Source organism: Paenibacillus sp. MAH-35 (genome assembly GCF_058135425.1).
Genome location: NZ_JBYUPU010000047.1, coordinates 1 through 55,854 on the forward strand (window position 1 = coordinate 1; position 55,854 = coordinate 55,854).

General features: G+C 51.6%; 41 protein-coding genes. 13 read left to right on the forward strand and 28 right to left on the reverse strand.

What is annotated here, in order from left to right:
* The first annotated feature begins 258 nt into the window (after positions 1 to 258).
* The gene (locus tag AC3Y2E_RS29875; protein ID WP_379216964.1) at positions 259 to 732 is read left to right on the forward strand and encodes a carboxymuconolactone decarboxylase family protein; all 474 of its coding nucleotides are present in this window, start codon (positions 259 to 261) and stop codon (positions 730 to 732) included.
* Between the two features lie 197 nt (positions 733 to 929).
* Here the strand turns inward: AC3Y2E_RS29875 and AC3Y2E_RS29880 are convergent, their stop codons facing one another.
* The 3 genes from AC3Y2E_RS29880 to AC3Y2E_RS29890 form a co-directional block, all read right to left on the reverse strand.
* Positions 930 to 1,391, reverse strand: coding sequence for a VOC family protein (locus AC3Y2E_RS29880; RefSeq protein ID WP_379216965.1), 462 nt, complete (start codon positions 1,389 to 1,391; stop codon positions 930 to 932).
* Positions 1,392 to 1,537: 146 nt separating this feature from the next.
* Positions 1,538 to 1,957, reverse strand: a complete 420-nt coding sequence (locus tag AC3Y2E_RS29885) for a VOC family protein (protein WP_379216966.1) — start codon at positions 1,955 to 1,957, stop codon at positions 1,538 to 1,540.
* 525 nt (positions 1,958 to 2,482) lie between these two features.
* The gene (locus AC3Y2E_RS29890; protein ID WP_379216967.1) at positions 2,483 to 3,310 is read right to left on the reverse strand and encodes a VanW family protein; all 828 of its coding nucleotides are present in this window, start codon (positions 3,308 to 3,310) and stop codon (positions 2,483 to 2,485) included.
* 387 nt (positions 3,311 to 3,697) lie between these two features.
* Here AC3Y2E_RS29890 and AC3Y2E_RS29895 point away from each other — a divergent pair, with 387 nt between their 5' ends.
* Positions 3,698 to 4,843, forward strand: coding sequence for an AbrB family transcriptional regulator (locus AC3Y2E_RS29895; RefSeq protein ID WP_379216968.1), 1,146 nt, complete (start codon positions 3,698 to 3,700; stop codon positions 4,841 to 4,843).
* A 156-nt stretch (positions 4,844 to 4,999) separates the two neighbouring features.
* Here AC3Y2E_RS29895 and AC3Y2E_RS29900 read toward each other — a convergent pair whose 3' ends face one another.
* The 9 genes from AC3Y2E_RS29900 to AC3Y2E_RS29940 all read right to left on the reverse strand — a co-directional run bounded on the left by AC3Y2E_RS29900 (position 5,000) and on the right by AC3Y2E_RS29940 (position 14,874).
* Positions 5,000 to 5,611 carry a DUF4304 domain-containing protein gene (locus AC3Y2E_RS29900; RefSeq protein ID WP_379216969.1) on the reverse strand — a complete coding sequence of 204 codons (612 nt, stop codon included), beginning with the start codon at positions 5,609 to 5,611 and terminating at the stop codon, positions 5,000 to 5,002.
* A gap of 57 nt (positions 5,612 to 5,668) precedes the next feature.
* Positions 5,669 to 5,869: a tautomerase family protein gene (locus tag AC3Y2E_RS29905; protein WP_379216970.1), complete on the reverse strand. Its 201-nt coding sequence runs from the start codon at positions 5,867 to 5,869 to the stop codon at positions 5,669 to 5,671.
* A gap of 139 nt (positions 5,870 to 6,008) precedes the next feature.
* Positions 6,009 to 6,449, reverse strand: a complete 441-nt coding sequence (locus AC3Y2E_RS29910) for an ASCH domain-containing protein (protein WP_379216971.1) — start codon at positions 6,447 to 6,449, stop codon at positions 6,009 to 6,011.
* Between the two features lie 469 nt (positions 6,450 to 6,918).
* Entirely contained in the window at positions 6,919 to 8,253 is a 1,335-nt protein-coding gene (locus AC3Y2E_RS29915) for a glycoside hydrolase family 125 protein (protein ID WP_379216972.1), read from the reverse strand.
* A 15-nt stretch (positions 8,254 to 8,268) separates the two neighbouring features.
* Positions 8,269 to 9,093: a carbohydrate ABC transporter permease gene (locus tag AC3Y2E_RS29920; protein ID WP_379216973.1), complete on the reverse strand. Its 825-nt coding sequence runs from the start codon at positions 9,091 to 9,093 to the stop codon at positions 8,269 to 8,271.
* A complete protein-coding gene (locus AC3Y2E_RS29925; RefSeq protein WP_379216974.1) occupies positions 9,086 to 9,973 on the reverse strand; it encodes a carbohydrate ABC transporter permease in 888 nt (295 codons plus the stop codon). The genes AC3Y2E_RS29920 and AC3Y2E_RS29925 overlap by 8 nt, the downstream gene beginning before the upstream one ends.
* Positions 9,974 to 10,052: 79 nt before the next feature.
* Positions 10,053 to 11,387, reverse strand: coding sequence for an extracellular solute-binding protein (locus tag AC3Y2E_RS29930; protein WP_379216975.1), 1,335 nt, complete (start codon positions 11,385 to 11,387; stop codon positions 10,053 to 10,055).
* 123 nt (positions 11,388 to 11,510) lie between these two features.
* Positions 11,511 to 13,118 carry a response regulator transcription factor gene (locus AC3Y2E_RS29935; RefSeq protein WP_379216976.1) on the reverse strand — a complete coding sequence of 536 codons (1,608 nt, stop codon included), beginning with the start codon at positions 13,116 to 13,118 and terminating at the stop codon, positions 11,511 to 11,513.
* Positions 13,093 to 14,874, reverse strand: a complete 1,782-nt coding sequence (locus tag AC3Y2E_RS29940) for a sensor histidine kinase (protein ID WP_379216977.1) — start codon at positions 14,872 to 14,874, stop codon at positions 13,093 to 13,095. Before AC3Y2E_RS29940 ends, AC3Y2E_RS29935 begins: the two co-directional genes overlap by 26 nt.
* A gap of 238 nt (positions 14,875 to 15,112) precedes the next feature.
* On the opposite strand from AC3Y2E_RS29940, the gene AC3Y2E_RS29945 reads away from it, so the two are divergent.
* The gene (locus AC3Y2E_RS29945; protein ID WP_379216978.1) at positions 15,113 to 18,244 is read left to right on the forward strand and encodes a beta-galactosidase; all 3,132 of its coding nucleotides are present in this window, start codon (positions 15,113 to 15,115) and stop codon (positions 18,242 to 18,244) included.
* 184 nt (positions 18,245 to 18,428) lie between these two features.
* On the opposite strand, the gene AC3Y2E_RS29950 is transcribed toward AC3Y2E_RS29945, so the two are convergent.
* The 3 genes from AC3Y2E_RS29950 to AC3Y2E_RS29960 all read right to left on the reverse strand — a co-directional run bounded on the left by AC3Y2E_RS29950 (position 18,429) and on the right by AC3Y2E_RS29960 (position 23,658).
* Complete coding sequence (locus tag AC3Y2E_RS29950) at positions 18,429 to 20,288, reverse strand: right-handed parallel beta-helix repeat-containing protein (protein WP_379216979.1); 1,860 nt, start codon at positions 20,286 to 20,288, stop codon at positions 18,429 to 18,431.
* A 134-nt stretch (positions 20,289 to 20,422) separates the two neighbouring features.
* Positions 20,423 to 21,742, reverse strand: a complete 1,320-nt coding sequence (locus tag AC3Y2E_RS29955) for an ABC transporter substrate-binding protein (protein WP_379216980.1) — start codon at positions 21,740 to 21,742, stop codon at positions 20,423 to 20,425.
* Positions 21,743 to 21,837: 95 nt separating this feature from the next.
* Positions 21,838 to 23,658 carry an FAD-dependent oxidoreductase gene (locus AC3Y2E_RS29960; protein ID WP_379216981.1) on the reverse strand — a complete coding sequence of 607 codons (1,821 nt, stop codon included), beginning with the start codon at positions 23,656 to 23,658 and terminating at the stop codon, positions 21,838 to 21,840.
* Positions 23,659 to 23,795: 137 nt separating this feature from the next.
* Between AC3Y2E_RS29960 and AC3Y2E_RS29965 the strand changes: the two genes are divergently transcribed.
* Complete coding sequence (locus tag AC3Y2E_RS29965) at positions 23,796 to 24,611, forward strand: helix-turn-helix domain-containing protein (RefSeq protein WP_379216982.1); 816 nt, start codon at positions 23,796 to 23,798, stop codon at positions 24,609 to 24,611.
* A 292-nt stretch (positions 24,612 to 24,903) separates the two neighbouring features.
* Here AC3Y2E_RS29965 and AC3Y2E_RS29970 read toward each other — a convergent pair whose 3' ends face one another.
* Positions 24,904 to 25,611: a DNA alkylation repair protein gene (locus AC3Y2E_RS29970; protein ID WP_379216983.1), complete on the reverse strand. Its 708-nt coding sequence runs from the start codon at positions 25,609 to 25,611 to the stop codon at positions 24,904 to 24,906.
* 363 nt (positions 25,612 to 25,974) lie between these two features.
* On the opposite strand from AC3Y2E_RS29970, the gene erm reads away from it, so the two are divergent.
* Positions 25,975 to 26,793, forward strand: coding sequence for a 23S ribosomal RNA methyltransferase Erm (gene erm / locus AC3Y2E_RS29975; RefSeq protein ID WP_379216984.1), 819 nt, complete (start codon positions 25,975 to 25,977; stop codon positions 26,791 to 26,793).
* A 491-nt stretch (positions 26,794 to 27,284) separates the two neighbouring features.
* On the opposite strand, the gene AC3Y2E_RS29980 is transcribed toward erm, so the two are convergent.
* On the reverse strand, positions 27,285 to 28,472 hold the full coding sequence (locus tag AC3Y2E_RS29980) for an aminotransferase class I/II-fold pyridoxal phosphate-dependent enzyme (RefSeq protein ID WP_379216985.1): 1,188 nt from the start codon (positions 28,470 to 28,472) through the stop codon (positions 27,285 to 27,287).
* Between the two features lie 71 nt (positions 28,473 to 28,543).
* On the reverse strand, positions 28,544 to 30,040 hold the full coding sequence (locus AC3Y2E_RS29985; RefSeq protein WP_379216986.1) for an aminotransferase-like domain-containing protein: 1,497 nt from the start codon (positions 30,038 to 30,040) through the stop codon (positions 28,544 to 28,546).
* Between the two features lie 317 nt (positions 30,041 to 30,357).
* Here AC3Y2E_RS29985 and AC3Y2E_RS29990 point away from each other — a divergent pair, with 317 nt between their 5' ends.
* The 3 genes from AC3Y2E_RS29990 (at position 30,358) to pdxR (ending at position 32,735) form a co-directional block, all read left to right on the forward strand.
* On the forward strand, positions 30,358 to 30,735 hold the full coding sequence (locus AC3Y2E_RS29990) for a spore germination protein (RefSeq protein WP_379216987.1): 378 nt from the start codon (positions 30,358 to 30,360) through the stop codon (positions 30,733 to 30,735).
* Positions 30,720 to 31,154, forward strand: coding sequence for a helix-turn-helix transcriptional regulator (locus tag AC3Y2E_RS29995; RefSeq protein ID WP_379216988.1), 435 nt, complete (start codon positions 30,720 to 30,722; stop codon positions 31,152 to 31,154). Before AC3Y2E_RS29990 ends, AC3Y2E_RS29995 begins: the two co-directional genes overlap by 16 nt.
* 150 nt (positions 31,155 to 31,304) lie before the next feature.
* On the forward strand, positions 31,305 to 32,735 hold the full coding sequence (gene pdxR, locus AC3Y2E_RS30000) for a MocR-like pyridoxine biosynthesis transcription factor PdxR (protein ID WP_379216989.1): 1,431 nt from the start codon (positions 31,305 to 31,307) through the stop codon (positions 32,733 to 32,735).
* A gap of 68 nt (positions 32,736 to 32,803) precedes the next feature.
* On the opposite strand, the gene AC3Y2E_RS30005 is transcribed toward pdxR, so the two are convergent.
* Both AC3Y2E_RS30005 and AC3Y2E_RS30010 read right to left on the reverse strand, forming a co-directional pair.
* Positions 32,804 to 33,547: a YggS family pyridoxal phosphate-dependent enzyme gene (locus tag AC3Y2E_RS30005; RefSeq protein ID WP_379216990.1), complete on the reverse strand. Its 744-nt coding sequence runs from the start codon at positions 33,545 to 33,547 to the stop codon at positions 32,804 to 32,806.
* Between the two features lie 83 nt (positions 33,548 to 33,630).
* Complete coding sequence (locus tag AC3Y2E_RS30010) at positions 33,631 to 34,167, reverse strand: pyridoxamine 5'-phosphate oxidase family protein (RefSeq protein WP_379216991.1); 537 nt, start codon at positions 34,165 to 34,167, stop codon at positions 33,631 to 33,633.
* Between the two features lie 230 nt (positions 34,168 to 34,397).
* Between AC3Y2E_RS30010 and AC3Y2E_RS30015 the strand changes: the two genes are divergently transcribed.
* Together AC3Y2E_RS30015 and AC3Y2E_RS30020 are read left to right on the forward strand one after the other, a co-directional pair.
* Complete coding sequence (locus AC3Y2E_RS30015) at positions 34,398 to 34,883, forward strand: GNAT family N-acetyltransferase (RefSeq protein WP_379216992.1); 486 nt, start codon at positions 34,398 to 34,400, stop codon at positions 34,881 to 34,883.
* Positions 34,884 to 35,058: 175 nt separating this feature from the next.
* A complete protein-coding gene (locus AC3Y2E_RS30020) occupies positions 35,059 to 35,547 on the forward strand; it encodes a pyridoxamine 5'-phosphate oxidase family protein (protein ID WP_379216993.1) in 489 nt (162 codons plus the stop codon).
* Positions 35,548 to 35,609: 62 nt separating this feature from the next.
* On the opposite strand, the gene AC3Y2E_RS30025 is transcribed toward AC3Y2E_RS30020, so the two are convergent.
* Together AC3Y2E_RS30025 and AC3Y2E_RS30030 are read right to left on the reverse strand one after the other, a co-directional pair.
* Positions 35,610 to 37,592: an alpha/beta hydrolase gene (locus AC3Y2E_RS30025; RefSeq protein ID WP_379216994.1), complete on the reverse strand. Its 1,983-nt coding sequence runs from the start codon at positions 37,590 to 37,592 to the stop codon at positions 35,610 to 35,612.
* A 124-nt stretch (positions 37,593 to 37,716) separates the two neighbouring features.
* The gene (locus AC3Y2E_RS30030; RefSeq protein WP_379216995.1) at positions 37,717 to 39,081 is read right to left on the reverse strand and encodes an ABC transporter substrate-binding protein; all 1,365 of its coding nucleotides are present in this window, start codon (positions 39,079 to 39,081) and stop codon (positions 37,717 to 37,719) included.
* A 211-nt stretch (positions 39,082 to 39,292) separates the two neighbouring features.
* Between AC3Y2E_RS30030 and AC3Y2E_RS30035 the strand changes: the two genes are divergently transcribed.
* Both AC3Y2E_RS30035 and AC3Y2E_RS30040 read left to right on the forward strand, forming a co-directional pair.
* Positions 39,293 to 42,310, forward strand: a complete 3,018-nt coding sequence (locus AC3Y2E_RS30035) for a TIM-barrel domain-containing protein (protein WP_379216996.1) — start codon at positions 39,293 to 39,295, stop codon at positions 42,308 to 42,310.
* A 1,000-nt stretch (positions 42,311 to 43,310) separates the two neighbouring features.
* On the forward strand, positions 43,311 to 45,650 hold the full coding sequence (locus tag AC3Y2E_RS30040; RefSeq protein WP_379216997.1) for an alpha-galactosidase: 2,340 nt from the start codon (positions 43,311 to 43,313) through the stop codon (positions 45,648 to 45,650).
* Between the two features lie 176 nt (positions 45,651 to 45,826).
* Here the strand turns inward: AC3Y2E_RS30040 and AC3Y2E_RS30045 are convergent, their stop codons facing one another.
* From AC3Y2E_RS30045 to AC3Y2E_RS30060, 4 genes are all read right to left on the reverse strand, one after another.
* Entirely contained in the window at positions 45,827 to 47,155 is a 1,329-nt protein-coding gene (locus AC3Y2E_RS30045; RefSeq protein ID WP_379216998.1) for an ABC transporter substrate-binding protein, read from the reverse strand.
* A gap of 275 nt (positions 47,156 to 47,430) precedes the next feature.
* Positions 47,431 to 48,327 (reverse strand): helix-turn-helix domain-containing protein, encoded by an 897-nt coding sequence (locus AC3Y2E_RS30050; protein ID WP_379216999.1) that lies wholly within the window; start codon positions 48,325 to 48,327, stop codon positions 47,431 to 47,433.
* Between the two features lie 83 nt (positions 48,328 to 48,410).
* Positions 48,411 to 51,119 (reverse strand): phage tail protein, encoded by a 2,709-nt coding sequence (locus AC3Y2E_RS30055; protein WP_379217000.1) that lies wholly within the window; start codon positions 51,117 to 51,119, stop codon positions 48,411 to 48,413.
* 70 nt (positions 51,120 to 51,189) lie between these two features.
* Entirely contained in the window at positions 51,190 to 52,497 is a 1,308-nt protein-coding gene (locus AC3Y2E_RS30060) for an ABC transporter substrate-binding protein (protein ID WP_379217001.1), read from the reverse strand.
* Positions 52,498 to 53,110: 613 nt separating this feature from the next.
* Here AC3Y2E_RS30060 and AC3Y2E_RS30065 point away from each other — a divergent pair.
* Positions 53,111 to 54,397 (forward strand): neutral/alkaline non-lysosomal ceramidase N-terminal domain-containing protein, encoded by a 1,287-nt coding sequence (locus tag AC3Y2E_RS30065; RefSeq protein WP_379217002.1) that lies wholly within the window; start codon positions 53,111 to 53,113, stop codon positions 54,395 to 54,397.
* A gap of 243 nt (positions 54,398 to 54,640) precedes the next feature.
* On the opposite strand, the gene AC3Y2E_RS30070 is transcribed toward AC3Y2E_RS30065, so the two are convergent.
* Both AC3Y2E_RS30070 and AC3Y2E_RS30075 read right to left on the reverse strand, forming a co-directional pair.
* The gene (locus AC3Y2E_RS30070) at positions 54,641 to 55,534 is read right to left on the reverse strand and encodes a helix-turn-helix domain-containing protein (protein WP_379217003.1); all 894 of its coding nucleotides are present in this window, start codon (positions 55,532 to 55,534) and stop codon (positions 54,641 to 54,643) included.
* Between the two features lie 156 nt (positions 55,535 to 55,690).
* Positions 55,691 to 55,854, reverse strand: a 164-nt coding sequence (locus AC3Y2E_RS30075; RefSeq protein WP_379217004.1) for a zinc ribbon domain-containing protein, incomplete at its 5' end; no start/stop codon positions are given.

The following is a 55,854-nucleotide window of genomic DNA, read 5'->3' on the forward strand; positions in this document are numbered from 1 at the left end:
TCACCTATAGAAACCTTGACATTAAAGGGATTGTTGTAATAGTCACCTAAACATGTATCGGATAGTTAACGTGGCATAAGCCACGCCCTATCCGATGTTTTCTAACTCATGACTGAAGTCATGAGTTTGCGAAAACTATGCATCAACATTAAGGTTTAACAAAACCTATAAAAAATTGTGTCACAAATTCCGGGGGGCGATCCGTCAGCATAATAAGGAGCCAATCCGGCTCTAATCCCTATTTAAGGAGTGCTTAACATGCAATCCAGAATGGATAGTCCCGCAATGATCGTATCTGATGCGGCTCAAGCCTTACAAGCCCTTGGCAAAGCCCTGTTTGCATCCGCAGAGAAAACAGGTATTCCAAGCCGTACGCTCTTCCTTGCCTATCTTCGTGCAAGCCAAATCAATGGGGATAGTGTATGCGTCCAACTTCATTCGCGCAACGCCTTGGCGGCTGGCGAATCTGCTGAGCGACTACTGGCCTTACCGGCTTGGCGCGACACGCAATTCTTCAACGATACCGAGCGTGCCGCCCTGGCGCTTAGTGAAGCTGTTACCCGACTTGACGATCAAGTAGATCCTGTGCCCGATGAAATCTTTAACGAAGCAGCACGATACTACGATGTACCGGCATTGGCGACCCTGATCACCGGGATCGCTACAGCTAATCTATGGAATCGACTTAACGTTTCTACGAGACAGATCGTAACCGTTTCTGCGGGCTCGTAATTCAGACAACGGAGGACGTAAACCAGCGACAGTCTTGGACATTACGAATATGTCCCTGGCTGCCGCTATTGCATTATCGGAGTGATCGGCGGGGGACTTATGTTCACCAGGTCGCAATCTCAGCGCGGAATGAAGTGAACCATGATAACAAGGCTGCCGACCCAGGTCAGCAGCCGCGTCGCTACATGCATATAAAATTACGGCTGCCATATTTCGAATAAATTCCCATCCGGATCGCAAAATCGATAGTTAGGTCCGCAAGGTCTATTTTCGGGAATTTCGGTTACGATGTTCACTCCGTTTTCCTTAAAACGGGTATACATTTCCTGGATACGGGGAGTGATAAAGCAAGCTACAGGCTGCCGCATACCGTCTCCAAACGTATATCCATAACTCCCGGCTGCTTCCGTTGCCGTACCTAGGAATATTGCCGGGACGCGCCCAGTAGGCCCATGCGGCTTTCCGGTATGATCAGGAAATCGCAGAATCGCAATCTCCATTCCCGGTCTAACCGGATTGTTGTTTGAAGGTTCGCATCCTAAATTGGCTTGATACCATTTTATAGATTCGTAAACGTCTTTTACCGGTACGTATATACATGTAACGCCTGTGATATCTTCTGGAACATGCTCTTGTTTATCTTCCTCGTTAGTTTTCATAATCTTCTCTCCGTTCTCTAAATAGAAGAATTGCTCCCACTTATAATCAATTATTGATAACTTCACACTTTAAAAATTAATCTCGATTCACTCATAATTATCGCGGTTATTAATCACGATAAATACTGCCGTAGCCTGCTGAATCGTTATCTCGTCCCATAGTCATTAATTTCTACTTTTCTTCCGTCCGGATCAAAAAATGCAATCTCCTTACCACAGCTACCGCGATCTTTAATTCCATCTGTAGCAAGTTCGACACCTTTTTCTTTCATTCTTAAATAAAGCTCCTCAATATCTTTTACTTGGAACATGAGGATGGCATGATTGTGCCCTTCCATATTACTGAAATTCATTGAAAACTTATCGTTGGATTGTACAAAAAAAATACTTGCTCCACCCGGGATATCATCGGACAATTTTAATACTACAAGATCTGCACTAGGATCTAACGGTGCAAAGTCGGCGGCTTCTAAACCAAAAATATCGCTGTACCATTTTGCTGTGGCATACGGGTGCTTAGCAGGCAAGTAAATGCAGGACAAATTTAACAATTTGGGTTCGCTCATCCTTCCTCTTCCTCTCCTTTTTCTGCTTTCATCGTTAGATTTTATAACGCACTTGTCGAGTACCTAACTCAATAAACGATTATCTCGGACCATACCAAACACACAGATTAGTTTTTTGTAAATTGATAATAGGCATTGCCATAAAAAACACCCGTATGGCGACAAGAAGGGCTACTAAAAGTGTTCGCATGAAATAGGAACCAAACAAAAGGACCTCATATTCCACTGTTAAGTAGAAGCTGAGGTCCTCTTTCACGAAGGAAAATCAGTACCATACGGGCTACAATAACGCAAAGTGACTTTTGGGACAAATGTCACTCCATATTGACGATGAGTCGGATCTCATAAGGGATATAATTCATGGAGAGGATTTCTGAAAATTTATTTTTCAGATCCAAGGAACTATAAATATGATAATCGCACATTTCGAAAAGCAAACTTCCCAACAATTTCTCATCTGCCGTATACCAATCGACTTCACTAATTAATTTTTTGTGTTCCATATTTTCACCACGTTTTGGAAAATTATGTACTCAAGTCGCAGGAATGAAGATCTGTCGTAGGGAGCTCATAACGGACCTCGGAATAGTTATCGATCAGCCGTTCCTGTTGAATCGTATTCCCGGTCTTTTTGTCGATGACGTCTCGCCAAATCTCATTTTGCCGATAGTTTTTGCCTCCCACGCGCAAAAAGGCATGGTTTTTTTCGAATACATGATAGGAATAGGGCCATTCTTCCGCAATATGGACAGACCCTTTGAGATGGTCGTTGGTCAGCCAAACCTTGAACTGGATCGCTTGATCGGTCTGATTATGAAACCGGAGATCGATATAATTGTAAAACACGCTCGCCCCGCTGCCGAACGGCAATGCGCGCTGATCGTCCGGGAACGGGTCGAAGCTATGATGATGCCTCTCCTTAATCGTAAGCGGGGTATGAAGAGCCAGCCAGAACAAAAGATTGGCCAGCTGGCATATGCCGCCTCCGATACCGGTTTTGACATCTCCGTTAGACAGCAGGAGCCCTTCGATATACCCTTTGGCGGCAGTCGTTTTTCCGACAGTTTTCCAGAAAGAGAAAGTTTCCCCCGGACGGATCACAATCCCGTCTATATGACGAAGGCTAAGGCGTAAATTTGTAATTTTGTTTTCCTGGAGCACAGGATCGGTGGAGCCCAATTTTCGGCGAAGCAGGGATTGATGTTTTTTGCACGTATACGGCAGCGCTTCTTCCGATCTTTGTTTTGCAAATTTAGTGAAAGAAAGTGTATTGAGCAGATGCCGCTTTAGTGTCAGCTGGGCAACGCGCACTTTGTACAAAAAAGGGAAATGGGTAAGGAGTTGTCGTCTCAATCTTGCACTCTCCATTCCTTGGCCACCGGCCGGTTTGTATATCGGTTGCAAATTCGGGGAGAGCAAGGATGCCGCTTTCGTATATTCATGAATTTTGTCTATTGTATTCAAGACAATTGAACGTATTCCTCTTCGCCTGCATGGCCGATTAACGAAGCTTCGACTACCGGCGAGCGGAATGTTCCCCCCCAACCGGACGGGTTGCTTCGGAGAGTCCGATTCAAAGATACGGTTCCTCCTTGTTCCGTAAATGATCATATCCTGTTACACTTGAAGGATCGTACAGGGTATGACTTCGGTTAGCAGCTATTCTCAACAGGAGTGATGTTACATGATTACCGCACCACTAGGGTCTCTTATGCCTTACGCTGACGGCAGCGCTTGCTGATGAAAGGGATGCCGTTCCACAAACTGCCTGTTGTCATTCGTTTTTTGGTTACACTGGGTATTGCTGTGTCGGGTGGACTTGTGTTTACCTTCCTTCACACCCCGATCCCTTGGCTGTTAGGTCCGATGGTAGCGATGCTGCTGGGGTCCCAATTGTTCAAGCTGCCGCTGTTGTGGCCGGCACCGGTCCGGGATTACGGCATTCTGATCATCGGTTATTCCATCGGCTTGACGATGACGACGGAGGCGCTGCAGAGCATCCTGCATCAGCTTCCGATGATGCTGCTGATGACATTGCTGCTGCTCGGTTTATGTACGCTGATCGCCTACACCGCATCCAAGGTAACGGATTTCGACTTTCCTTCGCTGCTTGTCGGCAGCGTTCCCGGCGGCCTCTCGCAGATGGTGTCGTTGGCTGACGAGATGAAGCCGATCAATCTGACCTTGGTCACCTTCATTCAGGTCATTCGGTTGATCATGATCGTGTTTTGCGTGCCGTTTCTGCTGTTCAGTCCTTGGATTGGCGGTTTATCCCATTCTTCAGACACAGCGGCAGCGATACTGGGCACCGCCGCCACCTGGTCCGGGCTTTTTCCCGGAATGCTGATTTATGCGCCACTTTGCGTGGCAGGAGCTTGGGCCGCCCGGAAGCTGCATTTTCCGACTGCTTATATGCTCGGACCGCTGATCGTGATGGGCATCATCCAGTGGACGGCCGCAGCGCCGGCTCCCGAATTACCCGCATCCCTGCTGAACATCTCCCAGCTTATGATCGGCAGTTACGTGGGGCTGATGTTGAAGCCGCAGCAGCTCCAGCGCAAAAAACAGACGATCGCGCTCGCCTTGCTTAGCAATCTGCTGCTCGTTTCCGGATCGGTCGGACTAAGTTATATTTTGATGCTGCTGCTTTCCCACTCGGCGGCGACCTCGCTGCTCAGCATGGCTCCCGGCGGAATGGACCAGATGAGTATTATGGCGCATGAGGTGAATGCCAACCTTTTCGTCGCGTCGGGCTACCAGCTGTTCCGCATTTTATTTATATTCTTAGTCGTGTCGCCTTTGCTGAAAATGATCCTTTCCCGTTTGCTCGGAGTAACGCCGAACAGGCAAACCGGACTCCCTTCCACGGATCGGTCCGTGACATGACGAAAACAAAAAGAGCATCCTTCGGCCAGCCGCCCAAGGATGCTTTTTTCTTGACGTGGACACTCGAAGCGAGGGGCGAATTTCTCAAGTCGTTTTACTTGGCAGCTTCGTTCCCCGTTCCCTGGCTGCGACCGGCTCCCCCAGCGGCTTCATAACTTACAACTTATGAAATTCCACTCCGTATTGATTAAAGATCGCCTCGTATTTCGTTTCGAAGATTCTCCATCGATTTTCCGCTCCGTGCTTCTGCTGAAAAGCTCTCAAATACTGATTGGCCGCGGCGTTATCCTTGGATTGCAACAACAAATGAAAGCTCTCTTCGCCCAGATGTAAATAGGGACCTGTAGTATAATAATCGACAATGGATCTGGCGCTGGTCATCGTATCATAGAAATGAATAGCTTCTTCCAATCCATCCAGCAGCGTTTTCGTTAATTCCTTCATATTCGTATCCGGAGTGACGGCAAATCGGTCCGGAACGGACTCCGTTAGTTCCCCAAGTCTTGCTCTGAAATGACACTCCGCTTCATGGGGCGCCGTTACAAACTGTTTCGATTGAATCCGCGCCAGCTCGGCCGAGAAAATGCCGCAGTTCACATAAAACATCACATGGTCCGCTGAGTTGCCGCCCGATTTCTGAAAATTAAACATATAGACAAGACTTTCTGATGCCTTATAGAAATTCAAGCTTTTTTTGGCGAAGCCGTGCTTGGAAAGGAACGGCTTTACGTCCTGCTTGATCAAGTCGTTAAAGATCTGCTGCAACACGATTCCTCCTAGATCCGTCTGCCATTCCTGCTACTCGTACCGATACCCTTCATTCGGCTATCCGTGACTGTTCCGATATTCGTCAGTCAGAACACCGGCAAACCCCCAGTTCTCCTCATCCATTTCCTGGATCACGATATGGGTATGCTCCGGCTTTTTGCCAAGCACCTTGACAAGCGTCTCCGTAAATTCCTTTACGATTTGTGCTTTTTGTTCACGGGTGGCGCCCTTTGTAATTTGCAAATTGATATAGGGCATCTTCACTCTCCTCCATACAGTTCAAATAAGCGGGCGCAAAGTGTCCTGCCAAACCACGAAAATGTAACGAACTCATTGTACCATATTATTACAATAGGGGTAGGCAGCGTCCTGGGAAGATGATTCTTCCGGCCTACTCTTATGTAGAGAACTTCACCCAAATAACAGCACCGTTCGGATGCAGATAAGGAACCGGTTCGTCGAATGCCCTGGCATTTTCCATTACCCAAGCATAAGTTTGGTTATAGGGGAGACCGGAACTGTCGTGAAGAGCGGATAACCCTCGTTGTTTATAAGAATTCTTATATTCTTCCAGCGATAAAGGGCCCCTTACATCAACAAGGTCGCACATTCCAATAACCGTTCCAGTACCTCCTGCAATAATTCCAACTATTCCTCGAATCTTCGTATTGGATCCCCGAATTTCCCAGGTTTTAGTTCCGGATACGATCATACTCGCATAGGGTTCGCGTACAATCAGTGCTCTTTGTATGGATAAGGGGTCGTTTTGTGTGTGGATCTTATCGATTTGGGAACAGCTCCTCTCCCTATTAATGAGCTCGCATCGTATTGACTTCACAGAAGCCTTCCACTAGTATCAAACATAAAGCAATCCTTTATTTGGAAATGGAGGCAACTATGCTAGATTATTTTATTTTATTTTTATACCCGCTGCTAGTCTTCTTTTTATTTTCTGCTATGCGCTTTCATAAACGTACTTTAACGAAAATGGAGGATCTAGTACGCAGTCAGCAAGAAATGATTCAACTGCTCAAAGACGAACTAGCCCATTTGCGTAAATGAATCAGTCTACGGTATATGTAACGACCAGGGGGTGTTCCTATAGTCATGTGGCGATTTTTGGAGCCCCGCTTCCAACCGGTACTCATGGAGAAAAAGACCTCAACCTCCACTTTACCGTGGAATTTGAGGTCCTTTCGTTCGAAAATGGAGACGTTCCTATGTCAGCCAACGCTTGTGGGACAGCGCCTTCGAAAGTATACCCATTCGTGACTCTCTCTAAGCAGCACGCTCACTTACGTTAACAGCTACTTCCCGTCCCGCTCGAACAATCCGCGTTCCATCGCTCGATACACCAGCATCGCGAACATGCTGTTCGACCAGGCAAACCAAGGTCGCGTAAAGGTTGCCGGATCGTCGGCATGAAACCCTTCGTGCATAAAGCCGGTATCCGCATCCGTCGACTCTAGTAGATCGATCATCTCCATCATTTCTGCATCGCCGAAAGCGGTCAGCCCCTGCATGGATAGCGCCAAATGCCACACATAGTCCGGAGGCGTATGCGGGCTGCCGATGCCTTTCGCCGCTTGGCCTTCGAAATAATACGGATTGTCCTTGCTAAGAATGAACGACCGCGTGTTGCGATAGATCGGATCATCTGCGGAAGCATAGCCGATATACGGAATCGACAGCAGCGACGGCGTGCCCGCATCGTCCATCAGGCAATAATTGCCGAAGCCGTCCGTTTCGAAAGCATAAATCGGCCCATGCTTCGCATGATGGTAAATCCCGTACAGCCGGATGCCGTGCTCGATTTCTTCCTCCAGCTTCTCCATTTCCTCGGCAAAACGAACGTCGCGGAACACATAGCGGGCAATCTCCTGCATTTGCCGCAATACGGCGACGACGAACATATTCGAAGGAATGTTGTAATGAAAGTCGCAGGCATCGTCGCTGGCGCGGAATCCGGACCAGATCATCCCGGTATAATTGACCGGCATGCCCTTGCCTTCGTTGCGAAGCGTATCGATGGCCGGACAATTCCGGCGCATGAACGTATAGGATGAAAGCTCGCCATGACGCTGCTCTACCTTCCAGAGATCGACCGCCGTACGCATCGCTTTGCTGAAATTCTCGTCGAAGATGTCCGTATGCCCGGTTTCCTGCCAGTACAGATAAGAAAGCTGCATCGAAAAACAGATCGAATCGAGCTCGAATTTCCGCTCCCATACCCAAGGCGACATGTCCGTTTCGTCATTCGCATCCCAATGCCAGTCGTTCGGCCCTTCATTAAACGCATTGGCGTACGGGTCTTTCAAAATATAAAACATCTGGCGCCGGATCAAGCCGCCGATGATGCTCCGCAATTCCGCATCTTCCCTGGCCAGCGGCACATAATGGCGCACCTGCTCCACCGAATCGCGCAGCCACATGGCCGGAATATCGCCGGTAATCACAAAGGTCGTGCCGTCCTCCATCCGCTTCGTGGTCGTTTCGAGCGTATTGGGAAAACAATTATTGAACAGCGCCAGCAGCTTCGGCCGATGCGCCAGCTTGCTCTCCGCCATCTGCAGCACCCGCTTCACGCTTGGCGGAACGGCAAACGAACCCAAATCGATTTTCGGCAGCCTGAATTGTTCCATCCCGAGTCCTCCTCCTTATCCTTTGACGGCTCCGGCCGTCATCCCTTGCATCACTTTTTTGGAGAATGCCAGATATACGAGCAGCACCGGCATAATCACGATCACCATAGCGGCCATCATCTGCGTATAGTTGGCCGTATACTGCCCGTTGAAATTGGTCAGCCCGATCGGCAGCGTATGCAGAGCCGGACTCTTAAGCAAGACGAGAGCGAACGGAAACTCGTTCCAGGCGCCAAGGAAAAACAAGATGACCGAGGTCGAAATAACCGGCATGCATAACGGCATCACGATGCGCAATACGGTGCTGGTGGAGCTGCTTCCGTCGATGCAAGCGGCCTCTTCGATATCGAGCGGCACTGACTTGATGAAGTTTTCGAACAGGAACACGGCCATCGACAAATTAAAGGCAACGTACGGAAAAATAAGCGTGATCCGCTTATCCAGCAAGCCGAGCGCCTTGAATTCGACGAAAATCGGAATCAGCAAGCCATGGATCGGAATCAGCATGCCCGTCAAAAACATGAAATAAATCGTATTGCGAAACGGGAACTTGAATCGTGCCAATATATAAGCGGTAAAAAAACCGAATAATATTGTAAAAATTACAGTAAACACACTAACAAACGCGCTGTTCCAAAAATAAGTGCCCATCTTGCCGATCCGAAAGGCATCGATATAGTTTTGAAATTGCGGGCTGGTAGGCAAAGACATGATGTTCATGTTGAATTCTTGCGACGTCTTCAACGAGGAGTAGATCATCCATATCAAAGGGAAAATACACGACAGCGAAATGGCGATCAAAAAGACGTTAATCGCGATCTTGCCGATGGTTTTAGTCACGGTTTTTCCCTCCAATCAGACGGCTGATCATGATCAAAGCGACGCTCAAAATCATAATACCTACGGAAATCGCGCTTCCGTAACCAAGCTTGTACGCTTTAAACGACGTATCGTATGCATACTGGGCCATAACGGTCGAGCTGCTGCCCGGTCCGCCGCCCGTCATGACGAATATGCTGTCGAACGCTTTCATATTCCCGGCAATACAGAGCATAACCGCGATTTTGATCGTCGGATTCAACAGGGGAAGCGTTATGTGCAGCATTTTTTTGAACCCCGTCGCCCCGTCCAGCTCGGCCATCTCGTACACTTCGCTATTGATGCTTTGCATCGCCGCCAAAAAGATGATCAAGTAAAAGCCGATATATTGCCACACGATCGGTACTGTAACGGAGTACATGACGATATCCGGATCGTCCAGCCACGGCTTGATCCACGACTCCAATCCGACGCTTCGCAGCAGCCAGTTCAGCATCCCGGCATCCTGGTTATAGATCATTCCCCATAAAAAGCCGATGACGACGGAGGACAACACGACGGGAATGAAAATAACCGTACGATGGAATCCTTTCCACTTCGCCAGCTTCGACATCAGGAAAATACTGATGATAAACGCGATGCCAATCTGACCGACCACACTGAATGCGACGATCAGCAGATTGTTCAGAAACGCATGCCAGAAATTACTGTCCACCAGCAGGTTCCGGTAATTATCCAGCCCGATAAAATCCATCTTGGGGCCGCCCGACCATTTGAAAAAGCTGTATCGCACAGCTAAAACGACAGGAACAAGCACCATGAAGGCAAAAAGGATTACGCTCGGCAACAAATAGATGAGGAACGTAATCCGTTTCGGGCGGATGGCTGTCGAACCATTCATCAGGCTCCCTCCTTCAAGCTAGAAACATCATATTCTGCCGGGCTTGACACCCGGCAGAAATTCGTATTCCAACTTGGAATCATTGCTTCATTTCGCTTTCGTACTCTTTCTGCATCGCTTCGGCCGCTTGCTGCGGCGTATATTTGCCGATCATCAGCTCCTGCATCGTCGTATTCATCGACTCCGTCAAGCCCGGGGACAAGCGGGTGTCGTAAATAGGCGAATATTTAGTCGTTTCGACGAGCTTCACGAGCTTTTTGCTAAGCGCAGGCATTTCGATGCTTTCGATATTGTCCACCTTGCTGGAAGGAATATCGCCGTATTTCAGAACGAGTTTCGCAGCTTCGGAATCGGTCAGGCTTTGGATCAGCTTTTGGATATCGTCGAGTTTCGCCGGATCGATCTTCGCATTGACCGCATAAGCCCAGCCGCCTCCGCCGGATACGGTGTTTTGCTCGCCCTTGGCTCCTTCGATCGCCGGGAATACTGCAAGCTCCGTCTTGTCGACGATCTCTTTCGGTCCGCCCGTTTCGATCGCGTTGGCCGCCCAGGAGCCTTCGATGAACATGGCCGCGTTGCCGTTGTAGTACAACGTTCTTTGCTGATTGTTATCGATGCTGTTCATATCTTTATTGAACGCCCCCATATCCACCAGACCTTTCAGAGCGGTCAGGGCTTGGACGAATTCGGGGTCCGTAAATTTCGCGTTTTTGCCTTCAATCAGGTTGTTAAACCACTCGGTTCCGGTATAGCGGGTTCCAAGCGTGCTCATGTAGGAGGAGTTCACGACCCATTTCGCTTTATTGCCGAGGGCGATCGGGGTAATGTTCTGATTTTTCAATTCCTTGATCAACGTTTCGAACTCGCTCCACGTTTTCGGGAATTCCGGGAACCCGGCTTTGGCCACCAAGTCCTTGTTGTAATAGATGACGTGCGTAGGTCCGCCGGTCATTTGGACGCCGTACGTTTTACCGTCGATCGAGTACGGGTCGAGCACGCCTTCGGTGAAGCCGTCCTTCCATGCCGCATTTTTATCCAATTGATCGTTAAGCGGACGAAGCAGTCCGTTTTCTACGAAAGTCGATACCATGGACGGCTTGACGAGGAACACATCCGGCAGCTCGTTCGCCGCTGCCAATGTTTTAATTTTCGTTTCGTAGCTGTCATGGGATTGCACTTCTTCATCGAACGTTACATCGGGATGATCCTTCTTGAACTGCTCGATCAAGTCAGCCTGATGGCTCGGCTGCGCCGAATTTTTATCATACATATGCATAAATTTGATTTTGGCTTTTGCCTTATCCTTCGCGCCGTCCGCCGATTCCGAACCGCTATTCGAGCTGCAGCCCGCAGCAACCAACGCCAAGCTTGTAACTAGCAGCGTCGCAGTTAACCCTTTGTTTGCTTTTTTCACCGTACAACTCCCCTTTGTCCATGTAGTAGGTACTTTTGCCTGATAAGGTGAGTATATAAAAGTTAAGCGGACAAAAAAGTAGACATATCTATGAAATTATCCGTAAATGTGTCCTGTTGCGAATTACAACCGGTTTCGATACTCTTTTGGAGTAAAACCTGTATATTTTTTGAAAACATGGGTGAAATATTTGTAATCGTTATAGCCAACCCGCTCGGCCACTTCATATATTTTCGCGCCGACATCTTTCAGCAGCACCTTTGCTTTGTCTACGCGATATGTATTCAGCCACTCCGTAAAATGCTGCCCCGTCTCCTCCTTGAAGACTCGGCTGAAATAATTCGGCGTCACATAAACTTGGGACGAAACATCCTCCAGCCGGATATCCTCCGCATAATGCTCCTGAATATATTTGATCGCGGCGGTTACGATATGTTTGAACCGTACATTTTTATACGCGGCGATCGATTCGATAAACGCGGCGAATAAATCGCCGAGCCATCGCCGGATATCTTCCGTCGTCTCGTATTTCTCAATTTCCTCGTACGGGTTCAAGGCCGCGAGCTTGCTCTCGCCCAGATTAACGCCCATCTGCTCCAGGTGCGCCATCGCCAAAATGACCCATTTGAGGCATAACGCTTTAATGTGTTCATAAGGAACATGCGAGCGGGCAAACTGAAGGAAACGCTCGTCGAGCAGCGCGTCGATTTTCGTTTTATCCATAACACTGAGGTTTTGCAGCAATTCCTTATCGTTCTCGGAGGGCGGCAGAAGCTTCCGCTCGTTTTCATTCCCGGTCTCCGTCTCCCCGTAAACGATAATTTGCCCTTTCCCGCGGTACACTTTGCTCTGCATGGCGAATACCGCCTGAGCGCTGCTTTTGTGAAGATCCTTCAGCTCGCGCACATAAGTGCCGGCTCCGATCGTGACGGACAGCTTCATATACCGGGCGACGCAGCGCTGGATTTCCTCGCAGCATTCGATCAGGCGGTGTTTATTTTTCATATTGGCATTAACGAACAGGTTGATGTAGTCGAAATCGCTTTGGCATACCGTGCAAGCGAACACCGATGACAGCACTTCCTCCGTGATGTTGGCAATCGCGTACATGGTCAATTCCTTATCCCGGTCGGAGTCGTGCTCCGTAATTAAACGAAAGTCGTCGACATCGACGACGAGAGCCGCATACTCCGGTCCCTCCAGCGAAATATTCAGTTGACCCGCCTGCTCGAAAAGAACTGCGGCGTCCGTATTCGCGCCTTTTAACAGCCGGTTTACCCATTTGCGCTGAATAAACGGAAAATTTTCGCGGATCAACTCGAGGTTGCTTTGCTCTTCTTCGATTTTTTTGCGTTCCCGGGCAATTTCGTCCGAAATTTTCGTAATTAGAGATTCCAGTTCTGTCGCTCCTACCGGTTTCATCAAATATTCATGAACCCCGATTTTCAGCGCTTGTCTGGCATAGTCAAAATCGTCGTAGCCGCTTATGATGACGATCTTCGTCTGCGGGACCCGCTCCTTCAACTGACGGGCCAATTCAAGCCCGTCCATATGCGGCATCCGAATGTCCGTAACCACGATATCCGGCTTCAACTGCTCGCACAATTCCAGCGCTTCCTTCCCGTTGCGCGCCTCGCCGACAATGTCCACGTCCAATTTCCACCAATCGATCGATGTGCGAATTCCTTTGCGGATTATCGACTCGTCATCTACGATCATCAGCTTGACCATCGTCCGTCTCCTCCTTCGTCCAAGGCTGAATCACTTTCACGATCGTTCCTTCGCGGCCGTTGCTGAACTCGACACCGTACGTTTTGCCGAAATGCAGCTGAATCCGGTCGTTTATATTTTTCACGGCAAATCCTTTATTATCGTCCCCGGATTCCCTCATCAAACGGTAAACCTCCTCCAAATCGGCGCCATAGCCGGTATCGCTGATGTAATAAACCAGTCCCTCGTCCTCGCGTTTAATATCGACGCGGATCACGCCGGACTCGCCCTTCTTCTCGATTCCGTGAACGATGGCGTTTTCCACGAACGGCTGAATGACCAGCTTGACTGTCTGACAGTCGAGCGCCTCTTCCTCCACCTCGATTTGAAAATCGATGCTGTCCTCATACCGCTTCTGCTGGATAGTAACGTAATGACGCAGATGCTCGACCTCCGCGCGTACGGTCGTCAGCTCTTTCCCGCTGTTCAAGCTGAGGCGGAACAATTTCGACAACGCCTGCACGAGCTCCGACGTCTCGAACGCTTTTTCCATCCGGCTCATCCAATAGATTGTATCCAGCGTGTTATACAAAAAGTGCGGGTTGATTTGCGCCTGGAACGCTTTCAGTTCGGCCTCCTTTTTATGGAGCTGGGCCGTATACACTTCCCGGATCATTTCCCGGAGCCGTTCGAGCATCGTATTGAAGCTTTGCCCCAATTGCGCGATTTCATCATTGCCCGACACCGTAATGCGAACGTTGAAATCTTCTCCGTCTACCTGACTCATCAGCCGGCGAAGCTTGCGTATCGGCAAAATCATCCGGCGCGAGAACAAATACGCCATCCCGGCGCACACAAAAAAACTGATAATCGCCGTTACGACGATGATTTGCGGAATAACTTGATTTTCCTTAAGCAGCGCTTGGGCGGGGACAACGTGAAGGATGCGCCAGCCGAGCGGTTCGATCGTGTCGTAGGTAAGCAGATAGGGCGTACGGTCGATCGTCAGCTCCGTGTAGCCTTGATGCTGCACGATCCCCGTCCGATCGCCGATCATCTCCGATAACGAGCCGGAGATCCGGTTCCCGTCCGTCGAAGCGACTACGTCGTCATGCTCGTCCAATAAATAAAAGTGGTCCGTCCCTCCCGTTTGCCGGCTTTCGAATAACGAGCGTACTGCGTCCAGGTCCATGTTCATCTGCAGCACGCCGAGCGTGACGGAAATATTGTTAATATCCTTGATCGCCCGTTCGTAGGAAATGACATTTTTTTTCGCTCCATTGCCGAGAACGATTTCGTTCAAATACCATACCGGCTCCCCCTTGCGCCCCAAAATGCCGGCGATCTGTTCCGGCTGCAGCGGACGAACTGCCCCGCGCACGTTCAGCCGGCTGCCGTTAATGCCTTGAAGCTGAATCGACTGGACGAACGACTTCATATTCGGCAAATTCGTCAGCAACTGCTCGGTTATTACCTTTTGCCCGTTATATGCGCCAGGATCGGCCTCGATGTTCATTCGCAGAAATTGCCTGACCTCGCCCGATTGCATGACGAACAGCGACGTATCGTGGAAATATTCGAACATGAACTCGATATTTTGCCCGATTTGCGTCACGGTGTTCAAATCGGAGACGCTGACCTTTTGACGAATGATTTCCGAAGACTTGACATAAGACAAAATGCCGACCGCCAGCAGCGGAATCAGCACCAGAATGACCGTAAAAAACAAAATTTTGTATTGCAGGCTTATAAAACGCTTCTTGCCTTCGCGCCGCATCGCCGCACTCCTTCCTTTCCGAAAACGAATGGCGTCTTCCTCCAGCAACTTCTTCATTGTTTACGAAACAGAATATAGCATACATGGCTGCAAAGCAAAACAGCGTTGCCAATCAGAGGAACCGGCATTCCTTCTCTATAGATTATTGGACATTTCCATAGTATTTTTTATATTTTTCGTTTTCGGAGCATGATAGTGTTGGACTAGATGAAGATCGGCCGAAAGGAGCCAACCTGTTATGACATCCCTTGTTATTTTTTACGATCCCGCCTTTCCTTATCACGGTGACCGCCTAAGCGAAGCAACCATTCAGAAGTTAGCAGAACGGGCCGAGCTTGTCGGGGCCGACGCGCTCGCTCAAGCGCTCGATCGGCTGGAGGGCGGATGTTTCGTCAATATGCACGCCCCATACTTCCCGAAGGACAGTTGGCGGCACATCGCCGGTTATGCGGAGCGCGGAGGCTCGCTGCTTTGCATCGGCGGCGCACCATTCCGTATTCCGGTATATCGCGAGGACGGGCAATGGAAGTGCGAAGTGGAGCAAGCCGCCTACCACCAGCTGTTCCATATCCATGAAGCGATGCCGGTCCAGGCCGACAAGTTCGATCGACTGGAGGCGGCGGCGGATCTTCCCGTATGCGCGCCTTATCTTAGCGGACTAACGCTCGAACCGACTTACAGCCTCGTGCTGCACGTGACCAAAGAAACCTCATTGCCTCATGAGATGGGCTCACTCGGCCCGATGAACGCCCAGATCCATCCGCTGGTCAAAGCCGTCTCCAAAGACGGCCGTGAAATCGGAGCTCCGGTCGTGCTTCTTGAAAATGTGCGCGGCGTTTATGCCGGAAGCCGATGGATGTTCGTCAATCAGCCGCTGCGGACGTCGTTCTGGGAAGCCGGAGGCGATGAAGCGATAAGGGCGTGGGCGGACTACTGCTCCCGCGGCGTTACGGAAATGTGGCTGAAGACCGGCTATGCCAGCTATGATCCGGGCGACCGGGCGAAATTGATATTTCAATGGCAGACGCTCGGACGTCATGCGGCCCAACGCAGCGAATCCGCCAACCAAGAATGGGCACTGCAGCTCGCCTTCGGCAAAGATTCGGGCGTGGAGCCGCTTTCCGAGTGGACACAAACGTACAGCTTGACCGCCTCCCCGAACCTGCAATCGATCACGATCAACGTGCCGCTCGAGCTGAGCGAAGGACAATATACGATGCGTGCCGACCTCGTCGCCAATACCGGGGAACGCAGAACATTACGCCAAGGCTTCTGGTGCCGGGATGAACGGATGCTGCAAGAAGGCGAGCCGCTGACGTGCGACCGCGATTATTTCCGCAAAAACGGCCGTCCGCTGCCGATCGTCGGTATGACGTACATGACCAGCGACGTGGCGCGCAACTTCGTCTTTTTGCCGAACGTCTCCGTATGGGACCGGGATATGGCCGCTATGAAAAAAGCGGGCATCAACTATATCCGCACCGGCATTTGGACCGGTTACCGGAATATTATGCTGCTGGACGGCCATCCTTCGGAGGAAGTGCTGCGGGCGATCGACGCTTTCGTGATGACGGCTAAGAAACACGACCTGGAGCTCACGTTTAACTTCTTTGCGTTCACGCCTGAGCTATGGGAAGGGCTGAATCCTTATCTCGATCCGCGGAGCGTCGAAGCGCAGAAGCGGTATATCGTATCGATCGTCTCGCGCCACCGGCATACGTCGAACATCCATTGGGATTTGATCAACGAACCGTCGATGTTTGACCCGAAGCAGATTTTCTCCAGAGGCCCGCGCAGCTCGCGCGACCCTTACGAACAAGCGGCATACCGGGAATGGCTGAAGCAGCGCCACGGCTCGATCCGGGTGCTTCAGGAACGCTGGGGGATTTCGCCGAACGCTCTTCCGGATTTCGAATCCGTTACGCCGCCGGAACCAAGCGATATTAACGCAGACATTCAGGATATGCACTCCGGCAAAAAAGGAACGCGCTGGCTGGATTACTCGCTGTTTTCCATGGACATGCTGAACCGCTGGGCGTGTGAGTTAAATGAAGCGATTCGCTCCGTTGCTCCGGGTCAGCTCATTACGATCGGACAAGACGAAGGCTTGAACGCACAGCGCCCCTCCCCGTTTTTCTACGAACAAGCGGCGGATTATACGACGAATCATTCCTGGTGGCTGCTGGACCAGCTCGTGTGGGACGGCATCTTCGCGAAAACGCCGTACAAGCCGAATATGATCCAGGAAACGGGCATTATGTATGTGGAAACCCCGGACGGAAGGGCTAAACGAAGCGAGGAAGAGCTGCGCAACATTTTGGAGCGCAAATACGCCTACTCGTTTTCTACCGGAAGCGCTGGCGCGGTTCAATGGTTGTGGAATACGAATTACTTCATGAACAATGTCAACGAATCGAATATCGGGGCGCTGCGTGCGGACGGCACGGAAAAACCGGAAGCGGACGTCTCCTACGACTTCGGCCGGTATATGGAGCAGATCCGCGATTTATTCATAGGGCGCCAATTGGAAGACATCGTGATGATCTTCCCTTATTCGAACGATTTATCGAACCGTTCCTTTGCCGTCGAAGCGACAAGCCGCGCAACGCGGGTGCTTGCCTACGACCTCAATGCTCCGTTCCGCGCGATGGGCGAGTATCAGCTGGAGGCGCTGAACGATCAGCCGGCCCGATTGATTATCGTGCCGAGTCCGCATAATTTCAGCGATACGGCGCTGCAGCAGCTGCTCGACCATGTCGCTGCCCATGAGACGACGCTTCTGTTTACCGGGCCGGCCGGGCTGGACGAATACTGGCACCCAAGCAGCCGTCTGGACGACTTGCTCGGAGCCCGCAAGCTCGGCAACGTGCGGCGCGAGGAACGATTCATGCTCGATGGCAAATCCGTCCCGCTCTCCTATGGAAGCCGCAAAATCGCCATTCTTGCGAAAGAAACGGTCCTGGAGCCGGCGGCGAAAACGGGTTCTGCGCTGCGTACCGTGAAACTCGGAAAAGGACGGCTTCTCTGGTGCGGCTTGCCGGTCGAGATGAACGACCGGCCCGAAGCGGTCGCCGACTTGTACCGGCATGCGATCCGGGAAGCAGGTGTCGCTCCCGAGCTGATCTGGAAACAAGGCGGCGAACTGCCAGGCATTTACGGCCGCAAGCTGAGCTTTAACGACGGCGAATTATTTATTTTCGTATCGGAATTCGCAGAAGACGCTGCCGTCCGAGTAACGAATCCCGCTACCGGCGTTACGTATTCGTTTACGCTGGAAAGCGAGCGCACCGTCATGTTTGCCGCCGATCGCAGCGGCAAGCTGCTGGCCGTATATCGTCCGCATGAGACGGACATCTTGGTCGATTCCTGAACGTATAGATAAGAGTAGTCACATAAGTCACAAAAAAAGTTGGGCGGAAAACCTTCGCGTTTTCCATCCAACTTTTTTGTTTTTGCAGGACAGCAGCGAGACGGATGCCTGCTGCTATCGGCATATAACGGGCCAGAGCCGCAATCCCGCACTAAGACGGCTTTGGCCTGCAATTATATTCGTTTTATATCGCTTCTTCGAATGAAACATTATTGGCCACTGATGTGCCCGTTCCCTGATCGTCTATGCCGTTGGAATTGTAGAGTGTTGCAGCAAACAGAAGCTGGTTGTTGTGAATGATGTTGTATTTCTCCTGCGGATACTGCACGCGTATACCGTTCACCGAGCCATAACGAATCTCGAATTCGGACGTAGCGTCCGGGGCAACTGTCCAAGCCGGCGCACACACAGCGGTTTTGGTCGCGCCGTCATACGACGTAATTTTTCTTTTTTGTCCCGCACCAGTCCCGCCGACCATGTAGATCGTCATACTGTTGTACTCACCGCTTGCCGCGGAAGCGTCGTCATCAAGCACGATCGTACCGCTTGTTCCGCCTTTCGCCTGTCCGGCGTGCTTGAACCGATTTTGAATCACGTTGTTCTGAATGGTGTTGAAGCTTGCGCCGGTTGTAATCATAATATTTGTGCTTGCCGACGACTCTCCGCATTCTTCTATCAAATTGTTGGCCACTATACAGTATTTGGAATTTTCAGTGAGCCGAATGCTGTTTGCTTTTACGTTATAGAGATGGTTATTCGTTATGTTGATCGAGCTTGCTTCTTCCAGCCAAATTCCGATACTGTTACAATTTTGAATGAGGTTCCCTTCCACGAGATAATTACTCGACAACCGGAGCCACAAGCTTCTGATGGCAGAGTCGGTAATTATGTTGCCTTTAATCACTACGTTTTGTGTCAACAAGCCATTGATATGGGATCTGGGACCAACAAGTGTGTTGCCGATAAAATGGACATATTCGACTGTTCCATTCGTACCGTTCATTGTAAAACCGCCGCCGGCATTGTTACGGAACATACAATTGGCGATGGTCACGCGGCGAACAGAAGTACCGCTATCCGGTTCAAGATCGACTCCATATTCAGGAGCTGTTCCGTTTGTATTGGCAAATGTACAGCTCTCGATCCGCACATCTTCGGCGCAGGTTACGCTGATCCCTTGTCTCCGGTTGTTGTCGCAGTACACATTCCGGAATGTGATGTTGCGAGCAGCGTTGCTTTTATCCAGATAGTATCCGACAACGGATGCATCTCCCCAACAATCCGCAATATACAAGTCCTGCACCAGTACCCGATCCGATCCGCCGATGCAAATGCCGTAACCCCATTCCCCCGTCGTCCCTTGATGTTCGTTCCGTTCCCCGATAATTTTGCCGCCGCCTTCGATCGTGACGTTCGATTTGCCAAAAATGTTGATGATCGTATATCTGGGCGTTGCAGACGGCTGCGCTTTCAAAGTCGCTTGCGGGCATATGACAATTTTCGTATTGTTTTTCGCCTGAATACCCGCGCTCAACTGGCCGATGCTTGTGGCGTCAGCCCGGATCATGTACGTTCCTTCCGGAATGTAAACCGTTCTGTTGCCGTCGCCGATGGCCGCATTGATCGCCGCCGTGTCGTCGGTCGCCCCATCTCCCGCAGCGCCAAACCATCTTACATTCACAAACGATTGATCGATAATCCGTTTAAACCGTGCGCCCGATGTCGAGACGAGAATCGTTCCCGTATTGTCGGGCGAAGAGGTATCTCCCGGTTCATACTGAAAAAATCCCTCCATACCGGCATCCGTTACATAATACGCAAAACCTTCCACCGGATCTGTTTCCGCTCTCAGTTCGCTTACTGACGTTGAAATGCACAAATCCGTTCTCGTCAGCTTCGATTTGAGTTTGTCATCGGGATAAACCGCTCCCAAAACAGATGGCTCCATTCCGTTCGTCGCGCCGGCAGAAGCTTTGAATAGAACGGCTGCCGCTCCTGTCGTGCCGATTGCAGCCAACAGTTTCCTTCTTGTCAAGTTTTGCATGCTGCAGTTCCTCCTTCATTTTTATGAATATTCGCGTGAGCCGTATCGTCGGAATAGGGACGATACGGCTACTAGCGAAGAAAGCAGCATTGTTCTGCGGGAACCGGTATGCCGTTGTTGCGCCTTCCTTGATGTTATTTCGCTTTTTCCGCTTCCAGCATTTTGTTGATCTCTTCCTCCGCTTTGCTTAATGCGGTATTGACGTCAATCGTGCCATTCTTGTATTCGTTGAAATATTTTGAGGCGATCCCTTCGGACTTCGACCGATACGGAGAAGCTTTCGGGTACGGCACCGGCTTGCTCTTGAAAATGCTCTCAATCCGTTTTCCTTTCAGGACGTTCAGATTTTTACCGAATTCGGCTTGGATCGCCGTATTCTTAAGCGGCGAGATGATTCCTTGACGTGCGATCTCCAGCTGCACTTCGTCGGAGGTGGCCACCTCGATGACCTGCAGCGCCTGCTCCTTGTATTTGCTCGATTGCGTAATCGCCATCATGTTGACACTGGCGTTGCCGTATGTGTTCGGCCGCTCCGGATAGCTCGGATATTGGGCGAGATCCCAGTTAAAGCCTTGCTTTGTCGGCTCCTCCAGCTGCGAGAACATGTTGGTGTACGCGATCATCGCCAAGTTTTTTTGTTTCAGGAAGTTATCGATCGGCGTTCCGTTCGACTCGTTGCCCGGGATCGTGAACATCGCTTTGACAAGCTCGAACACCTTCTTCCACTGTTCGTTGTTGACGGACGCTTTGCCGGTCGTGACATCGTCTGCCTGAATGCCGAGAGGCTGGTAAATCCAGGAGATACCGGCTCCCGGGTCAATGCCTCTGTACTGGGTGCCGCCCTCCATACGGGTCAGTTTTTTGGCAAGCTCGAGCGTCTGGTCCCAGGTTAGCCCGTCCTGTGGATACGGCACGCCAAACTTATCGAAAATATCCTTGTTATAGTAGAAGGCATGGAAATTTCGACTGTACGGAATGCCGTACAGCTCGCCGTTCGTCGAACTGACCTTGGCGTCCGTAATCATCTGCGGGTCGAAGCGATTCAGGTCGAATTGATGCGTTCGCAGCAGCGATGTCATATCGTATAAAATGCCTTTGTCCTGATACGTCGCCAATCGGCCGTTAAACGTAAAGACGATGTCGGGCGCACTGCCGGAAGCGATCTGATCGGTCAGCGTTGTTCCTGTGCCCGATTGAATGATGTTCAGCTTGATGTTCGGATGTTTCTTCTTCAATCCGTCCTGAATGGCAGCTTCCAGAGCGCTGTCCACAATAACCGCGTCTACGGCGGCGTTGAGCGTTACCGGCGCATCGCTCACTTTCGGCGGCCCCCCGGCCTCTCCTCCGTCCGCTGCCGGGCTGTCCGGTTCCTTCGTCTTGCCGCATCCTGCGGCCAAGACAGCGGCAAGCAGCATCAATGCGGCTCCGCTAACTAATCGATAATTTCGTTTCATGTCGATCCCCCCGTTGGAATGGTTCAAGCAATCGATTACGTATTACCGTCCGTGCCGCGCCCGTCGCCAATCATGTCCGCGAACTGAGCGTACGGCTACTCGCAGCGAATTTCCACAATCCGTGCATGGTCGAGCCCGTTTGTCTCGATCACCTCCCATCTCAAGCAGTCGACTTCGCCAAGCTGCACATCGAATTGCAGCTGCCGCTGGTAGTTGCCCCGCACACGGGCAACCTCTTCGAAACGGCCCCCGATGCCGGCCAGAACATTGAAGTTTTTTAACGTTTCCGGCTGCGGCCCCCACTCCATTCGGCTATGATGCCCGTCCGAGTGCGTCAAGGCGAGATGGCGATGAAGCCCGGTGTCCAGCACAACCGTGATGCGCGATACTTGAACCGGGCGTTCCCAGCGAAGCTCCAGCCACGGCGCCGTATCCGCCGGGTCGGACATCCAGCGGTGCGTCCCGGGCACGGCTAAGTCCGGTCTGACGCCCCGCCTGCCATGCACGGAGCGGGTATGTCTGTCCGCAACTTGGGACGCGGCGCCGCCTGTTTGCTCCGACGAGGCTACGATGGCCGCTTCTGCCGCAAGATTCCGGTCCTCCAGCAGCCTGCCGGGCAAGAAAGCCCCTTGCCGCAACAGTTGCTGCTGCGTATCCCGGACAAGCTCCGGGTCGCGCCAGGCTTCGTGCGGTTTGCCGCTTCGAACCGCGAAGGCGGCATACGTGCCCAGCCCTTCTCCCATCAAGGCGCATGTCGCCATGACCCGCGTGCTGGAGAAAGCGACGTGCGTCGCCGATATATTGCGCCCTGCGAACAATAGGTTGACGATATTGGCGCTGATGAGCGAGCGAAGCGGAATGCCGTACATATAGGGCGTGTACGGATGAATATTCGGCTTCTCGTCCGCCGCCTCGATACCGCCGGGATGATGGATGTCCATCGACCATCCCCCGTAAGCGATCGTGTCGTGGAAATCCACCGACTGCTCCAAATCGTGCTGGGTCAGTACATGCTGTCCGACGAACCGCCGCGATTCCCGCTTCCCGGGAAGGAAGCCGAACCAGTCCAACGCCCAGTTCGCCGATTCCGGATGATGTCCGCTGTTCTTGATATGGTCCCATACGCCGAGCATGATGGCCAAAAGCTCGTCGCGGATCTCCTCGTTGTCCTTGATCGTATCCCGCATTCCGCCGTATTCGACCCACCAATAGCCGTATTCCCATGTTGGATGCGAGCGGAACCGCAAATCTTCCTCGGAAAAAGTCCGCGCCCACTTCGGCGCGACGAACGGCATCGGGCGCCCCATGTCCCTGGAGGTGAACAGCAACGATGAACCAAGCCGGTACGCGTCCCGATCGTCCCTTGCAAACGATTCCCCGTATTCCGCGGACGACTCCCGCCCGGTCGTGTACCGCGCTCCCGCTTCGCTTCCGAGCCGGCCGTCCCCGGTGCAATCGGCGAACAGCTCCGCTTCGATCTCGAAGTAATGTTCCGTGCTTTCCCGATTGACGTAAGCCGCCGCGATCCGGTCGTCGTCCATACGGACCCCGACAACGCACGAATTGAGCATCAGCGTCAAATTCGGTTCCGCACGACACGTTTCGTATAAAATCAAATCGAGCATATTGGCGCAACGCTGCGGGTTGCGCACGGCGCATTCCAGCATCATTTCCTCGACGATGCCGCTTTCCCGCGACTCGGTCTCAAGCGCGGCACCCCGAACGGAAGCACCGCTCACGTTCATTCGCACTTCAGACGAGGCGTTGCCTCCAAGCACCGGGCGATCCTGACAAAGAACCGTGCGAATTCCGTTTCTGGCGGCAGCGACCGCTGCAGCTACTCCGGCCATCCCTCCTCCCGCCACGAACAGCTGTGTAGTTATTTTTTGCCTGTTTATTTGCTTGGTGCCCTTCACTTCAATCTCTCCTCTATCCTGAAATCCGACTATCTCATTCCGGTGAACGGAGCCGTATTGAAAAAAAATCGTTACTTTCGTTTCATCGCATATTCCGTTATCGTAAGTACATACTCACATTCAGGCGGTGATCGCGCATGGAAACGTATCGTCCCCGAGAACTTGCGGCTCGCATCGATTTTATTACAGTTTGGAACCATAAAAAGCGGTTTGAAAAAGACGAAGACACCGGCCCGCAATGGGTGCTGTTCGTCGTGGATGGCGGCAGTTTCCGGTTCGAGATCGGCGAGCTTACAGGAGTCGCGGAAAAAGGAGACCTTCTGCTCTGTCCGCCGGATATCGCTCTTAAGCGGGAAATGCTGCGCCCCGCCACTTTTCTCGTGCTGAACTTCTCCTGGTTCGCCGCCGGGGAGGAAATACGCACCGAAAACCGACTGTGCCCAAATCCGGTCGGCAAGCATCCGATCCGGGACAAACAGCGTTTCGCTTCCACTTACGGCTATCTCGCCATGCTTTCCCGGCGCCAGGACCCGCTCGGAGTCGGTCGCAGAAACTTTCTGCTTGCGGATCTGTGGGAACAATTCGACTGGGAATGGGAGGCGCATCTCCATGAAACGAGAGTGATTCCCGACGACCCGCTGATGGAAGAGGCGGAAGCCCATATTAAAGAAAACGCTTTCAAAACTGTCAGCCTCAGTCAGCTCTCGTCCGCGATGGGACTTAGCACCGTGCAGTTCAGCCGCCGTTTCCGCAGCATGTTCGGCGTCAATCCGAGCGAGTATTTAAGCGAGCTTCGGCTTGACCGGGCCCGGACACTGCTGCAGGAAACCGTGTGGACGATCGACAAAATCGCAGCCGCGTGCGGTTACAGCAACGGCTTTTATTTCAGCAGAGTGTTCTCGCAAAAGATGGGTATCACCCCTTCCGAATACCGCCGGGCGCACCGGATTTGATCGCTCCCGGCTTTGCCGCTTTCGTATTCTCTTGTCTTATTTTTCATGGTATCATTCCCGTTTGAATAGATACATACAGGAATCCATCAAGTTTTATATATTTTTCTTCATGCGGCTCGTCCATGCGTAAGAAAGTGAAAAACGGCTATGAGGCTGCATGTCCAGGGGGACGTCAACTGCAACGAACAAGCCCTGCCAGGCGGCATTTCGCGCTTGCAGGGCTTGTGCTTGTGCTTGTCCACTAGCGGACGTTTCAGTTGGCGTTCGTCTTACGGGCAATGATCGGAACTCCCTAACATCTTACATATTTGCGCTTGAACCCGATCTGCCCTTTATCTACAGCTTTTTGGATATTAACAGAAGCGTTCAGCAGCTTGCTTTTTTTCTTATCCTTGTTCACTTCAATCGGCCCTACCGCCATTGCGGTTTCGACTGCCTTGTCATGAAGCTGCTGGTACGATACCGCCACCGTGTAAATGAAATTGTTCATAGCGTATTTTGTTCGTTCCGGTGCATCGTGAATCGTTTTTTGGACAAGATCCAACATGTTCGCGAGCTTGCTATCGTCAAACTCGCCGTCCAGCCGATTGCCCAGCAGCCAGCAGTAGCAGCTCCAGCCTCCCGACATTCTCAGCTCCTCGCCGCTTGCGATCCATTTGTCGGAAACGTCTTGGGCAATGTCTGATTCTGCCAAAGTGACTGCCACTACATAATCGGACAGCATATAAAAATAAGCCGTGTCCATCCAGCGGTCATAATCCGCTTCGGTCATCGCTTTGGGATCGGCAATGATTCCGGCAAAGTACATCGCGTCATAGTTGCCCGTGCTGTATAACTGTTCAGCCAAAGGCTGATTGATTTTGATTTTCTTGGCGATCGGTTTCATCTCGCCCGTAGCTACGCCGAAAAGCGGTTCGTGCGCGCCGTTGGACATATAGATTTTTTTCGTTCGTTCCTTGCCGAGTGCCTCCAGCTCCTGCATCACCATTTCCAGGTTCATTGATTAACCTTCCTTCCTTTTGGCCGAATGGATACCCTGTATCGTAACGCCCGACTCGTAAGAATAGTGTACCACATTGCCTCCACGATCCGGGAGAAGCTCATTTTTGGAAAGAACGGTTTTAGTCAAGGTTGGATTAGGCTTTGGACCTCGGGGCTGATATAATGGCGGTGTAGCAGATCGATCCTCAATCGGGATCATCCAAGGAGGTTTTGGCACGTGTTTTGCATCGCATTCATTCGCATATGGAGATGACAGGTACAGACCAAGTATACCCTTTCCTTTACTTTTTGAACGAAAGGATCGGGCTTATTTGAACTGTGCCTTTTTCATTCACCAAACCGAATGAATGGGGTGTTTTTGGTGTCCAATTTTTCCGCTCAACACTTGCTTGTTCATCAACCGCTTATCCGCCAGATGATCGATCTGGCGAAACTGACTCGAAGTGATACCGTCCTGGAGATTGGCGCGGGACGCGGAGCGATTACTTTCCCTCTGGCGGCGAAAGCGGCCAGTGTACTGGCCGTTGAGAATGATCCGCTGTACGCAGATCATCTGTCGAGCAAGCTGAACGATTATCCGAATGTCCGAATCAAACAAATGGATTTTTTGCAAATGGCGCTCCCGAAAGAACCGTTTTGCGTTGTCGCCAATATTCCTTACTCCATCACTACTCCGATCGTTGCCAAGTTGCTCGGCGAGCCGAAGACGGTCAAGCTAAAGCGGGCCGTGCTTCTCATGGAGAAAGGAGCGGCCAAACGGTTCACGGCGTCTCCGATTGCCAACCCGCGTATTCTCGCCTGGAGAATGTGGTACGAGATCCGGCTTGTACGAACCGTATCGCCCAACCACTTTTCCCCGCCGCCTCGCGTGGATTCCGCCGTTGTAACCATCAGCAGAATTATCGAGCCGATCGTACCTCCGCACCACCAGGAACGGTTTCTCGCCTTGGCCGCTTATAGTCTTCGTTATCCGGCGTTACCGTTGGACGAATCTCTGGCCGGCGTGTTCACTCCTCCGCAATTGACGCGATTGACGAGAGCGTTGAACATCGACCGGAGCCGGCCGGTCTGTTGCTTGTGTGAGCAACAGTGGGGGGAGCTCTTTCTCGCGATGCTGCAGCACGTCCCGCCGCATCGATGGCCCAAGCTGCGGAAGCAGCGGTCCCGCAAAAGTAGATAAGTAAAACCGTCCGGAAACGTCCGGACGGTTCTTTGCGTGCAAACCGACACGTTGGTGCGTAGGAGAGAATGGGCCCCTTCGCTCCACCGCTATTGGATAAGGTTTGGGGGAACAACTCGGCTTCCGATGCGGCCCCTGAGCTTCTTTTCTTTGAGAGTCGTACGTATCTCGTATTACGTATTCCGTATTACGTATTCCGTCTCGCCGAAAGCCGAATACGTTCGTCTCTATAACAAAATAAGAGGCTCTGTGCACCCGTTATTTATGGCAAATGAGGACGGTCGAGACGAATAGAGGCGGTTTGCACCCCTTATTTCAGCCAGCAGACGGGGAGTGTACCCTTTTCGCGGAAAATAGCAGCTCCAAACCGCTCCTATATCCCCATCCGAGCGGGTTTTGCTCAAAATAACGGGTACAAACCGAGTACAAACTGCTCTTATTGGTTCCCCCCGTTACAAGCAGGGCAGAAGTCCAAACGGCCGCTTATCCTTTCATCCGACCGGCTGCATCACCTGCAAAAATTTCCCCATCCGCTCCAGCGCCTTCTCCAAATCGTCGAGCGAGGTGGCGTAAGAGCAGCGGACAAAGCCTTCACCGCCCGTTCCGAATACATGTCCCGGCACGACCGCCACCTTCGCTTCCTCCAGCAGCCGAAGAGCGAATTGCTCGGATGACATCCCGGTAGACGTTATGGAGGGAAACGCGTAAAAAGCTCCCTCAGGCTCGTGACAGGTCAGCCCGATTGCATTCAATCCGGCTACAAACAGCTTGCGGCGCGTATTATAGCTCGCCATCATCTCATCTTTGGCGGCCAGTCCGTGACGGAGCGATTCCAGGGCGGCGATCTGGGCCAGAGTAGGCGCGCACATGGCCGTGTACTGGTGGATTTTCAGCATACCGGCGATCAACTCGCGCGGGCCGCAAGCGTAACCGATCCGCCAGCCTGTCATCGCGAACGCTTTGGAGAACCCGCTGATGACAATCGTACGCTCCTTCATACCCGGCAAAGCGGCGATGCTGACATGTTTTTTCCCGAAAGTCAGTTCGGCGTACACTTCATCCGAAATGACAACCAGATTATGTTGAATGATGAGCTTTACGATCGGGAGCCAGTCCTGCTCGGTCATCACGGTTCCGGTCGGATTGCACGGATAATTGATCATCAGCACTTTGGATCGAGGCGTGATCGCCGCTTGCAGCCCTTGCGGAGTCAGCTTGAACTGTTCCTCTGCCGAAGCCGCCACCTCCACGATCGTGCCGCCATGCAGATGAGTGATCGGTTCATAGGCAATGTAGCTTGGCGCCGGAATCAGCACCTCATCACCCGGGTCGATCACGGCCCGCAATGCCAGGTCGACGGCTTCGCTGCTCCCCATCGTCACGATGATTTCCTGCACCGGGTCGTAAGAAATGGCGAAGCTGCCAGCCAAATAAGCCGAAATCTCCTCCCGCAGCTCCATCAAGCCGGCATTCGAGGTATACTTCGTCTGCCCTTCGCGCAATGCCCGGATGCACGCTTCACGAACCTGCTCCGGCGTAACGAAATCCGGCTCGCCGACTCCAAGGGAGATCGTATCCCCGCCTGCTGTATTGAGATCAAAAAAAGCGCGAATTCCCGACGGCCGAATATCCCGGACGCGCGAGGATAAAAAACGGCCTGTGCTTTTCTCGCTTAACATGCTGAACCCTCCCCTATTCCTGTTCCCGCTCCCTAAAGGCTTCTTCATAACCTTGCCGTCACTGCAGCGCGTTACTTAACGTTATGTCGGAGAAATCTCCGCGCCTGTTCGCCGATGATACGAATTCCCCGTTCGATCTGTTCGTCCGTTACCCGCGAAAAACCTAACCGCAATGTGTTCGTCCCTTCGCCTTCCCGGATAAAAAACTTGTCTCCCGGCGTGAAAATAACACCCTGTTCCGTGCAGGCTTCCAGCAGCTGGCGTGTATCTACGTGCAGAGGGAAGGTAAGAAACAGATGCAGGCCCCCGTCGCCGGACCGCTGCGCTTCGGGAAGATGAGCTGCGCAGCATGACTTCGTCAGCTCGTATTTGCGTTTATATTCCATACGTGCTTTTTTCACATATTTATCGAAATTCCCATTGAGCAAATATTGAAATAAGATCGATTGATCGATGGTTGAGGTATGAATGGTGCGCGCGCGCTTCATACTCTCCAGATGGTCGATCAGCGCCCGGTCTCCAAGCACCCAGCCGACTCGCAAGCCAGGGAACAGCACCTTGGAGAAGCTGCCGATATAGACGACTCCGTTCCCTCGCCCTGCTGTCGCCAGCAACGGCGCAACATGCGCTCCCGAGTAACGCAGCTCCTCGTTGAATCCGTCCTCGATGACCGGAATCCGGTAACGCGTTAATACTTTCATAACGGCGATGCGCTTCTCAGGCGACATGACAATGCCTGTCGGATTATGATAAGAAGGAGTCAAATAAGCCAGGTCGAAGCGGGTTGACTTTTGCAATACCGCTTCCAGCTGTTCGACATCGATACCGTCGCGCTCCATCGGAATGCCGGTAATCTCAAACCCGTGCAGCTTCAAATTTTTGATCGCCGTATGATGAGTCGGATTTTCACAAATGGCCGCCCCTCTGCGCCCCGTAGGACGAAGCGCCGACAGCGCCAAGTCAAAACCTTCGGTAAACCCGCTTGTGATCAGCATATCCTTGCCGCTACTATCGACGCCCTTATTCTCCATATAACGCATCAGATATTCGATCAAGGGCTTGTAGCCCTTGGCGTACCCGTAATTGAGCAGCACCTGTCCTTCGATGGCCATCCGGTCCATAAAAGCCCGCTTGACATCTCCCAGATCGAACAGCTGCTCATCCGGAGCGATGCTTGTAAACGAGATCGTTCCTTTTCCTGCGCGAATGCCCATCTTCATCAGATCCAGCTCAACGGCCGATACTGCATACTCGTTCATTTTAGCTTTCCAGTCGATCCGCCAGACGGCGGACTCGTCAGCTCTTCCTTGATCCGGGGCCGGCGAGCCTCCCATTGCGGCCACATAACTGCCTTTGCCGGGAATCGCATACGTAAATCCGTCATCCTCCAAACCTTCATAGGCCGCAATGACCGTATTGCGGCTCACCTTGAGCAGAACGCCCATTTCCCGTGTGGAGGGCAGCTTCTGACCGGACTGGAGCGATCCTTTTATGATTAAACGTTTGACGTATTCTTTCACTTGGATCGCCGCGGGACGGCCGCCGACGAGCTTGAAATCCTGGAACATCCTTTATCGCCCTCCCACTATAATGATGGCACAGAAAACGGAAGAAACATAGAACCACCCTGCTGGATTTTTCATCCTTCGGTGGTTCCTCCGCCTGTTATCTCTTGTACCACTCTGCCATCCATACCCCGTTATCACCCATCTCGTGAAAAATTTGGCGGAAGGCAAAATTGTCATTTTGCTGGAAGGATCGTCGTAGGCGCTAATCGGACCCGCTACCTTTTTTGATTTTTTCAAATCCATGGACGACCCTGTCCCGATGCCGATCATCAGTCAATTTCTGGTGCTGATCCGTTACATCGCACGCGAACACCTTAGTGCTTCCGGCCTTGTTTATTGCCATTTTCTCGTATTCACCGGATCTGTTAAAGGTTCAATTCGCTCTCCTGGTTGCGGGCAGCCGGATGTCCGTTCCGTTCCCCTCGTATATCGAGATCATGTTCATGCTGATTATGACGGAATTTCTGATCGAGGCAAGCATTCGGCTTCCCAAAACGATCAGCCCCGCAGCGACAACCGTCGGAGGTCTTATTTTGGGAGAGGCCGCGACACAAGCCGGTCTGGTGGCGGGCGTAATGATCATTATCATTTCACCTGTTGCGATTTCCAATTTCGTCGTCCCTGTTAATGCCGTGCATCTTACCCGCAGTGCGCCGACTTGTTCTGTCATGTTGTACAAATGTACGATCGGATGACGCAATACCGGGACGAAGCAGCCGTTTCCTTATTGAAAGGATGGCTGCTCCATTGGCATCAGCTTACCGATTCCAGGCCATCCGTCGATTTGAGGATCATTGCCGTCATGGAGCAAATGGAACAATACCCGGAACGCCGAATCGATATCGAAAAGTGGTGCCGCACATGCAAACTTCGCAGATCCCATTTCCAAGCGTTATTCAAAAAAGAAACCGGACTGTCACCGCAGCAATATGGGCTGAAAGCCAAAATGAATAGAGCCCGCATCCTGCTGCTGGAAAGCAATATGACCGTAACCGCAGCCGCGGAAGCGCTCGGGTACACGTCGATTCATTATTTTACAAGGCAGTTTACGTCTTTCTACGGAATGCCGCCTTCCGACATGTTCCGGTCAAGGGAATTCGAGCAAGACCAGTAAGCGGATGGGCAAACAGCCGCGTTACGCCGCTCGCACCTTTGCAAAGCAATTATTGCCATGATAGGATATGGTTCAATGGATGGTTATTAAACTTCTATAATCACGATGAAGAACAATCCATAGTTCCAGCGAACCATTGGAGGCGGCACGATGTTACAAGTAAACCGGGACGACGAACGCCCCATCTGGCAGCAGCTCCTCGACCAAGCGATCCATAACATTACAACCGGAAATTGGCCGCCGGGCGAATTGCTGCTCCCCTCCCGCGAACTTGCTCTATTAATCGGCGTATCCCGTTCAACGATACAGATTGTGTATGAGGAATTATTTAGCCGCGGATATACCGTAACCTCTCGTCGCGGCGGGACCCGAGTCAGCGAATGGACTTATTCGGCTCGTCCTGCGGAGGAGGCTGCGCCCCTAGGCCCGCGTCCGCCCGATTTGCCTTTATTGGACGCTGCAGTAGGCCATTTGCACAGCTGGTTCGGAGATAAAGGGAAGCAATGCGTAGATATCGATTTCAGCCCGCATGAGCCTTATTTGGACGAGCCTTTTCAAAAAAACTGGAGACATTCCTTCATCCAAGCCTCCGCAGCAACCGACCTGGACAGCTGGTCTTACGGCAACCCTTATGGATTTCTGCCGCTTCGTGAACAGATCCAACGGTATTTGTCGCTGGAACGGGGCGTCCATGTGAGTGTCGATCAAATCCTGTTAACTTCAGGCGCGCAGCATAGTCTCGATTTGATCGCTCAAGCCCTTTTGCAGGAAGGAGACACGGTTGCGGTCGAAGATCCCGGATTCCCTGCCGCCTGGATGGCGATGAAGTACCGGCGTATGCACGTGGCCGCCGTACCGGTCGACAACTACGGGCTGTGCGTAGACCGTATCCCCCCTCAGTCCAAACTTGTATATGTGACACCCTCGCATCAGTGCGCGGTTGGAGTCGTGATGGCGGAACCCCGCAAGCAGCAATTGCTGCACCGGGCCGCCGAGCAGCGGTTCTGGATCATTGAAGACGATTACGACAGCGAATTCCGCTATCGCGGCGACCCGCTTCCCACCTTGTTCAGCCAGCGGCCGCAGAATACGTTGTATATGATGAGCTTTTCCAAAATGATTGCTCCCGGTATCCGGATATCGGCTATCGTAGGTCCCCAGGACGCCGTTCGTCAGCTGGCCCGTGTCCAGGAACTGACCTACCGGCATCTTCCGATTATGGAGCAAGTCACGCTGGCCCACTTTATCGAGCACGGTCATTTCATGCGCCATATGAGACGGGTTCGAAATGTATACCGGCGCAGACACGAAGCCATGACGAAGGCCATCATCGCGACAGGTTTGAGCGAACGCTTTACGCTAAGCGGCGTAGAAACGGGCTTGCATATGCTGCTGGAGGCAAATGAGGCGATAAACGAAGAAGCAGTGACGAGCTTGGCGCTCGAACAAGGAATCCGGGTATATCCGCTTAGCAAGTATTGTTTGGAAAGCGACCGAAAGGGATGGGTATTGGGGTTTGCAAAAGTCGATGAGACAGCGATCGAGGAAGGGATTTATCGCCTGGCCGGGATGCTAGGATAAGCATCCCGCCGGGCTGACTCTTGTTTACATTGTGGAGGTTGTATCGGTAAGTGCTCCCTGCTTCTCTCCTACTCGTCCTGACGCATGTTTTCGTTCCAGTAATAGCTGTCCGGCAAATAACGCGGGCCGAATACGCTTGTCCCTACGCGGATGAGCGTAGCTCCTTCTTCGATGGCTACCTGGAAATCGCCGGACATGCCCATTGAGAGGACGCCCATTTCTACACGCGGAAACTGTTTCTCGCGGACCTGGGCTTGAATCAATTTCAACAACCGGAAGCAGTGCCTGGTCTCGTCGTTGGTAGCGTTCAGTTTTCCAATTGTCATTAAACCTTTCACGTTTAACGTTTCGAACCGGGACAGCTGCTCCACCAGCTCCAGTGCCACTTCCGGAGGAGCGCCAAATTTGCTTGCTTCATAGGACGTATTGACTTGGACCAGAATGTCCATGGATTTGTTTTCTTTGATCAGTTGCTGGTGCAGCGCCTGGCCCAATTTCAAACGGTCCACTGAATGAATGAGCGTTACATATTTGACAACGTCCTTCACTTTATTCGTCTGCAGATGTCCGATAAAATGCCATTCCACCTGATCATACTGCTGCATCAGCGGAAATTTGTCCCGGAGTTCTTGCGCTTTGTTTTCCCCAAACAAAGTCTCACCCGCTTGGATCGCCATTTGCAATTTTTCCAGCGGTACGGTTTTGGTCGCGAGCAGCAACTGCACGTCCTCGATCTTGCGTCCTGAAGCTTGGCAAGCCAATTCCATCTGCCGCCTGACGGTTCGGAGATTCGCTTCCACCAGATGGCTCATGTCTCCCGCCCTCCTTCTGTTCCGCTATATAGCGTACACACCGGCTCCTTCAAGAAACCGGTCGGAATCGCACTTCAGAACCGCTAAACGGTTTTTCCCGGTTCGAACATCTTGTCCGCTTCAATCGGATTTTCTTTGGCGGTGATGTGATACGGATCAATCCGGTATACTTGGACCGGACCGCCGAAAACAGCCGACCGGTATTTGTCCACATGCTGCTGGGGCAACGGCCGTTTGTAGTAACCGGGTACATACTTGTGAATCATTTCTTGCAGCATGTGAGTAGCTTCGTCCAGATCGGCGACAGGCTCGGCTTGACCAAAAATCATCACACTCATGTAGGCGGTATCAGTCTTGGCCGGCACCGGATCGGTAATCGTTCCGTATTCTTCGCAAACCGTGAAACAGACCTCCGGATTCGCTGCCATAACCTGATTTCGTCTCCCTCCGGTAGCTCCATGGAAATAAAGCTTCCCGTTCGTCCATACAAAATTGAGAGGAACCACATACGGCCGGTGACCATCAACCATACCTAGATTCCCGATTCGAGCCTGCTGCAAAAACGTCTCAATCTTGTCCTTGTCCAACACTTCTCTGATCTTGTAACGTACTCCATTCATGGGTATCACTCCTATTGGATTCAACTATGACGTAAGTTTATCAGCCATTGGAGTGAATGAAAACATCCATAAACACCAAATTAGAGCAATCCATAAATAGCAATACCCGGATGATCCTTGCGAGGATTTCATGTGGAAAGAACCGTTTTAACGATAGATTCATAGGGGAAACGGTTGTTAACGTGCTACAATTCGGGTATCGGTACAAGCGAAGGGAGAGCGGATCGTGAATGGAGATTGAAATCCAGCTTGCTGCTTATGAGGAAAAGTCCATCCTGCGCAATTTAATGGAGCTAGCCCAATACGATTACAGTGAATATGACGGGTATGATGTCGATGACCACGGCTTATACGGATACAAATTTTTGGATCACTACTGGACGGACCCGGACCGTTATCCGTTTCTCGTCCGGGTTTCCGGCAAGCTGGCCGGCTTTGCTTTGGTCCGTGTATACGACAAGCGTCCCGACAACAGCAACATCTATTCGATCGGCGAATATTGCATATTGAAGAAATACAGACGGCAAGGCGTCGGCCAGAAATTGGCTGCCCATATTTTCACGACGTTCAAAGGCAACTGGACGATCCAAACGTGCGACAATAACTTACCCGCACAGTCGTTCTGGAAGTCGGTCGCAGCGCCATATCCGAACAGCGGCTTCCAGCCGCATAACGAACGAGAGCATATGGTGGAGTTGAATTTTGAAGTCACTTAATACGTGCAAGTTTGCTATGCGCTCCCGGCCTTTGGGGGCGTGTTCTTCATTATAAGGGAAATCTAACCGGGCAACCTCGATTTGTACAGCAGCGAAATTACGAAAATCCCAAGGATTGTCAAGGCGTAACGTGTGCATACTAAAACTGAAAAAGGATTGAAAGGGGAACTGAACGATGGATCCGGCCACACATAACCAGGAAGCAATCGAAACCGTAAAGGAATTGATCAAAGGCATCAACACGGCGATGCTGACGACCGTATCGGATGAGGGGCTCGTCTCGCGCCCTATGAAAACCCAGGAAGTCGAATTCGATGGAGACCTCTGGTTTCTGACCAAAAAAGATACGGGCAAATTCCATGAATTGCTTCGAAACCGGCAAGTCAATGTGTCGTATGCGGGACAATCGTTCGTCTCCATTCGCGGCGAAGCCGAGCTCGTGGAAAGCCCCGAGAAGGTCAAACAATTTTGGAGCCCGGCCTATGAGGAATTACTGGAAACCACCTATGACGATCCGAATCTGGTGCTGATCAAGGTCAAAGCCGAAACCGCCGAGTATTGGGATTCCGGCAACAAGTTCAAGATGGTGAAATTTTTATTCCGCAGACTGCTGGGCCAAAATACGGAAGGAACGGATATCAATCGGATTGTGGAAATCAGATAAGGCAAAACGAGCCCTTCACTTTTCGTGATGGGCTTCATTTTGCTTGATCCATTACAACGAACCTATTCTTGTCCCGAAAAATTATATGAAACATTCGCCCATCGGCGGATATCGGGCAAATCCGCGTGACGGAGCAAACCGGGCAGCAGCAGCCCCATCGCATCGTACTGGTCGTAATATTCCGATTCCACGAACTGCGACAACGAATGAAGCGGGTTGTCCATCCGGAACTGCCGGACACGGTCGTCGAGCCAGCCGATTAGCTCGGTATAAACGTTGTAGCGGCCATAGCTGTACAGATGCAAATCGGTTGCGTCAATCGACGGCAGTTCGCACAGCACATCGATCGCCCGGCGCAAATCATGCAGCCGCATCGCGGCCAGGCTGTCGCCCAAAAAGAGCAGATCGGTCGTCAGCTTGGATAATGTTCCGTAGGGCAGCCGGGCGTCATCCGCATAAAACGGGTACGGTTCCAACAGTCCGACGCCGGACATGTCGACAAGGAAAACGGCTCTTCCTGCCGCGCATGCGCTGCGTATCCAATCGAGATGCGGACGCAGCGCCGTCGTGCCGCCGCTCCACACCGCAACCGTTGCGGGGAGCGTATCTCTCATCCGGTCGTGCCGGCGAAACAAATATCCATGGTTCATGATACCCTCCTGCGACCACCAGAGCAGTTGGAACACTCGCATCTCATCCAACTGGAAATGAGACAAGTGGCGCGTGTTTGGGTCGCAGAACCGCCTGCCGCGCACGATTTGCTCCAGCAGCCATTCGCGGGTTGACGCCTTGCGTTCCTCGTCGTTCTGCCGCCCACGCTGCCGAGCCAGCTCCTGAGATCGAGCGACGAGTTCGTCGTGGATGGAGCGCGCATCCGGATACGTATGCATCACCTGTCCGGCCGGCGTGCAGAGCAGCCGCGATGGCGGGACTACGCGAATGGCGGCTGCTTCGGACTCGCCAGACCGCTGCATCAAGTGCCGGGTGAAAAATCGCGCGGCGCTTTGCGCCAGCTTGTCGGTATACATATGGACATGCGGGTCTTCAATCAGCTCCAGCCGATCCGCGCACCCGTACATGTCCCAGAACCGCTTCGTCCGTGCGACCGTGCGACGTGTTCCTTCAATCGGGAAAATATCGTAATTAACCGCCAGTATCGCTACCGGACGCGGAGCCATCGCGAGCAGCATGTCTTCGTGATCCAGTCCGGCGGCTGAGAAGCCCGGCCATATCTGCTCCGCATCCTGCGGCTGGCCCGCATACAGATACGATTCGCGGCTCGTTATATACGTCCCCGGCGCTGCGGCGGCAATGCGTGGATCAGCCATCATCAGCATCGCGGTCTGCGTTCCGCCGCCTGAGCTGCCTGTCACTCCGATGCGCTCCGGATCGATTTCGGGGCGCGTGCACATGTAGTCGACCGCCCGCATCGCGTCATGCACGAAATACCGGGCCAGGCTGTCGCCCAACGGCCAGCACTGGGTTCCCGGATGTTCGTGCTCGTAGCTTTCGGTAAGGAGCCTGTGCTCGCCCGAGCGGTAATGGAAACGTTCCCCTTGTCCAAGCGGGTCCATCGCGAACACGATTAGCCCTGCGCGCACAAGATATTGGCAGACGGTATGATAACGTTTCGAGTGCTTCGCTTCGGGATTATGACCGCTGAGAAATAAGACCGCTGCATGTGTCGAGCCGGTTGTCGCATGCGAATCGGCGACGCTGTGCGGAACGTACAAGTTCCCCGTGACATACACGTGAGGACGCGATTGAAACACGATTTTATCGATCGAATAGCAGTCCTCGGTCTCGATTCCTGTGCTCGTTGCATGCAGCGGTGCGTCTGTATAAGGAATGCCGCCAATCGAGGCGGCAAACGTCTCGCGGACATCCTGCTGACGCCGAACCAGCTGATCCTTCGTAAGAATGGCGTCCCGCGCCCTATCGCCGGCAGCGAACGCTTGCCGGGACTGCTCGTAGACAACCCGCTTCAGTTGGTCTTTGACGTCGTAGAACGGGAAATGCAAGTTTTCCAGCTGGGAAATCGTCATGGTAAGCTCCTTTTCGTTTCAATCCAGACTAGCTGCAAATGACGGGTGATAACGCGACAAGAAAGTGAACGCGGTGACACCTTTTCTTTTCCATCCGGTCACTCCTGATCGGTTGGCATCTTTACTATTGGGTTCCTGCTTTGAAGGCGGCAATCGCCTTGACCGCTTCTTCCTCCGCCAGACGCAGCGCGCTGTTGAGGTCGGTTTCGTCCAGGGCCGCTTGTTTGAAGTATTTGATATAGATGGAATTGAGCTGCGAATAATAGGCAGGTCGGCCGGCAAGCGGAGCGAACTTGTTGACGAACAACGCCTTCCAATTGCGGTCGGCGTATACGGACTGCTTGCCAAGCTGATCCTTGATCGTCCCGTTTTTCAGCACCGGCACGATTCCCTTGCGCGCCAGCTCCGCCTGAAACTCGTCCGAGAGCAAATAATGGAGAGCGTTCATCGCGGCATCTTTGTCTTTAGCCATTTTCGTGATCCCGAACAATTGCGGCGTGGCCATGCTGCCCGTATTGCTCTGCTCAGGGAACGTCGGCAAAGAGACGATATCCCAATTCAATGCTTTCAATTGCTCCGTCCATACGTTGATTAAACCCGACTGATAAGCGAACATCGCGACATTTTGATTATTGACGAAATGTTGCAGCGTCGGTATTCCCTTCGCCTGCTTGATCGCTTCCAGATAACCGGGCATCTTCCTAGGCTCATCGTAAAATCGCTCAAAAAAGCGTTTCCACCGATCATCTTTGTTAATCGTCGGCGTATCGGTTGCCAGATCCGCGAGCGGAAGCGATAGCGGGTTCATTCCCTGAATCGTGCTCGCATCGGTCGAGAATCCGTAATATTGTATGCCTCCTTCCGTACGCGTCAGCTTACGCGCTTTGTCCATCATCTGCTCCCAGGTCATCCCGTCCGTCGGATATTCGACGCCGAACTTATCGAACAACGATTTGTTGTAGTAAAGCACCATCGCGTCAAGCTGGATCGGCAAAAAGTACAATTGTCCTTTGGAGCTAGTCTTCACGTAATCCACCGAAGTATCATCGAGCCGGTTCAGGTCAACCTGATGCTTCTTCACGAGCTCGGTCATGTCATACTGGATATCGACGGGAAATGCTTGCGCTTCATAATGGCCGGGTGCCTGCATGAACACGTCGAAGCGGGTGTTGGACGCCAGCAGCTCCGGAAGCTTGTTGCCGGGCGCTCCGCTCCAGATGTAGGAAATCGTGTAGTGGGGAAACTTTTTGCGCAAAGCGTCGCCGTAAGTCGCATCGAAACTTTCCTTCGAATTGTTGTTCGAGGAATAGAAAACGATTTCTGCCGGCTTATCGGAAGCCGTCTGCCCGGTCCCTTCACCGCCTTGACCGGCGGTGTCGCCTGCCGGCATGTCTGTCCGGTCCCCTCCTCCTGTACATGCGGTTAACAACATAGCAGATACCAGGCCGACGGATAGCGCGGTTGATGCGAGCTTCCTGTTTGTTGACATTTGGCGTTCCTCCTTCAGATCATTTAGCGTGTGTGCGGATAGGACTGCAAGCTCAGTATAGATGACATGCATGGAATAAAACATGGCGCCTCCTAACAAATTCATGTTCTTTCCTAACATTTGTTCCATGTACGAAGTTTTCATGTGATACGATAACATTATGGAATTACCTAGACACGATACAAACAGTCCTAATAGAGGAGGAAACGGGATGAACGAACATGCGGGGGTACAGATGACGCTTGGGACGGGCGGATCTATGCGGATTGACACGATCGCTCCGGATACGTTCCGTGTCCGGTTCGACCAAGATGGCACGTTTGCGGAACCGGACCTTGTGCGTTACGGCATTATCCGCTGTCCCCGCCAGGAGTCCGTTCCCGCCGCCGCTGTCCGCCGGGTCGTCGTAACGTCTGATTCGGCCGAGCTGCACATCGACGGTGAAGACGGACAGTTCCGCCTCGTTGCGGCCAACGGACGGGAGCTGCTCCGCACACAGCAGCAGCCGTTCAACCACAATACGCAAGTATTCGATCTTATCTTTCCTTTATTTGAAGGCGAATCTTGCTACGGGTTAGGCAACATCGATTCCGGGACGATCGACCGCCGAGGCTGGAAGGGCGACATCTGGGCAGACGATCATCTCGTATCGAGCGCTCCGATTCCGTTCATGATGAGTACGCGGGGATGGGCGCTGCTCATGAATACGACGCGGAGACATTCGTTCGATATCGGCTGCACGGATGAAGACCGCTTCCGTATTTCGGGTGAAGGAACCGGATTGGATCTGTTTCTGTTTGCGGGCGGTTGCCTGGCCGAGCTGCTTCACCGGTATACCGGCGTTGCCGGTAAGCCCTTGCTGCTACCTATGTGGGCTTACGGCTTGAACTACAGCGGCCGGAAGCTGTCGAACGCGCAGGAAGTGGTAAACGAAGCGATGAAGTTCCGCCAGTTGAGCATCCCTTGCGACTTGATCGGCTTAAGCGAGGATTCCGTGGAATCCAAGGGTAACCACATTCTTCACAAGCGCTGGCATGCGGAGCGGTTTCCGATGAGCTCCCACGATCTGGTGCGTGGAGTTACGTTTCTCGGTGTACTCCGCAGAAAGGGGTTCAAGTTTTCGCTGTTCCTCAGGTGTACTTACGATGTGACGGCCGAGGAGGAACGGCGCACGACCGGGAATGCGGCAGAGACTGCTCCGATTCCGGCCGCCGATTTTCCGTTGTGGTACGACCACATGAAACCGTTCGTGGACGACGGCGTCTCCGCATTCGTCATGTCGGTCTGCAGTCCGGCCTCTGCCTATCCGGACCGTCTATGGGCGAACGGAATGAACTCCGCGCAACTGCACAATTTGTACGCCGTGTTGGCAGGCAAGCAAATGTACCGCGGATTTCGCGAGCATACCGGACAACGGCCGATGATTCATCTTGAGCGGGGCTACACCGGAATGCAGCAATATATCGCGACGTCTTCGGGAACGTACTACAATCTCCCGCACGCCGTGACCGATATGATGAATTACGGCCTATCCGGACATGCCAACACGACGACCAATATGAGACTCATCTCGAAGGAAGGCATCCACTCCGGATTTTTGCTGCCATGGGCAAGAATTCACAGTTCCCAATATTTCCTGCATCCGAGTTATCTGGAACCCGACCTGCTCGACATGTTGCAGATCTATGCGCGGCTGCGGTACAGGCTCATCCCTTATCTGTATTCCGCCGCACACGTCGCCAGCCGCACCGGTATGCCGATCATGCGGGCGATGCCGCTCGTTTATAGCGACGACCCGGTGTGCAGAAATCTGCGGCAGCAGTATATGCTTGGGGAATATTTGCTCGTCGTCGCGTTCGGCAATCGCGTCTACTTGCCCGAAGACGAATGGATCGATTACTGGACCGGGAAACGATACAGCGGGCCGCAATGGCTCGATTGCGATCTGCCCGAACGGGCGGGCGGTTTATTGTTCGTCCGGGCTGGAGCGATTATTCCGATGTGGCCGGTGATGGACTACGTCGGGCAAGCTCCGGTGACGACCGTCTCGTTGGAGGTGTACCCGCACCGGAACAGCGTTTTTTGGATGTATGAAGACGATGGAGTGTCTTTCGGTTATGAGAACGGTCAGGTCGCCGTTACCCGCATCGAATGCGAAGCAACGCCGGAACGGGTCGTTCTGCAAGTAGCCAGACGTGCCGGGACGTACGACGGCATGCCGGCCGGCCGCAATTACGAGTTGATCGTACATTTGAACGCGAAACCTGTGGCGGTGACGGTGGGCGGCAATCCCCGGACGGAACAGACGCGGCGACTGAAGTCAAATCCGTCTTACGGATGGCGTTACGACCGTCCGAACGGAGCCGTACGGCTTTTTCTGGAGGAAGCGCCGGAAGAGGAGGAAATCGCCCGGATCGAGTTGTTGCTGAGCCTTCCGAATGTACCGCATCATTCGGCCAAAAGGGCAGCTCCTGCCGTCCGTGGCAGCAGCAGGAACGGCGGCTTCGGCAGCGGCAGCATCACCAGCGACGGCGGCGACAATCAACCGCGCCGGCAGCTTTCCCTCAGCGGCCCGCAAGCCGGCGCCAACGAGGAGCGAATGAAGGGAATGCCGGCTGGGGACGCTCCGGGTCCCGACCCTGTGGAGACGGCGCTTTCCTGGTGGCGCGGCAAAATGTCGGGAACGTCCTCCGATGCTTGGTGCTCTCACCTGTCGTATGCCTGCCATCAAATCGTACGCCGGGCCGAAAGCTGCGGCTGGGAACCTAATGAAGTGTTCGGAGCGGACCCGGACGACATCCTGCAGCTCCAGGGTATCGCTGTTCCGGATCAGGGGGAGCGCTTGCTTCAGCGTCTGTCGGAACGGTATGCCGCACATGCATCGCGTAATCTTCCATGCCGGCCCACCCATCCGGCGGTCCGCGGGATCATCGCGATTGTCGAGCAGGAAATCGATGGAGATCTGGGACTCAAGACGCTCGCCGGTCGCGTAGCCCTCCATCCTTTTCACTTAAGCCGGCTGTTCCCCAAGGAAACCGGCCAAACCTTCTCGGACTATGTCATGTCGCGGCGGATGCTGCATGCACGCGCCTGTCTGGAAGCCGGATGTAAAGTATACGAAGTTGCCTCCGATACCGGATTCAAGGACCCCGGCAACTTCTCGAAAGCTTTCAGCAAATATTGGGGAGTTCCGCCGATTTATTTGAAGAATGGTGCGACCAGCGGGTAGGAATGCGTGGGTAGTTTTCGTTTCACGAAAAGCTCATTCTTTCCGGCTTTTAAGAAAAGCTTCTAGAGTTTCAGACAAAATAAAGGTTGCGAACCGCTCTTATTCGGTTCTAATAAGGGCTGCTTGCGGCAGCCCCTTAGGGATGTCCGCTCGCCGATCCATTCCGCCAAATCGCGGTACGTCCCGTCTCCAGCGGGCAAACGTCTCGTATAAGCCCCGTCCCGTCCTTCGTGAAACGTCCGGATTGATGGTATCACAGGGCAGAGCGAACAGCCACCGAACGTCCTGTTGCCGACGATTCATAGACTGCGTCCAGCAGCTCCCGCACGACGAGCGCCTGCTCCAGCGATGTTTTCGGCGGACGTCGAGAGGCGACCCGCCCCGGCCTCTTGTGTGAACTGAACTCATTTAATCACGGAAACCTTATATCGTCCAATGTATAAATTCTATGCTTTTCATGATATTTTGTAATCGTTTGCAGAACAAAAGCGCCGACGGCCGCGACTTCTCCAGCGCCGACTGCACCTTTTCCTTCCATTCCACGTCTCCCGCGTTGATATAGAGCTGATGCGTCTCTTCGTCCACCCGGATACCCGATCGTGCAATATATATGCTTATATCCAGTTGTGTTTTGGTTGCATTTATTTGCGGCTGCATTGCCTTTTGTGCAAGATCTCGGTTCATTCTACCGGGGCACGCAGTCACACACGGAGAAACAAAGACAATATAACAATAAAAGCAGACGATCTGTGCTGTTTCCGCACCATACAGCAAGAGATAATAAAAAAACAGGAAGGGCACCCGCCATCCCGCACAAAAAAGGGGTCATCTTAGCTTCAATCGTATCTTCGGCGGCATGGAGCGGCTTGCAGCAACAGGAAGGAGATCGGCCGAAGCCCTTCCATCGCAAAAACCATAAAAAAGAGGTGCAGGCATGTTATACCCGTTAAGTAACAAATTCGGAGTCATTTCATTTGATTCCGTTGCAGGAACATGGTCAATGATTGCCGATCAACGCTTGGTGATGGAATCGTTTTCGCTCGTATGGGAAGTAGATGGCTCCCAGATCCGCTGTCTGGAGAAAACCGATTCGGTCGAAATCAATCAAGGCAAAGACTTGCATGGACGATACTCGGAGCTTGTTGCCGATTGCGGCGCCTCAGGTACGGGGAAGAAGTTTGCGATTTCGTTCCGGTTCTATGAAGAAGAATGCTTCCTGACCCTGAAAGCCCGGATCAAAAACGTTGGAAAAACAGCCATTAAGCTCGGGAAATGCCATCTATTGCACGAGAGCGGCATTATTGATCTTGGCGAGGGAGCCGAGGAAACGGTGGCGCTTTGTCAAACGGCCTGGGTGACCGATAATGTTGTGAAAAAGCTTTATTCGGAAAACAGCTGTCACCGGAGCAAAACTGTCGGTTTGCTGTATAACCGGTCCCATAAACTTGCATTCAACTGCAGCTTTATGACCTTTGACCGAATCAATACGGAGATTGCATACAGCACGTCCCCCAACAAGATTCATGTTGATGGTTACTGCGACTTCGATGATTATGAGCTTCAGCCGGATCAGGAAATCGAGTCCGAAACGATCGGGTGCGATTGGTCATTCGATCCTTACGCGTCTTTGGAAAACTGGGCAACGAAGGTGAGTCATTATTACAAGCCCCGGATAGCCCCGAAACCGTCCGTAGGCTGGCTCGGAGGATGGACTTGGAGGGACGGCTTCTCCCAACAAACCTACGAAGAACTTGTGCTGGAGAATTCCGCCGCCATCCAGACGAGACTCGAAGGGTTTGATGTCACGAATTTCTGGGTAAGCATCGGCAATTTAAAGCATATGCTGCCGGGAAACTGGACGACATTTAACCAAACGACGTTCCCCCACGATATCGAATGGCTTGTGTCCAAATTGGCGAAAAATGGACAACGTCTCGGCTTTTGGGTCGCTCCTTTCTGGATACCGGACAAGTTGAGTCCGCTGTTCGAAGAACACCAGCATCATCTGTTAAAAAGGCAAGGAGAGTTCGTCAAATGTTATTCCCGGTGGAGGTTCGGGAAGTCCGGGGATTTGCCGCCTGACGAACGGGTTGACTTCTATTGCCTGGATGGAAGTCATCCCGATACGGCTGACTTTTTGAAGCGAACCTTTGAATTTTATCAGAAGCTGGGAATCCGGTACTATATGATCGATTTTCTTTATGCGGGATCGGGCTCGACCCCGGGACACTTCCTGTATGATGAATATTTCGACCGCTCCAAGGTGAAAGGTCCCGAAGTGTACAGAGAGGCTTTGAAAACGATCCGGGAAGCCGTCGGCGAGGATGCGTATATTTTGTCTTCGACCGGAACAACCTTCCAAAACATCGGTTGTGTCGATGCTGTCAGGGTGGCCCCCGATTGCGGCGAAGGACGTCCGCTCATAAAAGGGATGAATGAATACCCTGCCATGTATACAATCAATGCGTGGAATCTGATTCGAACCGTAGCGACCACAATGGCCAACACTTATTTTACGGATCGGAAGTTATATTATAACGACGCTTTTAATGTGATGACCATCGATAAGCCTATTCCTTTGAACGAAGCGATGATCACGGTCAGCATGTTTGCTTTGTCAGGCGGTCCCGTGATGCTCGGGGACGATATTTCGACCATTGGCGAAGAACGGCTTGCGCTGATCAAGAAGGCGCTTCCGCCATACAACAAGATGGCAAAACCGGCAGACTTGTTTGACGCCGTCTATCCGGATTGGCCCAAAATATTCAATTTGAAGGTCGAGAAGGACTGGGACGAATGGAACGTTATCGGCGTCTTGAACACCGAACCAACGACCTTAAAAATGGAGCTCTCGCTGGACAAACTTGAGTTGGAGCACGGCCCTGCCTACACCGTGTTTGATTTTTGGAACGAGATGTATATGGGTGAAATCAAAGACCGGCTCGAGGTCGAGGTGCCGCCCCATCAGATCCGGGTATTTCGAATAACAAGGTCGAGGCCGCATCCTTGGCTGATCGGGACCGATATGCATGTAACCCAAGGAGGGGTCGAAATCGAACGGCTCGAGTGGAATCCGGACAAACGCTATTTGAGCGGCGTATGCATCCGGCCTAAAGGAGAAGCGGGGAATTTGTTCTTGAAGCTTCCGAGTGGGTGGAAGCCCGTTCAATATGAAGGGCTTCAAACCGCAAAAGTCCCAATGGATAAAAGCTTAATCGTCCTCAAACCTTTGACGTTTCGAACGGAGACACGCACTTGGCGCATCGATTTCGAACCGGAAGACGAAGCGGAATTTCACAACTTGCTGCATGTCGGGGAAGAGAGAGTCGTTTTGGAATAACAAAAGCTTCTAAACGAAGCCATTGCCACGATGAATGACCCTGCGTAAGAGGTAGCTTTCCCTGCTTCAAAATGTTTCGGTTCGTTTTATCGCTTTAGCGAGCTAAAACAATCATTAATTAGAACCGTCCGGGACCCGGACGGTTCCTATTGGCGAAGTATGGGTATCAGGTAGATCTATTTGAGAACATCCACTACTTCTTTGTTTGCTTTCTCTTCGCCGTTTCGCAATGCCGTATTGATATCGGTTCCGTCAATAACGACGCTCTTCGTTACTTCCTCGTTCAGCAAGCCGTTGATTTTTGGATCGTACTTGGATGCTTCCGGCAACGGCGACGGGGTTACTTTAAAGATCGCCTGCAAATTTTTCCCCTTAAACAAATCGTTGTCCGCCCCGTATACATTTCGGATGCCCGGGTCGTTCAGGACCGACAATCGTCCGGCTTTACTGAGCATCGTCTGTACGTTCTCGCTCACCAGGCCGAGCAATACTTGATAAGCCGCTTCCTTGTTATTGCCCGATTTGTTGACGACCGCCATATGGAAGTCGACTACCAGACCGACTCCTTGCCGATCGCTGTAGCTCGGGTAGGCGGCCAAATCCCATTTGAACGCATCCTTCGTTCCCGCATTGGTGAAAAAAATGTTAAAGGCGGCAATCAAGTTCGGGAATATGGCCATCCGCTGCTCCTTAAAGAACAGATCGGTCGAATGTCTGTATTTCCCGTCCTGTACATAGCCCGGAATGGAGTAAAACTGCTTGAGCAGCGCAAACACTTGGGCGTGCTTATCCGAGGTGATGGACGCCTTCCCTTTCGTTTTATCGAACACGGGCAAGCCGTATTGCCAGTACATCTGTCTCAGGTCGGGCGGCATGACGCCGATATAATTCGTTCCGCCGTCGGCGCGGGTCAGTTTTTTTCCCATCTCCAGCATCTCTTCGTAAGTCATGACATCTTTCGGATAAGAAACTCCGAACTTATCGAAAATATCTTTATTATACACCGTCGCTCCGTAGTTCATGGCGAACGGCATCCCGTAAAACGCCTTCTGATCGCCAAGCTTCATCATTTCTTGGACAACGGCTTGATCCATCCGGCCGAGATCGATGCCGTAGGTTTTGATCATCGCCGTTAAATCTTCCGGTATATCGGCATCGAGTATGGTCGCCAAGGAAGGGTTGCTGACCAGCACCATATCAGGCGGCGTACCTGCTGCAAGCAGCTTGTCTAGCGGGTCGCGCGTTTGAACCAGATTGATATGCGGATATTTGGCTTTAACCGGATCGACAAAAAATGTTTTGAACTGTTCGTCTGTCGTACCGGAGTTTACATCGAGTACCAGAAGCTCGGCCGGGCCCCCTTTGTATTCCGTCTTTTGCACAGCTTGCTGGCCGTCCCCGTTCTGGGTTTCCCTGCCGTTTTCCCCGTTTTGACCGCAGGCGATCAGTATGCTTGGCACGACTAAAACAGCAGCCATAAAAGAAACGATGCGTAATTTGACCATCTCACTATCTCTCCCCCGTTGGTATGATAGAAACGCTTACACTTCAGGGCGCCCATTGCACTTACGAATACCGGTTAAAGCCATAATAGAGTTTTTTGCTAGTTTTGGATATTGCAGCTTTTGTCCACTTTTTATCCATTTTTGTTCAGCTGCCTTGATCGACTAACTTCTTGTATTCGATCGCTTCTATCAAGCAAAGAACCTTCGATTCCACCGCCAAAGAAGGAACGAAGGTTCGTTTCGTATTATGCCATTTGCGGAAACTCCCCGTCCGTTCAATCGTTCGTCGAAGAGCACGACGGTGCCAGCTTCTGGGCGTATTCTTTCGGGGAACAACGGTTGTAGCGTCTGAACAATTCATAGAAGTGAGCGATATTCGTGATTCCGACTTGTTCGGCTATGGTGGCAATACTGCCGTCCATGGTCAGAAGGAGGCGCTCGGCCTGTTTGATTCTTCGGATACCGACATATTCGATAAAGGAAAGTCCCATAACCCTTTTGAAGTATTTGGAGAAATAAGAGTAACTCAAGTTCATCATCTTGCTGATTGTTTCCATTTCGATTTTATCCTTCAGGTGTCTCTCCACATATTCAAGTACCAAATGAAGGGGATAAGCGGGGAGACGTTCGTAACTATGAGCCGCTTCGTCCGGATCGCTCCGCAAAATGCTCAGAAGCATCTGTTTGACAAGAAGACTGACGGCCATATTGTAGCCTCTTGAGCGGCTTTCCATCTCCCGATGAATGTCCAGAACAGCCCGGCCGATATCGTTACGCAATTTTGCATTTTTTCGAAACATTTCATTAACGTGACTTAAAGGGCTATCAATTTCGGCGAAATACCTGTAATGTACCAACATGCTGGGATCGTAGTAAGACTGGAGATCGAAATGCAGGATCGAGTAAACCATTCTTTCGGAAACTACACTTTTGGTAATATGCGGTTGGGACGAACCGATCAGCAATATATCCCCGGGATCAAGTCTGTGATGTTCGTCTTGTATGCCCATCTCCAAGCAGCCTTCTTGAACATACAACATTTCAATCTCTTTGTGGTAGTGCTGCTTGCTTCCCGGAGGCGCGGAGAAAAAAGGCTTAACCTGCTGAATAATTTTTATGTTGAGCATGTTATCCTGATACGGAATAGGCTCTTTATATAAGTTGGAATTCATCCTCAGACATCCTTTTTACGACCACTATTCTTGTTTCGCTTATAACTCTCTATTCTGTTAAAAAAGCCCCGAAGGGCTTCATCTTAAGTGACAACCATAGGAAGCCAGCTTGCACCATTGTCTGCTGTATTAATCCAACCGATGCGAGTTGCATTAGGGTCGGACGCTTTAAATACAGTTCCCGCCGGCAACTTTGTGCTGTTCGTTGGGGCGGCAGCAGCTTTATAACTGTAAGCAACCTCAATTGCGCCATACAGCGGCGTCATTATTCTTGAGTTGTTATCCAAAGTTAACGTCGCATGACCGGCAGAATAGTATTGTTTAGCCCCATCGTTTGATGTAATTTTTGCATTTGTAAATGCTACATTTGCTTTATAGAACATTACGCCTTTATTACTGACTTGAATCGATGGCCCCAAGTGAAACTCTACATTTTCCACTGTGAAGTTAACACTAGATAGTTGGCTTGGAATCCCAAATGCAATCCCCCCATTACCAGAAAACACAATTCTGCTTGTTCCATCTGCATGTCCAATTAAGCGGACTCTACCAACACCACGGGTTTTGGAATTACACAAATAAACGGTTCCGTTTATTTCGTAATCTCCTGACGGTAATCGAATAATTACATCATGAACTAACTCCGTATCGTAAGCTAATTTTGATAAATTTACTAAATTAGTCGTGTTTGTTGTGGCATTACCTGTGTTTGTTAACGTGTTATCCTGTGTCTTTTTGGAAAAGTCATTCAATAGGAATCGGATCGGATTTTCAAATCGCCAATTAGATGAATAAGTCACTTCAGTAGCAAAAATACTCTGATCCAGAATGGTAACGCTTTCAGAAGAGAATGTATTCCCCAGCGATAATACATAAGTCGCACCCAGCTTATTATGATTCCATAACCCTGAGATTGTGGTAGAAGAACCGCCGTCAATCCGGATTAAGTGGTCTGGCGGAGTTGCGGCGTTGCCGATTGATAATGTCATAAAACCATTAATATTCAACCCTTGTGCAACACGGACTTTCATAATGCGAGTAGAACCTTCAGCCCCGCAACCATTAAAGGCTACACCTCGGGCAATATCCACATAGTACGGATAAGCTGCTACACCATTACCCGTGTCATTAATGATGTGATCTGCTGCACATGAGTTGAAAGTCATATAGGTGGACTCACCGAACCAGTAACCAAACTCTGTATGGTTTAAAGCATAGCAACTATTTAAGGTCACCGAAGTACATACACCTGAATCATTAACCCCGGGTCCTGCGACAACAATTCCACGTGGAGAATAAGCCGTTTGAAGCTGCTCAAGCAATGTCACATAAGTTGCTAGACGAACACAGTCTTTCTTCGCCACATAGAATTGGCATTGGCGGATAGCCATATTCGGGTAATAGGTGTCTGAACCTTTGAGAACATAATTACAATTTGGAGCTGTTGCGGTTGCCCCGCCCCATATCGATAAGTTTTCAAATTTCTTATACAGACCGCCGCCCTTTAATAGAATTGCGGCTTCAATGGTAACACCTGAGCCTAAATCCACTTTAATAGACGTTAAGTTAGCCGTACCGCGAATAGAGATCGGATCTAAGTAAATGCTTCGTGTTGGCGCAGGAATAACTAAACATGCGGAGTTTGTGGCATCATAGGATTTCCAGCGGTACTCTACTACAGGCTTGGGAACAACTAACTCACCGCCGCCGCGCCCGTGCAGGTAGTTAATAGCAGCTTGGAATGAAGGTCGATCATCGTAGACGCCATCCCCTTTTGAGCCGAACATCTCGACTGTAACTTCAGAGCAATCTAAGCGAATCCATCGACCGGTAGCGATTCCGGAAGCTTGAAAAACGGTACCGCCATTTGCTGTAGATGTACTTGCTGCATCCCAAACAAATTCACCACCGCCCTTATATGGATTAAGTTCAATAAAAGAGTCGGGTGAATGATAACCTTTTACAGCAACACGCATACCATTTTCCGGTGAAATTATGGCCAGCATGTCGGAGATGGAATCAACACAGCGATTGCAATCATTAACCTGCTGCTGCGATAACCCGCTTGAATCCAAAATCGCGCTCGCTGGATGTGCTCCAGCCATATCAAGACCTGCCAGCTCGTTATGGGTTACAAGCGCCGCTATTCCTGGGGGAATTTTGCCCTTGCCGTTAGACCCTTCGTATACGGTACCGGCAACCGATAAACCCTCTTCCCCGTAAGCCGTTGACGTTCCCCGGAATATGCTGCCCGCGGCTAAGGCCGCACCGGCCATGCCGAAGGCCGTTAGCAGCTTTCTGCGGCTTACATGGGTGACGGGCTCCTCCGGCCGTTCCTGCCCCATACCTTTCCCCGCTTGCCGCTCCATCTTTTCTGTTTGAAGAATAAGATTGGTTTCAGCAGCATTTGCTAGTAGAATAAGGATACGTACGGTCATAGGGATGCCAGTTGACTGCGTCGGCAGCGGTTTTTGCTGTGCAGGGTCAACATGCCCGATTGCAATCATAACACCTGATCTGTCAAAAACAGCAATCTCTCGAATGGTAAAGCCGCCTACATCTGGTGGAATAGCGGACTCAAACATCAATGTATTTGGTGCCGGCGTATCACGAATTGGAGTAGAAGCAGTACCACGCCAAACTTCGTTTGCCAGTACCACCAAATTTTCAGTCAGAACAGGATATGAGCCATTGCCATCACCAACAGCGACATGGGTAATCTCAAGCTGATTTTCAGAGGTTGCACGGGCTAATTTTGCTTTGCCGATTGCAGTTAAAATTGCGCTTGTCATTATTTATTCTCCTCATCTACGCCGATTTTTCGGTTAATGAAAATGAAATCGCTTTCGGTTACAATCCGGCTTATTTGCCTTTTTCCGTCTTGATAAGCTGGTTGATCTTTTCCTCAGCCGTCCGCAGCGCGGTGTTCGTATCCTGCTTCTCTTGCAGCATCGCTTCGTATTCGGCGTTCAGCAGTGCATACGCGTTCGAATAGTACACCGAGAAAGCCATAGCCGGCGCCGGCTTGCTCTTGAATACGGCTTCGATCCGTTTTCCTTTCAGCTCGGGGATTTCCTGGGCGAACTGCTGGCTGTATTTCGGATCTTTCAGCGTAGAGATACGGGCCGTTTTGCGCACCATCGCGGTTTGCACCTCGTCGGAGAACATCACTTCCATAACGCGCATCTGATCGTCCTTATATTTGCTCATCTTCATCGGAATAAGCAGGTGCAGATCGTACATGCCGTACGTATTCGGCTTCTCCTTGTAGCTTGGGAACTGAGCGAGATCCCAGTTCAGATCCGGCATTTGCCGCAGGGAGAGGAACAAATTGACCGTTCCTAGCATCGCAACGTTCCGGTCTTTGGAGAAGCGGTCGATCGCCCCCGTCCCCGTATTGTAGTCGTTGCCAGGTATCGAATAGATTGATTTGCCGATACCGAACGCGGTTTTGTACGGGTCGCTGTTCACCATCGCCTTATCCGTCTTCGGATCGACCACGTTCAGCGACAGCGGGAAAAGCAGGCGGGCCAAATTGTCCACTTCCAACCCTCTGTACTGCGTGCCCCCTTCCAGGCGGCCGACTTTTTTGCCGAGCTCGATCGCGTTTTCCCAGGTTAAACCGTCGGACGGATACCCGACGCCGAACTTGTCGAAGATGTCCTTATTGTAGTAGAGCGCGTTTAGATTGACTGCGTAGGGAAGGGCATACAGCTCGCCTTTATCCGAAGCCGACTTCAGCGCGTCCAGCGCGCCCGGGTCGAAGCGGGTCAGATCGAAATTATGTTTCTTGGCGAGCGGGGTTATATCTTCGAGAACGTTCAAATCTTTATGCGGGGCGAGCCGCCCGTTATACGTCACCAGAAAGTCGACCGTTTCCCCCATAGCGAGCAGTTTGGCCATATCGTTCTGGGAATTGATCATTTCGAGCGTGATGTGCGGATATTTTTTATGAACCGGATCGGCCAGCAGCACTTTGAAATCCTCCGGCGTAAAATAGGTGCCGAGCTGATGAAATTTCAGCGTAACCGGCTCGAGGGGCGCTTCCTGCTTCACCCGACCGTCTGCGGGTGCCGCCTTGCCCCCCTCTTCTTCATTTTTGGCGGTGCAACCGCCCATCATCAGAGCCGCCGATACCGCGATGACAAGCGCACGTGTTTGTTTGTTCATACATAGACCCTCCTGCATGTTGGTTATGCGCGGCCTTTCATGCCGCAGTTCAACGAATTTGAAACGAGGATAAATCAATAAACGGAAACGTTTCCTAAAAAGCCGATAATAAAGAAATCGGGTATGTTGAACCTCTCGATTCCCGAACCGGTGTACACCGCGATCCGGCTAACCCAGTCGAAGTTTCCCTCCCCGCTCTCGTTGGATTGTCGGAGCGAGTCCTTCCCCTTTACTTGCTTTTCTCCATTGCGAGCTCAGCCTTCAACTTCTCGTCGGTGCCGAAGTCCCGTGTTGACATCGACCTTTCGTAAACATTTCACTTTCAACATTTCACCCCCTCATCAAGGTTAGATAACCGAAAAAAGTCGCATTTTACAAACGCTGAAAAGTGATAATTGATCTTCTTATCTGCACAAATTGTATCTATATTACGAAAAATATTCGTGTCAAAATAAAAAAACAATGGGTCATATCCTTACTGGCGGACTGTGGTAAATAATGGCGCAACAAATCCTGAAAATGGCACACGCTGCAAGCGGGTTTAGTTTATCATAGCTCCTGAGGGAATCGAGCAATCGTTCCTGAACGATATAATAATGGAGTTGAAACGAACATGAGCGTTTGGTTGGGAACTTGTAAAATCGACATTACCCCAAGCCCACCTGTAATGTTGGCCGGTTACAGCAGCCGTAAAGGCGTCTTCGAAGGGGTGCACCACCCGATTTATGCGAAAGCCCTGTTCCTTAGGCAGCAAGACGAGGAAACGGGAATAGCGCGTAACCGTCTGCTTGTTGCCGGCGATCTCATCTGGTGGTCAACCGAACTGACGGAGATGCTGCGGCGGGAACTGGCAATGCGCTGGGGCATGCGGGCGGAAGACATCCTTCTCAACGCCACGCACAGCCATTCCGGTCCGCAAACAAGTTCCTTCATGCCGTCGCTGGGCGCAGCGGACGACAGCTATCTTCAAGAGTTGAAGCGCAAGCTGCTCGCCGGTATTGAACTTGCCGAGGCAAATTTGGAGCCTGTTACTATACAGCGCGGAGCCGGGGTTTGCGACATTGGCATCCACCGCAGGAAGTTCGTTGACGGTAAGATGGTTACCGCTCCGAATAAGCAGGGAGTAACCGACCCTGAAGTTACGGTGATCCGATTCGTCAACGGAACGGGACAAGCAAAAGCATGGATCGTCCATTACACGTGCCATCCGACGACGACGAACGCCAATTTCGTATCATCCGAGTATTGCGGTCTGGCCATGGAACAGCTGGAACGCGAAGTGGGTGGCGGCGCTGTTTCCTTGTTCTTCCAAGGGTGCTGCGGCGATGTACGCCCGGCTTTGTACCGTGACGATCATTTTTACAGCGGAACCGATACAGACGTTCAGCGGCTTGGAGCGCGGTTATACGAATCCATTAGGAACGTGTTGAACGGCCATTTGCATGAACTGCAACCATGCCCGCCAAAAGGGAAGCACGTCAAACTGCCATTGGCCTTCTCTTCTGTCCCTACATTGCCGGAGCTTGCCGCATACATCCAATCGGCGGAACCGCACGTACGCAGCTGGGCAAAGCTGTTGCTGGATCATCCGGAACTGGTGCGGCCTGCGGCAGAGCTTGACCTGGTGCACATGGATATTGCGGACGGGCTATCGCTGCTCGCCATGAATGCGGAAATGGTCGTGGAGTACGGTCTGTTTATCAAAGATCGGTCAGACAAACGCACGCTCCCTGTAGCTTACAGCAACGGGATGATCGGTTATGTATCCACGGCCCGGCAGCTTCGGGAAGGCGGATATGAGCCGGTTGGATCCTGTTCATACTTCGGTCTTTGTTCACCGTTTACGGAAGCAGCGGAGCCAGCGATCCGCCAAAAGCTGGCCGAGCTTGTTGAGCGATAGATCAACAGAAAAAACAAGCAGGCACGGTCGTTGCGATCCGTTCCTGCTTGCCGCTTGTCTACCCATGCGCATGGTTTACCGGAAGGAAGCCAACACCTTGCGCACCCCTGCCGCGATATCGTGCCTATCCTCCTCGCCCGCCAGCAAGACGCTCTGATGCAGCCACAACATTTATTTGTCGCATGCCCGCTCGCTGTTCGGACACGAATACACGCAGCGGCGAAAATGAAAAACAGGCTGGACTTAGCTTAGTCCAGGCCTGCACAAATTAGCATTCCGATATTCTTTTGGCGATTGCCCCCTAATGGCTTTGAACACTCGATAAAAAGTACGGGGTGATTCAAAACCTGTATCGAATGCAATATCCATAATCGTTCTGTCCGTCGTAATCAGCATACTGGCCGCGCTATCTATACGAAGTTGGTGCACGTATTCAAGGAAACTGCGTCCCGTTTTTTCTCTGAACATCCGGCTTACATACGTTTCGCTGATATGGAGATGCTTCGCTACCCTATCAAGCGTTAATCGCTCCGTATAATGCGCATGAACATAATGAAGAGCCGTCCAGAACAAAGGGTTCCCTTCCTCCTGTTCACTCGGCGTTGGCGCATGCTCGCCAGCAGCAGCGGCAGTTCTCAGAAACAGGATCAATGCCTCGGACAGTTTATTGCAAATCATATGATTTCGCCCGCGCAGCTCGATATTGCGGTATTCCGTTAAAAGGCGTGCAAACAGGTCTTTCATCAGAGCTGCTTCTTCTCCACGAAACGCAATAGATGACGGAAGTGCGGTTCCAATCTGATATAGTTGTTCAGACCATTCCGAAGCGTGTGGCGAACCTAATAAAATGTTCATATCGAACAGGCAGCAGTATTTTCGAATCACACATCCGTTATCGCTCGTCATTTGATGAATGTGATAGGGAGGCAGGATTGAAATCGTGCCCGGCTCCATACGATGCAGAGTTCCATTTATGCTCTGGTAACCGCTTCCATCTAGGATATAAGTAAACTCAACGAAGGAATGATAATTTAACACAGTTGTTGGATAGGCATGAATTCCAATATAAAATGGCAGCTGTCCTTCCCCAGGGCTGCTTCCTTCCATGAATTCATAGTGCTCCAGTTTCTTGTTCATCTGAACTCACCCCCCCCAGAAACAAAAGGTGCCTATTACCTCATCATAACACTTTGAACCTCTCATGACTAAAAGACACGAGATTCTTGGGTAGTCCCTTCTAACGAAGAGAAGTTCACCAAGCTAACCCTGTCGTTCCGACAGTTCGTGTAAGGATTACACAGCAAGAAGTCTTTTGCCTTCGGCAAGAATGTTCAGGCTTGCGTTAAAGTCTCGGTCGTGATGCGCTCCACATTCCGGGCAGTCCCATTCACGCAACTTCAAATCTTTTACATCTTTGTGCTTATAGCTACAGCAGGAGCATAATTGCGAAGATGCGA

Coding starts and splice junctions, on each gene's coding strand:
- AC3Y2E_RS29875 (WP_379216964.1), top strand. CDS start 259: ATGCAATCCAGAATGGATAGTCCCGCAATGATCGTATCTGATGCGGCT.
- AC3Y2E_RS29880 (WP_379216965.1), bottom strand. CDS start 1,391: ATGAAAACTAACGAGGAAGATAAACAAGAGCATGTTCCAGAAGATATC.
- AC3Y2E_RS29885 (WP_379216966.1), bottom strand. CDS start 1,957: ATGAGCGAACCCAAATTGTTAAATTTGTCCTGCATTTACTTGCCTGCT.
- AC3Y2E_RS29895 (WP_379216968.1), top strand. CDS start 3,698: ATGAAAGGGATGCCGTTCCACAAACTGCCTGTTGTCATTCGTTTTTTG.
- AC3Y2E_RS29905 (WP_379216970.1), bottom strand. CDS start 5,869: ATGCCCTATATCAATTTGCAAATTACAAAGGGCGCCACCCGTGAACAA.
- AC3Y2E_RS29915 (WP_379216972.1), bottom strand. CDS start 8,253: ATGGAACAATTCAGGCTGCCGAAAATCGATTTGGGTTCGTTTGCCGTT.
- AC3Y2E_RS29925 (WP_379216974.1), bottom strand. CDS start 9,973: ATGAATGGTTCGACAGCCATCCGCCCGAAACGGATTACGTTCCTCATC.
- AC3Y2E_RS29935 (WP_379216976.1), bottom strand. CDS start 13,118: ATGGTCAAGCTGATGATCGTAGATGACGAGTCGATAATCCGCAAAGGA.
- AC3Y2E_RS29940 (WP_379216977.1), bottom strand. CDS start 14,874: ATGCGGCGCGAAGGCAAGAAGCGTTTTATAAGCCTGCAATACAAAATT.
- AC3Y2E_RS29945 (WP_379216978.1), top strand. CDS start 15,113: ATGACATCCCTTGTTATTTTTTACGATCCCGCCTTTCCTTATCACGGT.
- AC3Y2E_RS29950 (WP_379216979.1), bottom strand. CDS start 20,288: ATGCAAAACTTGACAAGAAGGAAACTGTTGGCTGCAATCGGCACGACA.
- AC3Y2E_RS29955 (WP_379216980.1), bottom strand. CDS start 21,742: ATGAAACGAAATTATCGATTAGTTAGCGGAGCCGCATTGATGCTGCTT.
- AC3Y2E_RS29965 (WP_379216982.1), top strand. CDS start 23,796: ATGGAAACGTATCGTCCCCGAGAACTTGCGGCTCGCATCGATTTTATT.
- AC3Y2E_RS29970 (WP_379216983.1), bottom strand. CDS start 25,611: ATGAACCTGGAAATGGTGATGCAGGAGCTGGAGGCACTCGGCAAGGAA.
- AC3Y2E_RS29980 (WP_379216985.1), bottom strand. CDS start 28,472: ATGTTAAGCGAGAAAAGCACAGGCCGTTTTTTATCCTCGCGCGTCCGG.
- AC3Y2E_RS29985 (WP_379216986.1), bottom strand. CDS start 30,040: ATGTTCCAGGATTTCAAGCTCGTCGGCGGCCGTCCCGCGGCGATCCAA.
- AC3Y2E_RS29995 (WP_379216988.1), top strand. CDS start 30,720: ATGTACGATCGGATGACGCAATACCGGGACGAAGCAGCCGTTTCCTTA.
- pdxR (WP_379216989.1), top strand. CDS start 31,305: ATGTTACAAGTAAACCGGGACGACGAACGCCCCATCTGGCAGCAGCTC.
- AC3Y2E_RS30005 (WP_379216990.1), bottom strand. CDS start 33,547: ATGAGCCATCTGGTGGAAGCGAATCTCCGAACCGTCAGGCGGCAGATG.
- AC3Y2E_RS30010 (WP_379216991.1), bottom strand. CDS start 34,167: ATGAATGGAGTACGTTACAAGATCAGAGAAGTGTTGGACAAGGACAAG.
- AC3Y2E_RS30015 (WP_379216992.1), top strand. CDS start 34,398: ATGGAGATTGAAATCCAGCTTGCTGCTTATGAGGAAAAGTCCATCCTG.
- AC3Y2E_RS30020 (WP_379216993.1), top strand. CDS start 35,059: ATGGATCCGGCCACACATAACCAGGAAGCAATCGAAACCGTAAAGGAA.
- AC3Y2E_RS30025 (WP_379216994.1), bottom strand. CDS start 37,592: ATGACGATTTCCCAGCTGGAAAACTTGCATTTCCCGTTCTACGACGTC.
- AC3Y2E_RS30030 (WP_379216995.1), bottom strand. CDS start 39,081: ATGTCAACAAACAGGAAGCTCGCATCAACCGCGCTATCCGTCGGCCTG.
- AC3Y2E_RS30035 (WP_379216996.1), top strand. CDS start 39,293: ATGAACGAACATGCGGGGGTACAGATGACGCTTGGGACGGGCGGATCT.
- AC3Y2E_RS30040 (WP_379216997.1), top strand. CDS start 43,311: ATGATTGCCGATCAACGCTTGGTGATGGAATCGTTTTCGCTCGTATGG.
- AC3Y2E_RS30045 (WP_379216998.1), bottom strand. CDS start 47,155: ATGGTCAAATTACGCATCGTTTCTTTTATGGCTGCTGTTTTAGTCGTG.
- AC3Y2E_RS30050 (WP_379216999.1), bottom strand. CDS start 48,327: ATGAATTCCAACTTATATAAAGAGCCTATTCCGTATCAGGATAACATG.
- AC3Y2E_RS30055 (WP_379217000.1), bottom strand. CDS start 51,119: ATGACAAGCGCAATTTTAACTGCAATCGGCAAAGCAAAATTAGCCCGT.
- AC3Y2E_RS30060 (WP_379217001.1), bottom strand. CDS start 52,497: ATGAACAAACAAACACGTGCGCTTGTCATCGCGGTATCGGCGGCTCTG.
- AC3Y2E_RS30065 (WP_379217002.1), top strand. CDS start 53,111: ATGAGCGTTTGGTTGGGAACTTGTAAAATCGACATTACCCCAAGCCCA.
- AC3Y2E_RS30070 (WP_379217003.1), bottom strand. CDS start 55,534: ATGAACAAGAAACTGGAGCACTATGAATTCATGGAAGGAAGCAGCCCT.